60 protein-coding genes, 1 other RNA gene and 1 pseudogene (2 of these 62 cut by a window edge) are annotated in these 55,184 nt (G+C 66.9%); 38 read left to right on the forward strand and 24 right to left on the reverse strand.

Going from position 1 to position 55,184, the window contains the following annotated elements; genetic code table 11:
- The 6 genes from JZ792_RS11350 to JZ792_RS11375 form a co-directional block, all read left to right on the forward strand.
- On the forward strand, positions 1-369 hold the 3' portion of the coding sequence (locus JZ792_RS11350; protein WP_216909699.1) for an ATP-grasp domain-containing protein. It extends 384 nt beyond the left edge of the window; the window shows 369 of its 753 coding nt (coding positions 385-753); its start codon lies off the left edge, out of view; the stop codon is at positions 367-369.
- Positions 370-425: 56 nt separating this feature from the next.
- Entirely contained in the window at positions 426-755 is a 330-nt protein-coding gene (locus JZ792_RS11355; RefSeq protein WP_216909701.1) for a MazG nucleotide pyrophosphohydrolase domain-containing protein, read from the forward strand.
- Between the two features lie 271 nt (positions 756-1,026).
- Positions 1,027-1,287, forward strand: coding sequence for a hypothetical protein (locus JZ792_RS11360; protein ID WP_216909703.1), 261 nt, complete (start codon positions 1,027-1,029; stop codon positions 1,285-1,287).
- Positions 1,288-1,293: 6 nt separating this feature from the next.
- Positions 1,294-1,566 (forward strand): hypothetical protein, encoded by a 273-nt coding sequence (locus tag JZ792_RS11365; protein ID WP_216909705.1) that lies wholly within the window; start codon positions 1,294-1,296, stop codon positions 1,564-1,566.
- Between the two features lie 48 nt (positions 1,567-1,614).
- Entirely contained in the window at positions 1,615-2,079 is a 465-nt protein-coding gene (locus tag JZ792_RS11370) for a helix-turn-helix domain-containing protein (protein WP_216909707.1), read from the forward strand.
- A complete protein-coding gene (locus tag JZ792_RS11375; RefSeq protein WP_216909709.1) occupies positions 2,076-2,516 on the forward strand; it encodes a hypothetical protein in 441 nt (146 codons plus the stop codon). The genes JZ792_RS11370 and JZ792_RS11375 overlap by 4 nt, the downstream gene beginning before the upstream one ends.
- A gap of 82 nt (positions 2,517-2,598) precedes the next feature.
- Here the strand turns inward: JZ792_RS11375 and JZ792_RS11380 are convergent, their stop codons facing one another.
- Complete coding sequence (locus JZ792_RS11380) at positions 2,599-3,828, reverse strand: acyl-CoA dehydrogenase family protein (protein WP_216909711.1); 1,230 nt, start codon at positions 3,826-3,828, stop codon at positions 2,599-2,601.
- A gap of 35 nt (positions 3,829-3,863) precedes the next feature.
- On the reverse strand, positions 3,864-5,258 hold the full coding sequence (locus JZ792_RS11385; protein WP_438804327.1) for an acyl-CoA dehydrogenase family protein: 1,395 nt from the start codon (positions 5,256-5,258) through the stop codon (positions 3,864-3,866).
- A gap of 277 nt (positions 5,259-5,535) precedes the next feature.
- Between JZ792_RS11385 and JZ792_RS41955 the strand changes: the two genes are divergently transcribed.
- The 4 genes from JZ792_RS41955 to JZ792_RS11400 all read left to right on the forward strand — a co-directional run bounded on the left by JZ792_RS41955 (position 5,536) and on the right by JZ792_RS11400 (position 7,947).
- Positions 5,536-6,054, forward strand: a complete 519-nt coding sequence (locus JZ792_RS41955) for a glycosyltransferase family 39 protein (RefSeq protein WP_254189649.1) — start codon at positions 5,536-5,538, stop codon at positions 6,052-6,054.
- Complete coding sequence (locus JZ792_RS41960) at positions 6,035-6,355, forward strand: hypothetical protein (RefSeq protein ID WP_254189650.1); 321 nt, start codon at positions 6,035-6,037, stop codon at positions 6,353-6,355. The genes JZ792_RS41955 and JZ792_RS41960 overlap by 20 nt, the downstream gene beginning before the upstream one ends.
- Positions 6,356-6,451: 96 nt before the next feature.
- Complete coding sequence (locus JZ792_RS11395) at positions 6,452-7,423, forward strand: NHL repeat-containing protein (protein WP_216909713.1); 972 nt, start codon at positions 6,452-6,454, stop codon at positions 7,421-7,423.
- Between the two features lie 26 nt (positions 7,424-7,449).
- A complete protein-coding gene (locus tag JZ792_RS11400; protein WP_216909715.1) occupies positions 7,450-7,947 on the forward strand; it encodes a GNAT family N-acetyltransferase in 498 nt (165 codons plus the stop codon).
- Between the two features lie 58 nt (positions 7,948-8,005).
- Here JZ792_RS11400 and hisN read toward each other — a convergent pair whose 3' ends face one another.
- A complete protein-coding gene (gene hisN, locus JZ792_RS11405; RefSeq protein ID WP_216909717.1) occupies positions 8,006-8,797 on the reverse strand; it encodes a histidinol-phosphatase in 792 nt (263 codons plus the stop codon).
- 59 nt (positions 8,798-8,856) lie between these two features.
- Positions 8,857-9,453 carry an NADPH-dependent FMN reductase gene (locus JZ792_RS11410; protein WP_216909719.1) on the reverse strand — a complete coding sequence of 199 codons (597 nt, stop codon included), beginning with the start codon at positions 9,451-9,453 and terminating at the stop codon, positions 8,857-8,859.
- A 141-nt stretch (positions 9,454-9,594) separates the two neighbouring features.
- Here JZ792_RS11410 and JZ792_RS11415 point away from each other — a divergent pair, with 141 nt between their 5' ends.
- From JZ792_RS11415 to JZ792_RS11470, 13 genes are all read left to right on the forward strand, one after another.
- Positions 9,595-10,452 (forward strand): helix-turn-helix domain-containing protein, encoded by an 858-nt coding sequence (locus JZ792_RS11415; RefSeq protein WP_216909721.1) that lies wholly within the window; start codon positions 9,595-9,597, stop codon positions 10,450-10,452.
- 77 nt (positions 10,453-10,529) lie between these two features.
- On the forward strand, positions 10,530-10,709 hold the full coding sequence (locus tag JZ792_RS11420; RefSeq protein ID WP_216909723.1) for a hypothetical protein: 180 nt from the start codon (positions 10,530-10,532) through the stop codon (positions 10,707-10,709).
- Positions 10,710-10,847: 138 nt separating this feature from the next.
- Positions 10,848-11,963 (forward strand): peptide chain release factor 2, encoded by a 1,116-nt coding sequence (gene prfB / locus JZ792_RS11425; RefSeq protein ID WP_216909725.1) that lies wholly within the window; start codon positions 10,848-10,850, stop codon positions 11,961-11,963.
- A 213-nt stretch (positions 11,964-12,176) separates the two neighbouring features.
- Positions 12,177-12,953, forward strand: coding sequence for a mechanosensitive ion channel family protein (locus JZ792_RS11430; RefSeq protein ID WP_405183378.1), 777 nt, complete (start codon positions 12,177-12,179; stop codon positions 12,951-12,953).
- Between the two features lie 25 nt (positions 12,954-12,978).
- Positions 12,979-13,137, forward strand: coding sequence for an Rv3103c transmembrane domain-containing protein (locus tag JZ792_RS42630; protein ID WP_498044248.1), 159 nt, complete (start codon positions 12,979-12,981; stop codon positions 13,135-13,137).
- A 50-nt stretch (positions 13,138-13,187) separates the two neighbouring features.
- A complete protein-coding gene (ftsE, locus tag JZ792_RS11435) occupies positions 13,188-13,877 on the forward strand; it encodes a cell division ATP-binding protein FtsE (protein ID WP_109528283.1) in 690 nt (229 codons plus the stop codon).
- The gene (ftsX, locus tag JZ792_RS11440; RefSeq protein WP_216909729.1) at positions 13,877-14,779 is read left to right on the forward strand and encodes a permease-like cell division protein FtsX; all 903 of its coding nucleotides are present in this window, start codon (positions 13,877-13,879) and stop codon (positions 14,777-14,779) included. Before ftsE ends, ftsX begins: the two co-directional genes overlap by 1 nt.
- A gap of 147 nt (positions 14,780-14,926) precedes the next feature.
- Entirely contained in the window at positions 14,927-16,801 is a 1,875-nt protein-coding gene (gene recQ, locus JZ792_RS11445; RefSeq protein ID WP_438804325.1) for a DNA helicase RecQ, read from the forward strand.
- Positions 16,802-16,907: 106 nt separating this feature from the next.
- Complete coding sequence (locus JZ792_RS11450) at positions 16,908-17,984, forward strand: metallophosphoesterase (protein WP_216909731.1); 1,077 nt, start codon at positions 16,908-16,910, stop codon at positions 17,982-17,984.
- A gap of 100 nt (positions 17,985-18,084) precedes the next feature.
- Positions 18,085-18,309: a WLR motif membrane protein gene (locus JZ792_RS11455; RefSeq protein ID WP_109528279.1), complete on the forward strand. Its 225-nt coding sequence runs from the start codon at positions 18,085-18,087 to the stop codon at positions 18,307-18,309.
- Between the two features lie 215 nt (positions 18,310-18,524).
- Entirely contained in the window at positions 18,525-20,027 is a 1,503-nt protein-coding gene (gene prpD, locus JZ792_RS11460) for a 2-methylcitrate dehydratase PrpD (protein WP_216909733.1), read from the forward strand.
- Entirely contained in the window at positions 20,027-20,941 is a 915-nt protein-coding gene (gene prpB, locus JZ792_RS11465; RefSeq protein ID WP_216909735.1) for a methylisocitrate lyase, read from the forward strand. Before prpD ends, prpB begins: the two co-directional genes overlap by 1 nt.
- Entirely contained in the window at positions 20,941-22,065 is a 1,125-nt protein-coding gene (locus tag JZ792_RS11470; RefSeq protein WP_216909737.1) for a bifunctional 2-methylcitrate synthase/citrate synthase, read from the forward strand. The genes prpB and JZ792_RS11470 overlap by 1 nt, the downstream gene beginning before the upstream one ends.
- 33 nt (positions 22,066-22,098) lie before the next feature.
- On the opposite strand, the gene JZ792_RS11475 is transcribed toward JZ792_RS11470, so the two are convergent.
- Positions 22,099-22,704, reverse strand: coding sequence for a hypothetical protein (locus tag JZ792_RS11475; protein WP_216909739.1), 606 nt, complete (start codon positions 22,702-22,704; stop codon positions 22,099-22,101).
- Between the two features lie 473 nt (positions 22,705-23,177).
- Between JZ792_RS11475 and smpB the strand changes: the two genes are divergently transcribed.
- Both smpB and ssrA read left to right on the forward strand, forming a co-directional pair.
- Complete coding sequence (gene smpB, locus JZ792_RS11480) at positions 23,178-23,651, forward strand: SsrA-binding protein SmpB (protein ID WP_109528274.1); 474 nt, start codon at positions 23,178-23,180, stop codon at positions 23,649-23,651.
- 88 nt (positions 23,652-23,739) lie between these two features.
- Positions 23,740-24,112: a transfer-messenger RNA gene (ssrA, locus tag JZ792_RS11485) on the forward strand.
- A 42-nt stretch (positions 24,113-24,154) separates the two neighbouring features.
- On the opposite strand, the gene JZ792_RS11490 is transcribed toward ssrA, so the two are convergent.
- The 4 genes from JZ792_RS11490 to JZ792_RS11505 all read right to left on the reverse strand — a co-directional run bounded on the left by JZ792_RS11490 (position 24,155) and on the right by JZ792_RS11505 (position 28,099).
- Positions 24,155-24,379, reverse strand: a complete 225-nt coding sequence (locus JZ792_RS11490) for a helix-turn-helix domain-containing protein (protein WP_216909741.1) — start codon at positions 24,377-24,379, stop codon at positions 24,155-24,157.
- Positions 24,380-24,533: 154 nt separating this feature from the next.
- Positions 24,534-25,223 carry a DUF899 domain-containing protein gene (locus JZ792_RS11495; protein ID WP_216909743.1) on the reverse strand — a complete coding sequence of 230 codons (690 nt, stop codon included), beginning with the start codon at positions 25,221-25,223 and terminating at the stop codon, positions 24,534-24,536.
- Positions 25,224-25,357: 134 nt separating this feature from the next.
- Complete coding sequence (locus tag JZ792_RS11500) at positions 25,358-26,617, reverse strand: ATP-binding protein (RefSeq protein WP_216909745.1); 1,260 nt, start codon at positions 26,615-26,617, stop codon at positions 25,358-25,360.
- 300 nt (positions 26,618-26,917) lie between these two features.
- Positions 26,918-28,099, reverse strand: a complete 1,182-nt coding sequence (locus JZ792_RS11505; RefSeq protein ID WP_216909747.1) for a serine hydrolase domain-containing protein — start codon at positions 28,097-28,099, stop codon at positions 26,918-26,920.
- A 367-nt stretch (positions 28,100-28,466) separates the two neighbouring features.
- Here JZ792_RS11505 and JZ792_RS11510 point away from each other — a divergent pair, with 367 nt between their 5' ends.
- The gene (locus JZ792_RS11510; RefSeq protein WP_216909749.1) at positions 28,467-29,714 is read left to right on the forward strand and encodes a cytochrome P450 family protein; all 1,248 of its coding nucleotides are present in this window, start codon (positions 28,467-28,469) and stop codon (positions 29,712-29,714) included.
- A gap of 9 nt (positions 29,715-29,723) precedes the next feature.
- Here JZ792_RS11510 and JZ792_RS11515 read toward each other — a convergent pair whose 3' ends face one another.
- Positions 29,724-30,857 (reverse strand): metallophosphoesterase, encoded by a 1,134-nt coding sequence (locus JZ792_RS11515; protein ID WP_308165258.1) that lies wholly within the window; start codon positions 30,855-30,857, stop codon positions 29,724-29,726.
- A 343-nt stretch (positions 30,858-31,200) separates the two neighbouring features.
- Here JZ792_RS11515 and JZ792_RS11520 point away from each other — a divergent pair, with 343 nt between their 5' ends.
- A complete protein-coding gene (locus tag JZ792_RS11520; RefSeq protein WP_216909751.1) occupies positions 31,201-32,241 on the forward strand; it encodes a DMT family transporter in 1,041 nt (346 codons plus the stop codon).
- Positions 32,242-32,522: 281 nt separating this feature from the next.
- Here the strand turns inward: JZ792_RS11520 and JZ792_RS11525 are convergent.
- Positions 32,523-33,845: pseudogene (locus tag JZ792_RS11525) on the reverse strand (ammonium transporter); the annotation flags it as partial.
- A 109-nt stretch (positions 33,846-33,954) separates the two neighbouring features.
- A complete protein-coding gene (locus JZ792_RS11530; RefSeq protein ID WP_216909755.1) occupies positions 33,955-34,767 on the reverse strand; it encodes a cyclase family protein in 813 nt (270 codons plus the stop codon).
- 224 nt (positions 34,768-34,991) lie between these two features.
- On the opposite strand from JZ792_RS11530, the gene JZ792_RS11535 reads away from it, so the two are divergent.
- The 5 genes from JZ792_RS11535 (at position 34,992) to JZ792_RS11555 (ending at position 40,126) form a co-directional block, all read left to right on the forward strand.
- Positions 34,992-36,332 (forward strand): glycosyltransferase 87 family protein, encoded by a 1,341-nt coding sequence (locus JZ792_RS11535; protein WP_254189653.1) that lies wholly within the window; start codon positions 34,992-34,994, stop codon positions 36,330-36,332.
- Between the two features lie 88 nt (positions 36,333-36,420).
- Positions 36,421-37,551, forward strand: coding sequence for a serine hydrolase domain-containing protein (locus JZ792_RS11540; RefSeq protein WP_216909757.1), 1,131 nt, complete (start codon positions 36,421-36,423; stop codon positions 37,549-37,551).
- Between the two features lie 55 nt (positions 37,552-37,606).
- Complete coding sequence (locus JZ792_RS11545) at positions 37,607-38,782, forward strand: hypothetical protein (RefSeq protein ID WP_216909759.1); 1,176 nt, start codon at positions 37,607-37,609, stop codon at positions 38,780-38,782.
- Positions 38,783-38,871: 89 nt separating this feature from the next.
- Positions 38,872-39,603 (forward strand): helix-turn-helix domain-containing protein, encoded by a 732-nt coding sequence (locus JZ792_RS11550; protein WP_216909761.1) that lies wholly within the window; start codon positions 38,872-38,874, stop codon positions 39,601-39,603.
- 52 nt (positions 39,604-39,655) lie between these two features.
- Positions 39,656-40,126 (forward strand): META domain-containing protein, encoded by a 471-nt coding sequence (locus tag JZ792_RS11555; RefSeq protein ID WP_216909763.1) that lies wholly within the window; start codon positions 39,656-39,658, stop codon positions 40,124-40,126.
- A 6-nt stretch (positions 40,127-40,132) separates the two neighbouring features.
- Here JZ792_RS11555 and JZ792_RS11560 read toward each other — a convergent pair whose 3' ends face one another.
- Both JZ792_RS11560 and JZ792_RS11565 read right to left on the reverse strand, forming a co-directional pair.
- A complete protein-coding gene (locus tag JZ792_RS11560; protein ID WP_216909765.1) occupies positions 40,133-40,753 on the reverse strand; it encodes a TetR/AcrR family transcriptional regulator in 621 nt (206 codons plus the stop codon).
- A complete protein-coding gene (locus tag JZ792_RS11565) occupies positions 40,750-41,433 on the reverse strand; it encodes an SGNH/GDSL hydrolase family protein (RefSeq protein WP_216909767.1) in 684 nt (227 codons plus the stop codon). The genes JZ792_RS11560 and JZ792_RS11565 overlap by 4 nt, the downstream gene beginning before the upstream one ends.
- A 162-nt stretch (positions 41,434-41,595) precedes the next feature.
- On the opposite strand from JZ792_RS11565, the gene JZ792_RS11570 reads away from it, so the two are divergent.
- On the forward strand, positions 41,596-41,889 hold the full coding sequence (locus JZ792_RS11570; protein ID WP_109528261.1) for a hypothetical protein: 294 nt from the start codon (positions 41,596-41,598) through the stop codon (positions 41,887-41,889).
- A 72-nt stretch (positions 41,890-41,961) separates the two neighbouring features.
- Here JZ792_RS11570 and JZ792_RS11575 read toward each other — a convergent pair whose 3' ends face one another.
- The 3 genes from JZ792_RS11575 to JZ792_RS11585 form a co-directional block, all read right to left on the reverse strand.
- A complete protein-coding gene (locus JZ792_RS11575) occupies positions 41,962-42,711 on the reverse strand; it encodes a nucleotidyltransferase domain-containing protein (protein ID WP_216909769.1) in 750 nt (249 codons plus the stop codon).
- A 76-nt stretch (positions 42,712-42,787) separates the two neighbouring features.
- Positions 42,788-43,756 carry a threonine/serine dehydratase gene (locus JZ792_RS11580; RefSeq protein ID WP_308165252.1) on the reverse strand — a complete coding sequence of 323 codons (969 nt, stop codon included), beginning with the start codon at positions 43,754-43,756 and terminating at the stop codon, positions 42,788-42,790.
- Positions 43,757-43,801: 45 nt separating this feature from the next.
- Positions 43,802-44,578, reverse strand: coding sequence for a dienelactone hydrolase family protein (locus JZ792_RS11585; protein ID WP_216909771.1), 777 nt, complete (start codon positions 44,576-44,578; stop codon positions 43,802-43,804).
- A 315-nt stretch (positions 44,579-44,893) separates the two neighbouring features.
- Between JZ792_RS11585 and JZ792_RS11590 the strand changes: the two genes are divergently transcribed.
- Entirely contained in the window at positions 44,894-45,364 is a 471-nt protein-coding gene (locus JZ792_RS11590; RefSeq protein ID WP_216909773.1) for a hypothetical protein, read from the forward strand.
- A gap of 39 nt (positions 45,365-45,403) precedes the next feature.
- Here JZ792_RS11590 and JZ792_RS11595 read toward each other — a convergent pair whose 3' ends face one another.
- Complete coding sequence (locus JZ792_RS11595; protein ID WP_216909775.1) at positions 45,404-45,877, reverse strand: DUF4442 domain-containing protein; 474 nt, start codon at positions 45,875-45,877, stop codon at positions 45,404-45,406.
- A 156-nt stretch (positions 45,878-46,033) separates the two neighbouring features.
- Here JZ792_RS11595 and JZ792_RS11600 point away from each other — a divergent pair, with 156 nt between their 5' ends.
- Positions 46,034-46,789: a helix-turn-helix domain-containing protein gene (locus JZ792_RS11600; protein WP_308165253.1), complete on the forward strand. Its 756-nt coding sequence runs from the start codon at positions 46,034-46,036 to the stop codon at positions 46,787-46,789.
- Here the strand turns inward: JZ792_RS11600 and JZ792_RS11605 are convergent.
- The 3 genes from JZ792_RS11605 to JZ792_RS11615 form a co-directional block, all read right to left on the reverse strand.
- Positions 46,771-47,163, reverse strand: a complete 393-nt coding sequence (locus JZ792_RS11605) for a VOC family protein (protein WP_216909779.1) — start codon at positions 47,161-47,163, stop codon at positions 46,771-46,773. The genes JZ792_RS11600 and JZ792_RS11605 overlap by 19 nt on opposite strands.
- A 58-nt stretch (positions 47,164-47,221) precedes the next feature.
- Complete coding sequence (locus JZ792_RS11610) at positions 47,222-47,635, reverse strand: arsenate reductase ArsC (protein WP_109528254.1); 414 nt, start codon at positions 47,633-47,635, stop codon at positions 47,222-47,224.
- 357 nt (positions 47,636-47,992) lie between these two features.
- Entirely contained in the window at positions 47,993-48,904 is a 912-nt protein-coding gene (locus tag JZ792_RS11615; protein WP_216909781.1) for an oxygenase MpaB family protein, read from the reverse strand.
- A gap of 143 nt (positions 48,905-49,047) precedes the next feature.
- Between JZ792_RS11615 and JZ792_RS11620 the strand changes: the two genes are divergently transcribed.
- On the forward strand, positions 49,048-49,797 hold the full coding sequence (locus tag JZ792_RS11620; protein ID WP_216909783.1) for an SIR2 family NAD-dependent protein deacylase: 750 nt from the start codon (positions 49,048-49,050) through the stop codon (positions 49,795-49,797).
- 13 nt (positions 49,798-49,810) lie between these two features.
- Here the strand turns inward: JZ792_RS11620 and JZ792_RS11625 are convergent, their stop codons facing one another.
- Positions 49,811-51,106, reverse strand: coding sequence for a D-arabinono-1,4-lactone oxidase (locus tag JZ792_RS11625; RefSeq protein ID WP_216909785.1), 1,296 nt, complete (start codon positions 51,104-51,106; stop codon positions 49,811-49,813).
- Between the two features lie 57 nt (positions 51,107-51,163).
- Complete coding sequence (locus tag JZ792_RS11630) at positions 51,164-51,838, reverse strand: TetR/AcrR family transcriptional regulator (protein ID WP_216909787.1); 675 nt, start codon at positions 51,836-51,838, stop codon at positions 51,164-51,166.
- Positions 51,839-51,956: 118 nt separating this feature from the next.
- Here JZ792_RS11630 and JZ792_RS11635 point away from each other — a divergent pair, with 118 nt between their 5' ends.
- On the forward strand, positions 51,957-53,465 hold the full coding sequence (locus tag JZ792_RS11635) for an MFS transporter (protein ID WP_216909788.1): 1,509 nt from the start codon (positions 51,957-51,959) through the stop codon (positions 53,463-53,465).
- A 91-nt stretch (positions 53,466-53,556) separates the two neighbouring features.
- Here JZ792_RS11635 and JZ792_RS11640 read toward each other — a convergent pair whose 3' ends face one another.
- The gene (locus JZ792_RS11640; protein WP_308165254.1) at positions 53,557-54,735 is read right to left on the reverse strand and encodes a lipase family protein; all 1,179 of its coding nucleotides are present in this window, start codon (positions 54,733-54,735) and stop codon (positions 53,557-53,559) included.
- A 297-nt stretch (positions 54,736-55,032) separates the two neighbouring features.
- On the opposite strand from JZ792_RS11640, the gene crcB reads away from it, so the two are divergent.
- A protein-coding gene (crcB, locus tag JZ792_RS11645; protein WP_216909791.1) for a fluoride efflux transporter CrcB crosses the window boundary here: on the forward strand, positions 55,033-55,184 show its beginning. 292 nt of this gene lie beyond the right edge of the window; 152 of the gene's 444 nt are visible here — the first part of the coding sequence; it begins with the start codon at positions 55,033-55,035; the stop codon falls past the right edge of the window.

A 55,184-nucleotide genomic window follows, 5' to 3' on the forward strand; every position in this document is an offset into this window, starting at 1 on the left:
CGCGATATCGCCGCGCTGGGAAATATCAGCAGGCGCCAGGAAGTGTGGTGCTCCGAAATCGTCACCTGGATCGCCGAATTCCGCGTCTACGTCATCGATCGGCGCATCGTCACGGTCTCCCGCTACAGCGGCGACCGGTCGATATCACCCGACATGAACGTCATCGAATCCGCCATCGCGACCTATCATGATTCCGGAACCGCCCCGATCGCCTACGGTATCGATTTCGGCGTCCTGAACACCGGCGAAACCGCATTGGTCGAAGTCAACGACGGTTATGCGCTCGGTGCGTACGAGATCGATGCGGACCTCTACACGGAACTGGTCACCCGCCGCTGGAGTGAATTGCTCACCACCGCGGAGTCGTAGGTGCGAAGGTGACAAGCTGATCCGCCGCACCCCGAAGATGTTGGTAGACATGGTGGATGGACTTCGACGAGCTTCGCTCACGCGCGATCCGGATTCACGACATGTACGACGAATTGAACCTCGCTGAGCGTGGTCGAACCTGGTCCCGTCAGGATTTCATGCTCGGCTTCATCGGCGACGTCGGAGATCTCGCCAAACTGGTCATGGCAGCCGAGGGCACCCGCACCGTGCCCGGCGGCCAGGACGCGTTGGAACACGAACTCGCCGACTGCCTGTGGTCGGTGCTGATCCTCGCGCACCGCTACGACGTGGACCTACCGGCGGTCTTCACACGCACGATGGACGAACTCGAAGAGATCATCGGTGGTCGTCTCGGCACCGAGTGAAGTCCGAGCCCGAGCCCGATCCGGCTCGCCGGATCGGGCTTCTGTTGTGCAACTGTTCATTTCAGCTCGCTCCTCAACTCGACGCCCTATGCTCTCTGCGTCGGGGGTGGTCTCACAAGCTGCGCGGATCAGGTTGCCGCTTTCGTAGTGTGCCTGTGGCTTCGCCGACGGGTAGATGACGGGGCTGACGTTCGGGGCCGAATCTCGCGTGCCCATCAAGTGGATCTGCTGGTTCTCGTCGGTCCGAATCGGTTCAGAGAGAGGGTGTTCCATGCCGTTCGACCCCGATGCTCGGAAGGTTCGGATCCCGCCGGGTGAGCTGCACGGCCGATTGAACTCCGCGGGCTGCACGTGGAATGTGGAACTCTGTGCCGCTGAGCTGTCATCGTTGCGGGTCAGTGATCCGGGTGCGTTCCGGGTGCTCGTCGGCTTGATGGAGACCGCCGCCGAAAGTGGACTACCGGCCTCGTGGAACGGTGACGGCTATCGGGTGCCCGTCGGTGATCGAGTCGGGCGTCGTGATTTCGGTTGACGGGACATGCCCTGGCTCGGAGAACTCCGCGTCGACGAGCGCGCCCCGAAGAAACCGTCGAGGCCGGGAAACGCTCGCGAACACCGCCTGTACTTCGGAGAGCCGGACGTGCCGACCGACCTGGTCCTGGGCTCGGGCGTGGGCACCAAGCGTGGGCAGGAGAGTCATGTGGGTAGTAAGCAGACAGCACAGATGAAGCAGGCGATGTGGGCGATCATCCGTTGGTGCGAGGAGGCGATTCCTCCGACGACCTGGCGTGTCTGGAACTGGAACTGCTAGCGTTGACTTTTAAGTCAGCATTCTCGGAGAAGCGAAGGAGGGTTCTGTATGAACATCCCTGGTCTGGAGCCGTTGAGTGCTGCGGAGCGGCTGGGTGTCGACCTCGCGAAGTCCGAATACGAGCTGATCCGGCAGTTGGTTGCTCGGCGGTCGGCAGCGGGCATCAAGCCAGCAGAGTTGGCCCGTCGGATGGGCGTCGATCGGAGCACGATCAGCCGCTTCGAGGCCGGGGGAACGAATCCCACCATGGCGACTCTCAATCGCTATGCCGAGGCTATCGGCGCCATGATCACCTACGACGTCCAGCCATATCATGTCTGGCAGAGCAAGTCGCAGGCCGGAAACGCCGTGCTGCGGTCGGTGACCGTTGTCGCCGACAACGAGCAGTCGGGCACCGGCACGACCGATCTACCCGATGATGTACACGTTCGGGGGGGGCGCAGCGCGCGTCGGCCATCGCGTACATATGTGCTGAGGGAGTCGTCGGTCGATCGATCAGCGTCCGCGCAATGACCAAGCTGGCAGATTGGACGTTGCATCACGTCGATCCGGACCGTTTGCTGTACCAGCTCATCGATCCGGATGATCCCGAGGACGTCCCCTCTTGGTTCGCCGAGGTGACGGCCGGGGGGATGAAGTTGGAAAGCGGCGATAAGGGCGCCGTTCTGGTGACGATGGAAACCAGAACTCGGGCGAAATTCTATGTCGCCGCAGTGTCGGTGGTCGGTGTCTTCAAGGCCGATGGTCGGTCGGCGACCAGCGAAACGGACGATTCGATCCTCGACGCCAGCACGAGGGAGGAAGTCGATGAATTCGCGCGGACTGTCGTGAATGTCCTGCACCCGTTTCTGCGCGCCGAGTTGTTCATGCTGACAAGTCGTTTCAGCGGAAAGCCGGGCATCATGCTTCAGCCGACCGCAATTCTGGGACAACAGGCGAAGCCCGACTGAACAGCCTTGCGGATTCCGGACGGTACGAAAATCGGTGCCGGTCGACACTGCGACCGGCACCGATTTTCTGTTGTCCGATAACCTATTTCAGCTCGGCACTCGTCTTCCCGAGTACCCGGCGCGCCACGATCAACTGCTGGATCTGCTGGGTGCCTTCGAAGATGTCGAGGATCTTGGAATCGCGACCCCACTTCTCCAACAGCGTGCGCTGGGAGTAGCCGATGGCTCCGGCGAGTTCGACGGCCTTGAGGGTGACATCGGTGCCGGTGCGGCCGGCTTTGGCCTTGGACATGGAGGCTTCGAGGGAGTTCGGCTTCTTGTTGTCGGCCATCCACGCGGCGCGCAGTGAAAGCAGGTATGCCGCTTCGTAATCGGCTTCCATGCGCAGGAATTCGGCGGCCGCGGCGTGCTGGTTGTTCGCGGGGATGTCGTAGGAGATCTCGACGCCCGCGTCGGTGAGGATGGTCCGCAGTTCTTCGAGGGCGGCGCGGGCGACGCCGACGGCCATCGCGGCGACGAGGGGGCGGGTGTTGTCGAAGGTCTGCATGACCCCGGCGAAACCCTTCTCCACGTTGACTTCCGGGCTGCCGAGGATGTTGTCGGCGGGGATGCGGCAGTCCTGCAACAGCAGTACGGCGGTGTCGGAGGCCTTGATGCCGAGTTTGTGCTCGAGGCGGGCCACCGAGAGGCCGGGGGCGTCGCGCGGGACGACGAAGGATTTGATGGCCGCGCGCCCGAGGCTCTTGTCGACGGTCGCCCACACCACGATGTGGGTGGAGCGCTCACCGGCGGTGACGAAGATCTTCTCGCCGTTGAGGACCCATTCGTCGCCGTCGCGCACGGCGGTGGTGGTGACGGCGGCGGAGTCCGATCCGAAGGACGGTTCGGTGATGGCCATGGCGGCCCACACCTTGCCGAAACGTTCCAGCTGCTCGTCGGTGGCGACGGCGGCGATGGCCGCGTTGCCCAGGCCCTGATAGGGGATCGACAGCATGAGGCCGACGTCGCCCCACGAGGTTTCCAGCGCGTTCAGCAGGGCGGACATGTTGCCGCCGTTGCTGTTGCCGAGCAGTTCGGTCGAGTGCGGGTCCTTGGCGCTGTCGTCGGACCGTCCGCCCGCCGCGCCGCCGATCTTCTGGGTGCCCGAATCCGCGAGACCTTCCACCATGGCGGCCATGGCGTCCAGTTCGACGGGGTAGTCGTGCTCGGCGAGGTCGTACTTGCGCGAGATCGGGCGGAAGATCTCCTGGGCGACCTGGTGGGCCTGGTTGGCGCTGGCCCGCAGTTTCTTGGGGAGTTCGAGGTTGATCATGGGTGAGGTCTCCTGAAATACGCGATCGGGCCGGGTCAGACGAGCACGACACCTTCGGCGATGCCGATGGACCGCAGATCGCGGTACCAGCGCTCGACCGGGTGTTCCTTGGTGAAGCCGTGGCCGCCGAGCAGCTGGACGCCGTCGAGACCGATCTGCATGCCCTTGTCGGTGGCGAGTTTGCGGGCCAGCGCGGCCTCGCGGGCGAAGGAGAGACCCTGTTCCGCGCGCGAGGCGCCGCGCAGGGTGACCAGCCGCAGTCCGTCGAGTTCGATCGCGATATTGGCGACCATGAACGCGACCGCCTGACGGTTCGAGATGGGTTCGCCGAACGCCTCGCGCTCGTTCACGTACGGAATCACGTAGTCGAGTACGGCCTGGCCGGTGCCCGCGGCGAGCGAAGCCCAGCCGAGGCGGGCCAGGCGGACCGCGTCCGCGTATTCCTCGGCGCGGGTCGCGGCGTCACCGTCGCCGAGGATCGCGTCGGTACCGACCGCGACATTGTCGAGCAGCAGTCGGCCGAGGCCCGCGGCGCGCAGACCCATGCTCGGGTCGGCTTCCACGACCAGGCCGGGTGCGTCGGATTCGACGATGAACAGCGCGGGACGGCCGTCCAGTTCGGCGGCGATGATGAACAGTTCGGCGTCGGCGGCGGCCGGGACCAGGCTCTTGACGCCGTTGAGGCGGTAGCCGCTGGGGGAGCGGGTGGCCTTGGTCTGGAGCGCGAACGGGTCGAACAGGGCGCGGGGCTCGGAGATGACGACCGAGGCCTGCGGCACGTTCTCGCCGGTGAAGGCGGGCAGGTAGGTCTGCTGCTGGGCGTCGGTGCCCCACTGCGAGAGGGCGACCGTGACACCGCTGGGAGCCAGGATCGGCAGCGCCAGCCCCATATCGCCGTGCGCGAGCGCTTCGGCGACCATCGAGTTGGTGACCGCGCCGCGCTCGGAGGCCGCGCCTTCGAGTTCCTCGGGCACGTTGATCAGGGTGATGCCGAGTTGGGCCGCGCGCTCGAGCAGGTCGCGCGGGGCCTGGGTCGCGGCGTCGGCGTCGAAAGCGGCGGGACGCAGGATCTCGGCGGCGAAATCGCGCACCGTCTCCACGATCATCTGCTGCTCATCGGAGGGGGTGATGTCGAAGAGGTCTTTTCGCGTCGACTCGTTGTTCGCCAGGCGCTTGGGACGCCCGCCGCCCGCGACCTTGCCGAACGCGCGGGTGGCTGCCCCGAGGGTGCGGAACCCGGTCTTGGTGCCTTCGTAGGTGGCCCGTTCGATCGGTTTGCGCAGGTTGTACTTCTCGACGAGTTCGGACCCGGTCAGGGTGGTCATCACCCGCATCGCGGCGCCCATCCAGTCCCGCTTGGGCTGGCTGAGGCCGACGGCGGACGTATCAGGACGTCGCTTCGTCGCGCTGTCTCGAGTGCTCATCATCACCTGTTTCTCCGGTGGGGCGGGGCGAATCTTTCCCAGCAATCTTACTCCTGAGTAAGTCTATCTTACTCCAGAGTAAGAACTGCGTCGAGCCGATGTGTGCGGATTGTTGTCCGGGTGCCGGTGTGATGTCCGGTACACAGCTGGACAACCGTCCGATTGTCGGTCGCTCCGCGAGTTTCCCGCATGACGGGGTGGTGAGCAATGGAACGGGCGGAAATCGGAACTAGTGGGAAATTTCCGGTGGCGGCACTGTGTCCGAGCATGGGAGAGTGGCCGAATGTACTGGGTGGCGGGGATTTTCGCCGCGGTCCTCGCGGCGTTCGCGAACCGGTACGGCTACCACCGCGACGAGCTGTACTTCATGGCGGCGGGCCGTCGGCTGGACTGGGGATATGCCGATCAGCCACCGCTGACGCCCCTGCTGGCCCGCGCGATGACGGCGATCGACCCGGATTCACTGGTCCTGCTCCGGTTGCCCGCGCTGGTGGCGGCGACGCTGGTCGTGCTGTGCGCCGGATGGATGGCGGGCGCGTTCGGGGGCGGACGCGGTGCGCGCGCTCTCGCGGCGGCCACGGTCGCGGGCGCGGCGCTGACGCTCGGGGCCGGCCACATGCTGAACACCGCGGTGTTCGACCTGGCGGCATGGTCGGTGATCTGCCTGCTCACGGTGCGATTGCTGCGTGCGGAGGAGCACGGCGGCGACCCGCGGTGGTGGCTCGTGATCGGCGTGGTGGTCGGCCTGGGACTACAGAACAAATTGTTGCTGATCTTCCCGGTTGTCGTACTCGTCGTCTGACAACTACGGTGAGGCGGGCGCGATCGAGCGTTTCGGCGCGCCCTACGATCTGCCCACACCGCATTCGGGCCACAACGCGTACTGGTGGTGGGGACCGCCGGACGATTCGGCCGTCGAGGTGCTCACCGTCGGCGTCGACCGCGAACAACTCGATCGATACTGCACCGAGGTCGAATCGGCGGGACGGATCGACAACGGTCTCGGCATCGATAACGACGAGCAGGGCGCGCCGATGAATATCTGCCGTGGTCCGCGCGTGCCGTTGGCCGAGATATGGCCGAGGATCCGCCACCTCGGGTGAGGATGTGGGCACGTCGGCACGGTGTCGATACGCAGCGGTTTCGAGGCATCGCGCGTTCGGGCCGTACCGCCCGGCGATGCTGTTATGTTGTCCCGCATGACGACAGGGTCGGGGAGTCGGCGTCTTCGCACCGCGATACTCACGTGCGCGGCGACGATCGGTACTTTCGCCGCGATACCGACCGCATCCGCCGAGCCGATCCTCTCCTCGTGCGCGGAGGGCTGGACGGCCGAGACCGTGCTCGACGGTGTCGGCAATCTCGAGAATCTGGACAGCGACGGGCACGGCGGCTTCTACGTCACCGGAATCCTCGACGGCTATCTGGCGCACGTGGACGCCGCGGGCCGGTTCGAGAAGGTCGTCACCGGATTGGATCACCCCGCCGGGGTGCGCGTGGCCGGGGATTCGGTCTACTTCCTGACCGGTGACGGCGCGGGAGAACTCCCCGGCACTCTGGCCCGCTACGACATCCCCACCCGCGCCGTCACCACCCTGCTGACCGGCCTGAACGGTCCGAACGGACTGCTCCTGCTGCCGGACGGGGATCTGCTGTTCAGCAATATCGGGGTTGTCGGCCCGCCGAGCGGCATCTCGCGATACCGGCCGTCGACCGGCGAATACACCCGCACCTGGTCGTCGCTGCCGTTGACCAACGGTCTCGCTCTCGCCCCGGACGGCGTCTCGATCTTCACCGGCAACCTGTCCATGAACATCTACCGGATACCGCTGGACGCGCCGAACGAGCCGACGGTCGTCACCGGGATCCCACGGCTGCTCTCGGTGCCCGACGATATGGAGGCCACGCGCTCGGGCGCGCTCTTCGTCGCCGATCACGTGCTCGGCGCCGTCTACCAGGTGGACACGGTCACCGGCGCGGCGTGCACGATCATCACGGGATTGATCAAACCCGCACCGTTTCTTCGCAACCCGCCCGACGGCGCGACATCGGTGCGCATCGTCCGCGACGGTGCGACATGGGCCCTCTACGTCACCAGCATGGACGGCACCCTGCGTCGCCTGCGTCCCCCACCCGGCCTCGACCTGACCCCGGCCGACCCGCGCCGATAGAGGATCCCGTGTTCGAAGCAGCCCCCATGACCCCCGCTCTCCCCGCCGACGCGGCGGCCATCGCGCGATTGCGGGACCGACTGGCCCAATGGATGGTCGACCACGGCATCGCCCAATGGCTCCCCGGTGAATATCCCACCGCGATGGTCCGCGCCGAGACCGAGCGCGGGGAATGGTTCGTGTGGCGCGAATCCGGCACCCTGATCGCGGCGGTCCGCCTGATCTGGCGCGACCCGGAATTCTGGGGCGACGACGATGCCGAGGCGGGCTACATCCACGGCCTCATGGTCGCGCCCGAACACCGGGGCGGGGAGTTGGGTGCGCGCATCCTGGCATTCTGCGCCGAACGCACGCTCGCCGAGGGCATCGTCCGGCAGCGCCTCGACACCGCCGCGAACAACGAGGTGCTCAGGAAGTACTACACCGCACAGGGTTTCACCGAGGTCAGGGAGGCGACGTTGCCGCCGCAGTTCCACGGCACCGATCGGGTGATGCTGTACGAGAAGTCGCTCGCCCCGGCTTGAGCCGACATTCCTCGCCGCCGGACGCGGGAATCGTGCCGCGCCAGGCGAGTTCGTCCGCTCAGGCCGTCGCACCCAGCCGAGCCAGCACTTCCTCCTGCAACAGCCCATTGGTGGCGACAGCGTCACCGCCGTGCGGCCCCGGCTCGCCGCTGAGCGCGGTGAACGTGCCGCCCGCCTCGCGGACCAGGATGTCGAGCGCCGCCAGATCCCACAGCGACACCTCCGGTTCGGTGGCGATGTCGACCGCGCCCTCCGCGAGCAGGCAGTAGCTGAAGAAATCGCCGTAGCCGCGGATCCGCCACACGTCGTCGGTGAGATCGAGGAAGCGCTCGCGCAGCCTGCGCTCCCGCCAACCGGACAGGCTGGAGAAGGACAGACTGGCCGCGCTCAGATCCGATACCGCCGATACCGAGATCGGCTGCGGCGCACCGGGATGAACCACCGACCAGGCACCCGAACCCGCCGCCGCCCACCACCGCCTGCCAAGGGCTGGCGCGCTCACCACGCCGACCACGGGGACGCCGTCCTCGAGCAACGCGATCAGCGACGCCCAGATCGGCACGCCGCGAACGAAATTCTTGGTGCCGTCGATCGGATCGATCACCCACTGCCGTCCGCTGAACTCCGCCTCGCCGCCGAATTCCTCGCCGAGTACCGCGTCGTCGGGGCGGGCGTGGCCCAGCAGCACGCGGATCGCCTTCTCCACCGCGAGATCGGCGTCGGAGACCGGTGTGAGATCCGGTTTGGCGTCCACTTTCAGATCGAGCGCGCCGAACCGCGCCTTGGTGATCGAGTCGGCCTCGTCGGCCAATCGCAGGGCGAGTTCCAGATCAGAGGAGTGAGCAGCCACGAACCGAACCCTATCGGGCGTCGTCGATTCCGTACCGCGCGGCACGCGACCGGCCGCGATCAGGCCGAGGCGGGCACCGAGCGCGCCGCGGTCAGGGCACGAGCCCACCAGTGCAGCTGGTCGAGCATCGCCTCGGCCGCCGCGGCGGGTTCCTCGGGTTCACGCAGATCGCCCTCGGCGTCGAAGAGCAGGTAGTAGCGCGGGAACGAGACGTAGTTGCGCACGGTGTGGGCATTGAGTTCGTTGAAGATCTGGCGCAGATGTTCGATGGCGAGCAGGCCGCCGCTCGCCCCGCTGTAGCCGACGAATCCGATGGCCTTGGCGTCCCACTGGGTGAAATGCCAGTCGATCGCCGATTTCAGCGCGGCCGGGTAGCTGCGGTTGTAGTCGGGCGTCACGACGACGAACGCGTCGGCCGCCGTCAGCCGCGCCGTCAGATCGAGCATCCCCTCCGGACGCGGCGGATTCGGTTCGATCATCGGTGAGACCGCGGGCAGTCCGATCGGCAGTTCCGCGTCGGCGAGATCGATGAGATCCACCTCGAATCCACCGTGCCGGTCGGCCTGGTCGACGAACCACCTGGCGACCACCGGCCCGAACCGGCCGTCGCGGACGCTGCCGATGATCACCGCGAGTTTCAAGGGCGTGTTTGCCATCGTTGTCTCCTCGTGCTCTGTCACGACCGGATCGGTCGTCGAGATCAACTGTGCGACCGGCTTCGCGAGCCGGGGAGACCGCCGCGAGGGTGGTAGTGGCGGGGACACCCTCGGCGGCCCGATGCTTGTTACCGTCGAAGGGTGAGCGACAACGAGCTGGGGCTGTTCCTGCGGACCCGGCGCGAGGCGGTCTCACCTGCCCGTGTCGGTTTGTCGGCGGGGCCGCGCCGCCGCACACCCGGCTTGCGTCGTGCCGAGCTCGCTACCCTTGCCGGGGTCAGCGTCGAGTACATCATTCGTCTCGAGCAAGGCCGTGACCGTCGCCCGTCGCCGTCGGTGCTCTCGGCCATCGCGAACGCACTGCATCTCGTGCCGAGTGAGCGTATTCACATGTACCGGTTGACCAAATCAGCTGACCCGGGCTTCAGTTGCATGGGTTCGGTGGGCCCGGCGCGCGCTGTGCGGCCTACGGTGCGCGTCATTCTCGATCGGTTGGAACCGGCCGCGGCGGTGGTGGTGAACCGTCTGAGCGATGTTCTGGCCTACACCGAGGGCTACCACCGGCTGATGGCGCCGACCGGATTGCTCGACGATCCGTCCACGGCCAATCTCGCGCTGTGCCTCTTCGGTGACTCGCGGGCTCGCGACTTCTACCCGGATTGGGAATATCTCGCCGACGAACAGGTCGCCGCCCTCAAACAGGGACCTTTCCGTAATGATCCGGCCACCGCGACCCTCGCCGATGAACTCGAGATCCTCGCCGGTGAGGAGTTCACACGTCGCGTTGCCACGGTGCCCAACCTGCCGGCCGCGACCGGCACGACCCGGGTCGAGCATGCCGAGGCCGGTCGGTTGCGTCTGGTGTTCGAAACCCTCGATCTTCCCGCGGATGACGACCAGCAGCTGTTCATCTACCTTCCGGCCGACGAGGCCACCGCTACCGCTCTGGACAAACTCGCGGGCCGCCACCCCGGTGCCCTGCGTGCGGTCTCGGGCTGAACCATGTCCGGTGCAAACCCGCAAGCCCACCCACCGCGCTGACCGAACAGGCCAGCGGAACAGCTGAAAGACACACCGTGAACGGGAACGGCATGCGCGTGGCCGCGATCATTTTCGCGAGCTTCGGAATCCTGCTGGGCCTCGGCGGCATGTCGGGAGGCGTCCCGCCCGGCTTTTTCGGCTTCGGCGCGAGCCTGTCAATCGTCGTCCTGTTGTCTCAGCGCAGTGCGGGAGCCTGGTTCAAACGGCCTCATTGAGGATCGCCGTCGGACTGGATCGGAATCGGGCCGGGCACGGGGCGCGGGTCGACCACCGAGCCCGCCGTTCATCGCTCACGACCGACTCACCCGGCCTGAAGAGCCGCCGGTCAGACGGGGCGACTACGCTTGAACATCGTGCATCCTGACGTTTCCGCCGACCTCGCCGAACTCGACGCGACCCTGAAGACGGTCGAGTCGGTCCTCGATATCGAGGAATTACGCCGCCGCATCGATGAGCTCGAACACCAGGCAGCGGATCCGGACCTGTGGAACGACCAGGACCACGCGCAGCAGGTCACCAGCGAACTCTCCCACGCCCAGAACGAATTGCGCCGGGTGGAGGAGTTACGGCAGCGACTCGACGACCTACCGGTGCTCTACGAATTGGCCGAGGGCGAAGAGGGCGAGGCGATGGCCGCGGCGCTGGCCGAGGCCGATGCCGAACGTGTCGCGTTGCACGGCGACGTGGAGGCGATGGAGGTTCGCACGCTGCTGTCGGGTGAGTACGACAAGCGTGAGGCGCTGGTCAACATCCGTTCCGGCGCCGGTGGCGTCGATGCCGCGGACTGGGCCGAGAAGCTGATGCGGATGTACATCCGCTGGGCGGACCGGCACAACTACGCCGTCGAGGTGTACGACACCTCCTACGCGGAAGAGGCGGGTATCAAGAGCGCGACCTTCGCGGTGAAGGCGCCCTACGCCTACGGCACGCTCTCGATCGAGATGGGCACCCACCGTCTGGTGCGGATCAGCCCGTTCGACAACCAGGGCCGCCGCCAGACCTCGTTCGCCGAGGTCGAGGTGCTGCCCGTGGTCGAGACCACCGACCATATCGAGATTCCGGAAGGCGAGATCCGGGTGGACGTGTACCGCTCGTCCGGGCCCGGTGGTCAGAGCGTCAACACCACCGACTCGGCGGTGCGCCTGACCCATATCCCCACCGGCATCGTGGTGACCTGCCAGAACGAGAAGTCGCAGTTGCAGAACAAGATCTCGGCCATGCGCGTGCTCCAGGCCAAACTGCTGGAGCGCAAACGGCTCGAGGAGCGCGCCGAGATGGACGCGCTCAAGACCAACGAGGGCGCGTCGTGGGGTAACCAGATGCGCTCGTACGTGCTGCACCCCTACCAGATGGTCAAGGATCTGCGCACCAACTACGAGGTGAACAATCCGACGGCGGTGCTGGACGGCGATATCGACGGTTTCATCGAATCGGGGATTCGCTGGAGAATGCGGGAGCAGGCGAATTAATTTGCGGCGGGCTGTAATTCGGCCTCGCCACGACAGCTCGACGGGGCCGTATCGGCGTGACGCGCCGTGCTCGGCCCCGTGTCGTTGTAGCCTGTCTGGCGTGTGTGTTGCCGAACTCGAGACATTGCCGGAGATGGTCCGGTGATCGCGCTCGGAACCTCTTCGGACACCACGGCCTGGCTGCGATCCAGTGGGCTGGAGATCGTCCTGCTGATGCTGGGCGTGGTGCTCTTCAGCCGCTTCGCGACCTTCGTCCGGGACCGGATCACCACCAGGATCGACTCCGGATTCCACAGCAGCGACGCGCTCGTGCGATCCGAGGCGGCCAAGCATCGGCACGCGCTGGCCCAGGTGCTCACCTGGGTGGTGCTGACCATCGTCTACGTGCTGGTCGGCATGGAAGTGTTGCAGCGTCTGGGCTTTCAGGTCAACGGTCTCGTGGCGCCCGCGGCGGTGCTCGGCGCGGCGCTCGGTTTCGGCGCGCAGCGCATCGTGCAGGACATCCTCGCCGGATTCTTCCTGATCACCGAGCGGCAGTACGGTTTCGGTGACGTGGTTCGCATCGCGGTGACCGGTTCGGCCGAGATCGCCGAGGGTACGGTCGAAGATGTCACGTTGCGGATCACCACGCTGCGCAACTCCGACGGCGAAGTGATCATCGTGCCGAACGGGCAGATCGTGAAAGTGACCAACCTGTCCAAGGATTGGGCCCGTGCCGCGATCGACGTCCCGGTGGCCGCGACCGTCGACATCACCAGGGTGAACGAGATACTGCACGAGGTCGGTACAAGGGCGTACGAAGACCCGAGACTGAAGCCGTTGTTACTGGACGAACCCACCGTGATGGGTATCGACGACCTGGCAATGGATCAGATCAATATCCGAATGGTTGCCCGCACACTGCCGGGTAAGCAATTCGAAGTCGGCCGAGAGCTGCGGGTGCGAGTCGCCGCGGCGCTACGCCGGGAGGGAATCAGTGAGTCCACTTAAAACGACAGTGATCCTGAGAGAAACGGTGAAACCGAGCAAGTCGACCGCGGTCCTGATGGCAACCTGGATCGCGACGTTCGTTCTCTATCTGTTCGTCAAACCCGATCAGCATCCGCCGATCGGCACGGGTGTGTTGATCAACACGTCTCCGGCGGCGACGATTTCCGAGCCCGCCAAACAGTAGTCCGATCGAGTCCGCGGATCGGGGGGCCGGTCTGGTTACACTGGCTCCCCGTGATCACCATGCGGAACGTCACCAAGTCGTACAAGACATCGACGCGACCCGCGCTGGACAATGTCACCGTCGATGTGGGCAAGGGCGAGTTCGTCTTCATCATCGGACCGTCCGGTTCAGGTAAGTCGACTTTCATGCGTCTGCTGCTCAAAGAGGAAGCACCGACGGCGGGCGAGATACGGGTCGCGGATTTCCGCGTCGACCGGCTACCCGGGCGCAAGGTACCGAAATTGCGGCAGCGGATGGGCGTCGTATTCCAGGATTTCCGGCTGCTCCAGCAGAAAACGGTCCAGGAGAATGTCGCGTTCGCGCTGGAAGTGATCGGCAAGCGACGCCAGTTCATCGACCGCACCGTGCCCGAGGTCCTGGATATGGTCGGTCTCGGCGGTAAGGGCGACCGGTTGCCCAGCGAACTCTCCGGCGGCGAGCAGCAGCGCGTCGCGATCGCCCGCGCCTTCGTCAACCGGCCGCTGGTACTGCTGGCCGACGAACCCACCGGCAACCTCGATCCCGATACCAGCGGCGACATCATGATGCTGCTCGAACGCATCAACCGGATCGGTACCACCGTGCTCATGGCGACCCACGACAATCACATCGTCGACGCGATGCGCAGGCGAGTGGTCGAGCTCGACCGGGGCCGACTGGTGCGCGACGACGCGAGAGGCGTCTACGGGGTGGGCCGATAATGCGCGCGAATTTCCTGTTCAGCGAGGTTCTCACCGGCCTGCGTCGCAATGTGACGATGACGGTCGCGATGATCCTGACCACCGCGGTATCGCTGGCGATGCTCGGCGGCGGCCTGCTGTCGGTGCGCATGGCCGACAAGACCGAGCAGTACTTCACCAGCAGACTCGAGGTGCGATTCTTCCTCGACGATGTGATCTCCGAGACGGATCCCGACTGCGCGGCCGAACCGTGCCGGACGCTGCTCGCGGATATGAAGAAGGCCCCCGGTGTCGTCAGCGTCCAATTCGTCAATCGCGCGGCCGCGCTCGACGAGGTGAAGGAACTCTTCGAGGATCAGCCCGAGACGGTGCAGTACCTCTCCGAGACGCGGCTGCCCGCCTCGATGCGGGTCAAGATGACCGACGGCGACCAGTACGAACGCATCTACAACACCTTCCACGACAGTTCGGGCGTGAAACTCGTCGCCAACGATCGCGAATTCGTCGACCGGCTGCTGCGCCTGTTCGACGGCCTGCGTAACGCGGCGTTCGGGCTGGCCGTGGTGATGGCGGTGGCGGCACTGCTGCTGATCGCGAACATGATGCAGATCGCGGCCTTCACCCGTCGCACCGAGGTGAGCATCATGCGCTTGGTCGGCGCCACCCGCTGGTACACGCAGTTGCCGTTCCTGATGGAGGCGGTGGTCTCGGCGCTGGCCGGATCGCTGCTCGCGATCGTGGGGCTGTTGATCGCCAAACCGCTGGTCATCGACCGGGCGCTGGGACCGCTGTTCGACAGCAATGTCTTCCCCCGCATCACCGGGGACGATATCGCCACCGTCGCGCTGACCATCGCGCCACTCGGGATCGTGGTGGCGGCGATCACCGCCTACGCGACATTGCGCTACTACGTGCGGGAATAGCGTCTGGGGACACCGGCCGCCTGGCGGCGGCCGGTGTGCGCTGTTCCACGGAATTCGGTTGTCCACATGTGGAGAACTCGGCGGATCGCCCCGGTCATCCTCACGCTGACGGCGCGTGGTCTCGGCGGCGCTCGTAGGATGGGCCGGGTGACTCCCCCCGACACATCCGCGGCTGTGGTGACCGACGAATCCGCGATCGGCGCCGGAATCGGTGCGGCGCAAGAGGTTCTGGGCCGAGTGTTCGGTTATGACGATTTCCGCGGCGATCAGCGCGAGATCGTCGAGCACGTGATCGCGGGTGGGGACGCGCTGGTCCTGATGCCGACCGGCGGCGGAAAATCGCTGTGCTACCAGGTGCCTTCGCTGGTGCGCCCCGGTGTCGGGGTGGTGATCTCACCGCTGATCGCGCTCATGCAGGATCAGGTCGACGCGCTCAGCGCGCTCGGCGTGCGCGCGGGCTTCCTCAATTCCTCGCAGTTCCCCGACGAGCGCCGGATGGTCGAGGCCCAGTTCGTGGCGGGCGAGCTGGACCTGCTGTATCTGGCGCCGGAACGGCTGCGCTCCGAGGCGACGGTGCGGTTGCTCGAACGCGGCAAGGTCTCGCTGTTCGCCATCGACGAGGCGCACTGCGTATCGCAGTGGGGCCATGATTTCCGCCCCGACTACCTGGCGCTTTCGGTGCTGCACGAACGCTGGCCCGATGTGCCGCGCATCGCGCTCACCGCCACCGCGACGGAGAAGACCCGCGACGAGATCATCCACCGCCTCGATCTCGGCGGCGCGCGTCGCTTCGTCTCGAGTTTCGACCGGCCCAATATCCAGTACCGCATCGAACCCAAGAACCGGGCCGACCGTCAGCTGCTGGATTTCATCCGCGCCGAACACGCGGGTGACGCGGGCATCGTCTACTGCCTGTCCCGCAATTCCGTCGAGAAGACCGCGGCGTTCCTCACCGAGAACGGCGTATCGGCGGTGCCGTATCACGCCGGACTGGACAACAGGACTCGTGCCACCAATCAGTCGCGTTTCCTGCGCGAGGACGGGCTGGTCGTGGTCGCGACGATCGCGTTCGGCATGGGGATCGACAAACCCGACGTCCGTTTCGTCGCCCACCTGGACCTGCCCAAATCGGTCGAGGGCTACTACCAGGAGACCGGTCGCGCCGGTCGCGACGGGCTGCCGTCGACGGCGTGGATGGTCTACGGACTCAACGACGTGGTGCAGCAGCGGAAGATGATCGAGAGTTCCGAAGGTGACGCGGCCCACCGCAGGCAACTCCAACTGCACCTGGACGCGATGCTCGCGTTGTGCGAGACCGTGTCCTGCCGCCGGGGTCAGCTGCTCGCCTATTTCGGCCAGCCGGACGGCACGTCGTGCGGTAATTGCGATACCTGTCTGACGCCTCCGGAATCGTGGGACGGCACCGTCGCCGCGCAGAAGATGCTCTCCGCCGTGCTGCGTCTGGAGCGCGAGCGCGGCCAGCGTTTCGGCGCGGGTCATATCGTCGACATCCTGCTCGGGAAATCGAACCCCAAGGTGTTGCAGCACGCCCATCACGAACTCAAGGTCTTCGGGGTCGGCACCGATCTGCGCGATGTCGAATGGCGCGGGGTGACGCGGCAGTTGCTCGCGCAGGGCCTGCTCGCGGTGCACGGCGACTACGGGGTGCTCACCCTCACCGAGGCCAGCGACGAAGTGCTGTTCCAGGGCCGTCAGGTGTGGTTGCGCCGCGAACCCGAGCGCGTCCCGGCCAAATCCGCGCGCGCGGCCAAACAGGCCAAGACGGTCGTCGATATGGCAGCGGGGGACGTGCCGCTGTTCGAGAAGTTGCGCGAATGGCGCTCGGCCACCGCCAAGGAACAGGCGATGCCCGCCTACATCGTCTTCAACGACGCCACGTTGCGCGAAATCGCCGCCCGCAAACCGGGCAGCCTCGCCGAACTCGGCACCGTCAACGGGGTCGGTGAGAACAAACTCGCCAAGTACGGCGAAGGCGTGCTCGAGATTCTGGCGCAGGCGTGACGGCCCGGCCGGTTCCGCACTCGACAGATCCCGGATACGGTGTGTGCCGGTCGACGGACCGGTGAGTTCGCGCGGCCCTCGGACGAGTCGACTGGAGGAGACGGGTATGGGTGAGGCACACGGGATCGGGCGGCGGGATCTGCTCGCCGGAGCGGCCGCCGCGGCAGCGGGCGTCACGCTGGTCGGTCTGTCGCCCGCCCAGGCCGTCCCGGTGGCGGAGGGGGTGCGGAAATTCGCCTTCCCGACCACGGACAGCGTGCGCGTCCTCGTCACCGGAGACGCGGGCACCGGAACCCGCACCCAGTGGGCGGTCGCCGACGCCGCACGCGAATACCACCGGCGCACACCGTTTTCGCTGGCGCTCGGCCTCGGCGACAATATCTACGAGACCGGACCGAACAGCGCGACCGATCCGCAGTTCGCGAGCAAATTCGAAGATCCCAACGCCGGAATGGATTTCCCCTGGGCGATGGTGCTCGGCAACCACGACACGAGTTCGGTGCTGCCCGGCGACGGCGGCTGGCTGCTGCGCGGCAATCACGAGGTGGAATACCACGCGAATTCGGCCAGGTGGTGGATGCCGAGCCGCTATTACTCGGTGCGGCTGCCGGAACAGAATCCGGTGGTCGAATTCTTCGTCCTCGACGTCAATCCGCTGGCCGCCTATGTGCCGCCGCTGCTTTCGCCGTACTGGGCCGTCGACGGTGAATACATGAACGCCCAGCGCGCATGGCTGGACGACGCGATCACGAATTCGCCCGCCACCTGGAAGATCGCCTGTACCCACCAGCCGTATCTGAACAACGGCCCGCACGGTGACGCGGGTCGCTACGAGGGTTTCACCTTCGAACCACTCAACGGTATCCACGCGAAACGGTTCTTCGAGGAATACGTCACCGGCCGATGCCATTTCATCCTGTCCGGCCACGATCATTCGCTCCAGGTGCTCGAACCGACACCGGAATCGAAGGGCACCCGCCAGATCATCAGCGGCGCGGCGGCCAAAACCGTTGGCAACGAACCGGGAACCGCGTCCGGCGCACATCCGGCGCTGTTCGAGAGTTACCACCAATTGGGCTTCACGGTGCTCGACGTCAGCGCGAGCGCGGTCGAATTACGTGTCGTCACCGTCGATCTCGCTTCCGGCGCGCACAGCGAGGCCTTCCACCGTCGTTTCGGCTGATCCGTCCCGCGCGTTCGGCTACATCACCGAATCGCAACAGCATCGGAATACAGGCTGCCAAACCGGGCGGGACGACGCCGACTGAGGCTACGGTGCATCCATGGGATCCGGTGATGACTCCTCCGACGACTCCGGGGTATCGGGCGGCCCCCCGCCCGCCGACACCCCCGGCGGACCGCCGGGCAGGCACGCCTTCGACCCGTCGGTCGAGTCCGTCTGGCTCGGCCGTACTCGTCCGCAACGGCTCGGCAGGCCGCGCCTGTCGACGCTGCTGCTGATCGTCGCTTTCGTGGCACTGTTCGCGATGTATCTGACCCTGCGCTGATCCGGCGGACGCGGCCGCGCCGCCTTCGACGCCACCCATCGTTCCCGGGCTGTAGTCCCGTACGGCCGAAACGCGGCCCCGAGCATCTACGCAACATACGCAACTTCGCAGATAATCCTCCCCAAAAATCGACAGTTGCGAGGTCTATTTGCCTGATCGGGGCGTGTGTAACGTGCGAATCGGAAACCGGAAATTGATGTCTGGAGGCTCTCGCCGTGAAGAATCATCTCGTCCGCACGCACCGTTCCGCCGAGCATTTCCCGCGTGAGGAGCATCTCGCGTGGCGGATCGCGGAGGTCGCCGCGGATCCGGTCGCGGTGGCTCCGGAGACCGAGGAGATGATCGTGAACCGGATCATCGACAACGCGGCGGTGGCGGCGGCGTCGTTGACGCGCCGTCCGGTGTCCAACGCGCGGGCTCAGGCGCTGGCGCATCCGTATCAGCCGGGGGCGACGGTTTTCGGTGTCGCGGGCAGGTTCTCGCCGGAGTGGGCGGCGTGGGCCAACGGTGTCGCGGTGCGTGAGTTGGATTTCCACGACACGTTCTTGGCCGCGGAGTACTCCCACCCCGGTGACAACATTCCCTCGATCCTGGCGGTGGCCCAGCACGCGGGTCGCAGCGGTCGCGATCTGATTCGTGGTCTGGCCACCGGGTACGAGATCCAGGTCGATCTGGTGCGCTCGATCTGCCTGCACGAGCACAAGATCGATCATGTCGCCCACCTCGGACCCTCGGCCGCCGCCGGTATCGGCACGCTGCTCGGCTTGGATACCGAGACGGTCTACCAAGCCATCGGTCAGGCGCTGCACACCACCACCGCGACGCGTCAGTCCCGTAAGGGCGAGATCTCGAGTTGGAAGGCCTACGCACCTGCCTTCGCCGGGAAGATGGCGGTGGAGGCGGTGGATCGCGCGTTGCGCGGTGAGGGTGCGCCCTCGCCGATCTGGGAGGGCGAGGACGGTGTTATCGCGTGGCTGCTCGGCGGCCCGGACAAGGAGTACTCGGTGCCGCTGCCCGGCCCGGGTGAGCCCAAGCGCGCGATCCTGGACACCTACACCAAAGAGCATTCCGCCGAGTACCAGAGCCAGGCCCCGATCGATCTGGCGCGCAGGCTGCGTGACCGGATCGGTGACCTGGAGCAGATCGCCTCGATCGTGCTGCACACCAGCCACCACACCCACGTGGTGATCGGTACCGGGTCGGGTGATCCGCAGAAATTCGATCCGACCGCCTCGCGCGAAACGCTGGATCACTCGGTGATGTACATCTTCGCCGTCGCGTTGCAGGACGGGACCTGGCATCACGAGCGTTCCTACGCTCCCGACCGGGCGCAGCGCCCCGACACGATCGAGTTGTGGCGCAAGATCTCCACCGCGCAGGACCCGGAATGGACCCGGCGCTACCACTCGAGCGACCCGAACGAGAAGGCCTTCGGCGCGCGCGCCGAGGTCACTTTGAAGAGCGGGGAGGTGATCGTCGACGAACTCGCGGTCGCCGACGCGCACCCGCTCGGCGCGCGGCCGTTCGCGCGCGAGCAGTACATCGCCAAGTTCCGAGCCCTGGCCGAGGGCGTGATCGAGCCCGCCGAGCAGGACCGCTTCCTGGAAGTGGTCCAGCGCGCGGGTGAGTTGTCCGCGAACGAGCTGTCGGAGCTCACGTTCACCGTCTCGTCGGATGTGCTCGCCCGCGCGCCCCGTTCCCCGAAGGGAATCTTCTGATGACAGGGCTACTCGCAGCGTCCACTTCCGCCGCCGACAAGCGCATCGCCTTCCGGGCCGGACTGGCCTCGGGCTCGATTCAACGTTTCCCCGGCGCGTTCAATCCCCTTGTGGCGAAACTGATCCAGGAGATCGGGTTCGAAGGGGTCTACGTCTCGGGCGCGGTGGTCTCGGCGGATCTGGCGTTGCCGGATATCGGGCTGACGACCTTGACCGAGGTGTCGGGGCGCGGACAGCAGATCGCGCGGGTGACCGACCTGCCGGTACTGATCGATGCCGACACCGGGTTCGGCGAGCCGATGAGCGCGGCCCGCACCGTCACCATCCTCGAGGATGCCGGAATCGCGGGCTTACACCTGGAGGACCAGGTCAACCCGAAGCGGTGCGGGCATCTGGACGGCAAGGCCGTGGTGCCGACCGGTGAGATGGTGCGCCGCCTGCGCGCGGCCGTCGCGGCACGGCGCGACCCGAATTTCGTGATCTGCGCGCGCACCGACGCCGCCGGGATCGAGGGTATCGACGCCGCGATCGACCGGGCGAAAGCCTATGCCGAGGCGGGTGCGGACCTGATCTTCACCGAGGCCTTGCACACGGTCGCCGAGTTCGAGAAATTTCGTGCGGCGGTATCGACCCCGTTGCTGGCCAATATGACCGAGTTCGGCAAATCCGAGCTGATCCCCGCCTCCACGCTGGAGAACATCGGCTACAACGCGGTCATCTACCCCGTGACCACGCTGCGGCTGGCGATGTTCGCCGCCGAGGTCGGTCTGCGCGAAATCTTCGCCGAGGGAACACAATCCGGGCTGCTCGACAAGATGCAGCATCGGTCCCGGCTCTACGAACTGCTGCAATACGAGCGCTACAACGAATTCGACTCCGAGATCTTCAATTTCACTCCGGAAGGGAACCAGTGATGACGGAGACAGCGATCCCGACCATCTACAAGGGGTTGGCGGGCGTCGTCGTCGACACCACCGCGATCTCCAAGGTGGTGCCCGAAACCAACTCGCTGACCTACCGGGGCTATCCGGTGCAGGATCTGGCCGCGCACTGCGGTTTCGAACAGGTCGCCTACCTGCTCTGGCACGGCGAGTTGCCTTCGAACGCCGAGCTGGAGCGGTTCCAGCAGCAGGAAAGGGCCTCGCGGCGGGCGGACCGATCGCTGCTGTCGCTGGTGGCGAAAATGCCCGAGAACTGCCACCCGATGGATGTGGTGCGCACCGCGATCAGCTACCTCGGCGCCGAGGACCCGGCCGAGGACGACAACTCACCGAACGCCAACCGCGCCAAAGCCCTTCGCATGCTCGCGGTCCTGCCGACGATCGTCGCGGCGGATCATCGTCGCCGTCACGACCTGGATCCGATCGCGCCGCATTCGCATCTGGGTTATGCGCAGAACTTTCTGAACATGTGCTTCGGTTCGGTGCCCGCACCGGAACTGGTGCGGGCGTTCGAGGTCTCGCTGATCCTCTACGCCGAGCACAGTTTCAACGCCTCCACCTTCGCCGCCCGCGTGGTCACCTCGACACAGTCCGATATCTACAGCGCGGTCACCGCCGCCATCGGCGCGTTGAAAGGTCGTCTGCACGGCGGGGCGAACGAGGCGGTCATGCGCGACATGCTCGAGATCGGCGATCCCGCCCTGGCCGAGCGGTGGATGCGCGACAAACTCGCGGCGAAGGACAAGGTGATGGGTTTCGGTCACCGCGTCTACAAGCACGGTGACTCCCGCGTTCCCACCATGAAGAAGGCGTTGCTCGACATCGCGGCGGCGACCGACGGCCGGAAGTGGGTGCGGATCTACGAGATCCTCGAACGCACCATGAAGGAGGCCACCGGCATCGAACCGAATCTGGACTTCCCGACCGGCCCCGCCTACTACCTGCTCGGCTTCGACATCGATATCTTCACCCCGATCTTCGTGATGAGCCGCATCACCGGTTGGACCGCGCACATCATCGAACAGGGCGAATCCAACGCGCTCATACGTCCGTTGAGCGAATACGTCGGGGTGGCGCAGCGATCGGTCGTCGCCTGAGGTCGGTAAGAACACGGGCGCGTCGCGCCGAGGTCAACTTCCGCGCAGACCGAGGGTGCGCAATTCCAACGCCGCCAACTGCCGGACGGTGTCGTCGTCTCCGCGCCGCCAGGCATCGACCACATCGTCGGAGTCGATACGTTTCAACTTCCGCAGCGGCTGGTTCGTGAGCGCGCGCAGGGCGAGCAGGTCCTGTCCCGCGGAATCGGTGCGTAGGCGCGCCGCCGCCCCGGCTCGTCGTATCCACCGCACGCGCCGCGGCAGCCAGACGAACAGCACCAGCGCGATCGGGACGATCAGCAACCCGATCGCGAGCACGAGAGCGAGGTCGTCCACGAGTGCCTGCTGATCGGCGCCGGCGTCGGCCAGCGTCCGCGCGGCCGACGCGGCGCGTTCGAAAGGCGAGGTCAGATCGTCGCCCACCACCGGCACCCGGTCCACCTTGTCGCTCACCTTCGCGAGGTTGTCCGCCAGACCGGTCCCGGCGTCCTCCAACTTCTGTCCGGGAACGGCGAGTTCGCGCACCAGATCGTGCACCCACATCGCTGCCCGGACCGAGGCATACACCCACGCCGCCACGAGCAGATCCGTGACGAATTGACGGAGAGCGACGGGGGCACGATCGGCATAGACCTTCACCTGAACCGGGATTCCCCGGACCTCGATCGAATAACGGGGCGGTCGTGGTCCGTCGACCCGAGGGCGGACCGATCGGTCTTCCTGTCTTCACACTGGTGTTCGCGATGTCGAACGCCACGGTCTGGTGGCTGACGAGTGGGAGAACGTCCGATTGATCTCTTCGTCGCGGCGGCTCCTTCGACGCGGTGTCGGTCGGTGGGGTGCCTCGGTTGGAGGTCGGCCGTGGATCCGGGGTGGTCGCCGCACGGACAACCGTCATGTGCGGCGCCTTCGATGAGCCTCGTTTGTCAAATGAATTAATTGCAGCCGTATTCGAATCCTTCGCGCTCGACATTTATTCGACTTCCGAGGTCGATGATTATCGGAATCGTCACGAACAAATCGGTGAGCGATTACGGCAGGATTCGTTGCCGCCCACGGAAGGTGGGAATCGCCGGGAAGTGACGAAATACTGCTCTGTATAGTTGTCCGTTATGAAGGAGACGGGGCGCAAGGTCATCGCGACCAACCGCCGGGCGCGGCACAACTACACGATCCTGGATACCTACGAGGCCGGGATCGCGCTGGTCGGCACCGAGGTGAAGAGCCTGCGCGAGGGCAAGGCGTCACTGGTCGACGCCTTCGCCACGGTGGACCACGGCGAGGTGTGGCTGCGTGGGCTGCACATCCCGGAGTTCAGCCACGGCACCTGGACCAACCACTCGCCGCGTCGGGTCCGCAAACTCCTGCTGCACAAGCGTGAGATCGAGCGGCTGGTCGGCAAGTCCCGCGAGGGCAACCAGACCCTGGTGCCGCTGTCGATGTACTTCCTCGACGGCAAGGTGAAGGTCGAACTCGCGCTGGCCAAGGGTAAGCAGGATTACGACAAGCGCCAGGATCTCGCCCGGCGGACCGCCGAGCGCGAGGTCACCCGCGAGGTCGGGCGGCGTATCAAAGGCATGCGGTGAGTGAGCCGGAGCGCACCCGCGAATAATGGGAATGAGCGGGGCGGTCGATGGTGTTAACATGACTAGCCCGCAGGGTGCGGGCACGTACGGGGCTGAACGGTTTCGACTGCGTACGTTGATTCAGGGGAAGCGTGTCGGTGCAGGCAAGAGACCACCGTAAGCGTCGCTGCAACCAATTAAGCGCCGATTCCAATCAGCGCGAGTACGCCCTCGCTGCCTAAGTAGCTAGGTCGTCTCTGTCAGTCCGGGCTCGTCCCTCGGTCCGGGTACTGGCATCAGCTAGAGGGAATTACCGTTCGACTCGGTCGCGGGGCCGGACGGGACATCAAACAGTGACTGGGATCGTCATCCGAGCTTGTTCGCGAGACCCGGAGATCCGAGCAGAGACCTAGCGAACTGCACACGGAGAAGCCCTGAAGACGCGGCGGAGGACCCGGGTTCGATTCCCGGCAGCTCCACTCACGAAGAGCCCGGCCCAACGGCCGGGCTCTTCGGTTTTCGGTTCACGCGGCGTCGGTATGGTGACTGGTGAAGTTGACCCGAGTGAGGCCGGCGCGTTCGGCGAGGTCGGATTGGGTGAGTCCGAGTTCGGTTCGGCGGTCGTAGACGGCTTGGGCCAGTGCCATGGAGAGTCGGATTTCTCGGCGTGCCTCGGTGACTTCCTCGGGTTCGGTGTAACCCTCGGCAAGTTTGCGTTCCCGGAGGGTTTTCCAGCGTGCGTGGCTCATCGGTCCAGTTCTCCTCTCTCGACTGTGCGAACGAATTCTTGATGGGTGGGTTGATGTTCGGCTCGGCAGGTTTGTCGGGCAAGATCCGACGCGATCATCGCCGACTCGAAAGGCCCGGTCCAGGTGGGCCGGGCCTTCGTATTCTCGGGTTACGTCACATATTCGGGTCGCCGTAGGCGGCGGCGATGTCCTTGGAATCGCTCCAGCGGCTGTAGGTGGGTGATTGGGGCCAGTCTTCGGGGGAGTCCTGCCATTCTTCCTGTCTGCCGTAGGGCAGGACATCGATCAATGCGAACGAGTGGCTGAGTTGTTCGGTGCCGCGGCCGTTGGTGTGCCAGGTGCGGTAGACGGTGTCGCCGTCGCGCAGGAAGACGTTGACCGCGAATCCTTCGCCGGGGGGTGCGCCGACGTCGGCGCCGAAGGAACTGTTGGCGGTGGAGTACCAGTCCATTTTGTTGCCGACCCGCCGTTTGTAGGCGAGGGCCTCATCGATCGGGCCCTGGGTGACGATGACGAAACGGGCGTCGTAGTTGTCGAGGAATTCCAATCGGGTGAATTGCGAGGTGAAACCGGTGCAGCCCCCGCACTGCCATGTCTCGCCGGGGAACCACATGTGGTTGTAGACGATCAATTGCGACGTGCCGTCGAACAGATCCGCCAGCCGGACCGGTCCCTTCTCGCCCGCGAGCGTGTAATCGGGCATTTCGACCATCGGAAGGCGACGTCGCTGGGCGGCGATCGCGTCGAGTTCCCTGGTCGCGGCCTTCTCCCTGATGCGCAGCGCTTCGAGTTCACGCTGCCAGGTTTCGGCGTCGACGACGGGCGGCAGTGCTTCGGTGCTCATGGGGTCCTCCCTGACCGTATTCGCAGAGTGCGTGCTGTTGGTATAGACGCCGCACACCGGTGGAACTCATCGGTGACCCGCCGCTTCGCTCGTCGGAATCATCGACTCTCGTCGGCTGACGCCCGCGTTCACCTTTACGCGTTCGGGACCTCCCACACGGCACTGACAGGAACAGCCACCATTTTGGGGCCGAACGAGAGAGTTTGCGCTCCGGTGTGCAGGACGATACCGACGATGAACTCGTCGCCGAGTCGTTCGGCAAGGTGACGGAGGTGGCGGAAGTCGTCGGCGCCCACCGTGGAAGCGGCTTTGACTTCGATAGCCACCACTTCTCCACGCCGATTCTCGAGAACCGCGTCGACTTCCACCTGATCTTTGGTGCGATAGTGGAACATACTGACTTCCTCGGAGGCCCAACCGATTTGACGTGCCAGTTCCATCAGCACGAAGCCTTCGAGCAGGGGACCGAACTGCCCGCCCGGCCGTAGGAGACTGCGAGGATCGGCTCCGATCAGACTGGCGGCGATTCCTGAATCGACGAATGCGACCTTTGGAGTCATCGTCGCGCGGTTGCTCAGGTTCCGTGACCATGACGGTATCCGCTTGATGAGGTAGACCTCCTCGAGCAGCGATATATACCTCTTGATCGTGTTCGTGCCCAACCCCAGATCGTTGCCGAGTGCGGTGGGCACGAGCAGTTGCCCGGACCGGGCCGCGAGCATCCTCACCAGAGCGCGCATCTCGGTTGTTCGCTCGATCTCGGACAGTTGCCGTATATCTCGTGCTATCAGATCGCCGACGTACGAGTCGAAGAAACTGCGTCGTCGCTTATCGTTCGTCCTCGCGATCGCCTCGGGAAATCCGCCACGGACGATTCTGTCGGCGTATTCGGCTCGCGGCACGGCGGTGCTGTGTCGAATGTCTTCGCCTTGGGCGAATACGGCGTCGATGAATGCGTCGGGTGAGCCGTCGATCTCGCCTTGGGAGAACGGCCACAACTCGATGGTCTCCATCCGCCCGACCAACGTGTCGGGTAGCGCGCGCAGACCCAGGACGCGTGCCGAGCCGGTGAGCAGGAAACGGCCGGGACGTGGGTCACTGTCGACCTGTGACTTGATCGATAGCAGCAATTCCGGCGCTCGCTGGATCTCGTCTATCACCATCAGTCCCGGGTAGTCCACGAACCCGTCGGGGTCACTGAGGGCGGCCTGCCGCATCAGGGACGCATCCAGGTCGCGCCACTCGGTCTCGCGTCCTTTCGCGACGAGTCGGACGAGTGTGCTCTTGCCGCTCTGCCTCGCTCCGTTGACGAGGACGACACGGGTGTCTGCGAGGGCATCGGCGACCGCCGCCTCTGCGTGACGCGGATGGGGTGGTCCGAGTCGGGTCTGCATCGTGTCGTTCCTCGCTCCTTCGGAAGAAATGCCTGTTCAGCCTGGGTTTATCTAGGCGGACAGAGAGTACTATGGCAGTTTAGTCGCCGATTGTATGGCATTTTGGTCGCACTCCACGTGGCAATTTAGTCGCTCCAGGCGTGGCGGTTTGGTCGGAACATCGGTGGCGTAGTGGGCGGGAGCCGGTCCGCCCGGCGGTCCGCTGCCGAAATTGGGTGACAGGATGGCGATCAGCCGAACATCGCACGATGCGACCGACGAGGCCGGCTGACTCGGGCACGCGCGACCTCGCGGTCTGTGTCAGGGCACGCTGGGTGGGTGGTCCGGTACGACCGACTGGCCGATCTTCACCCCGATCGGCACCGCGTTGTCGGTGTTCGCGTCGGAGGTGGGGCCGAGGGTGGCGTAGACGACGATGGTCGTCTCGGTGACGGGGTCGTAGAGGGCGACGCCGTGATAGCCGCCGAAGGCGGGGTTCATGAAGAGCCAGCGGTCGAGATGGACGACGCCGAAGGCGAAGTATCGGTCGGTGGTCATGGGGCCGAGACCGGCCGTGGAGGGGGCCATCATTTCGGTGAATCGGTCCTCGGTCAGCAGTGTGCCGGTGCCGAGTGCGCGGACCCATTTGGCGATGTCGGTGACGGTGGAGTTCATGTTTCCGCTGTGTAGGAAGGCGGTGGGGTTCCAGAAGGTGGAGTCCTCGAAGACTTTTCGTTCGTTGGTGTAGCCGTGCAGGATCGGTTCGGCCATCTGGGGGGTGAGCGCGACTGTGCTGCCGTGCATGTCCAGCGGGGTCAGGACGTGTTGGTCGATCAGGTCGCCGAGGGAGCGATTCGTCGCTTTCTCCATGACCACGCCGAGGAGGACGAGGTCGCTGTGCGCGTAGGCCCAGTCGGTGCCCGGCGGGAAGAGGGGCGGGCGGGCGACGGCGAGTGCGAGGATCTCCGAAGCGGTCCAGGCGTGAATGGGGTTGGCGTAGAAGCGTTCCGTGAAGGCGGGGTCGGTGACGTAGTCGGCGATGCCGGAGGTGGCGTTGGCGAGCATGCGCGGGGTGATCTCGTCGGCGCGCGGGAAGTCGGGAACCCAGGCGGAGATGGGGCGGTCGAGGGGGACTTCGCCGGTCCGGTCGAGTTGCCACAGGACGGTCGACACCATCGGTTCCATCGGCTGGCCCACCCGCAACTGCATGGCGGTGGTGGCGGGGACGCCGAGCGGTGATCCGCCGAGTGCGCCGAGGGCGATCTGCTCGTCGCCGCGCCATACACCGTAGACGGCGGCGCTGAGGTCGAGTCGTGTCATCTCGGCGCGGACGATATCGGTGATTTCCGAGGCTTGCGGACTGTCCGGCGTCGAGGTCGGCGATATCGGGGAGGTGGCGGTTCGGCCCGCGGTGGTCCCGCCGGTCGATTCGCACGCGAGGGTCGACGTCGTCAGGACGATCGCGAGTGTCGCGCACAGTTTGCGGGTGTTGCGCATGCTCATCACGGCGAACCCTTCCGGTAGGGGCGCCCCGAGCAGTGATTGTCGAATGTACGCCCCTCGTGGCGTGGAGATCGTGGTTTCCGTGGGGTTGCCGCCGGGTGGTCACCTGCGGCCGGATCGTGCGGTCATCGGATGACAACATCGGGTGGATTGTGATCACGAGCGATCGATATTCGGTCGAGGAAATCGCCGCCGAATGTCTGGAATGTCGGGTAGATACCCCCGTCGATTCGTGAACGGAATCGACCTCGGTAATCCCGCGATAACACCCGTCCGGAAGAATCGCCGCAACCGATTCCGATGCGCGGAGCCGATCTCCTGCTTACGCTCACGGTGCCTGCTGCTCGATCATTGGGAGTTCCCGCGGATGACAACCCCTCCGACCGCCGCGCGCGGCCGCTCGGCCCAGAGTTCGCCCGTCGATCACGACGGTCCCCGCGTGCCGCTGTACACGGCGGAGTTCGCGGCCGATCCGTATCGGGCCTATCGCGAGATGCGTTCGCGCTATGGATCTTTGGTGCCGGTGGAGTTGTCTCCGGGAATTCCGGCGACGCTGGTCGTCGGATATTACACGGCGCTGCGGATCTTCAACGATCCGAGTCATTTCCCGGCCGATCCGCGCGCGTGGGAGAAGGATGTTCCCGCCGATTGCCCGGTGCTGCCGATGATGAAATGGCGCCCGAACGCGCTGCGCAGCGCGGGAGAGGAACATGCCAGATTCCGGCAGATCAATATCGCGGGCCTGGAGATGGTCGATCAGTACGGGCTTCAGGGAATCGTCGCGAAAATCGCGGTACCGCTGATCAATTCGTTCTGCGCCGAAGGGTCGGCGGATCTGGTGCGTCAGTACGCTTTTCCGCTCGCGTTCGCGGTGCTGAACACGCTGCTCGGTTCGCCGACCGCCATCGCGGAACGGGCGGCCGACGGGATGGCCGCGATTTTCGAGGGCATCGACGCGGGCCGGGGTAACGAGGAACTCATCGCGGCACTGCTGGAATTGGCGCAGCTCAAACGGGCCGAACCGGGTGCGGATATCACCTCCCGCATGATCGCGCATCCGGCCGGGCTCGGCGATATGGATATCGTGAACCAGCTCAGCACCCTGTACGGGGCGGGGATCGAACCGCAGCAGAACCTGATCGTGAACGCGCTGCTGTTCATCCTGACCGACGAGCGGTTCGGCGGGAATGTGCTCGGCGGCAGTCTGTCCACCCGCGAAGCCATCGACGAGGTGTTGTTCAACGATCCGCCGATGGCGAATTTCTGCCTCAGCTACCCCCGTCAGCCCATCCTGATCGACGACGTCTGGCTACCCGCGCACCAACCCGTCGTGATCAGCATCGCCGCGTGCAACGACGATCCGGCGATCGCGGCGGATCGCTACGGGGGCAACCGATCCCACCTCGCGTGGGGCGCGGGTCCGCACGCCTGCCCGGCCAGTTCGATCGCGTATCTGATCGCGCAGGAGGCCGTCGACCAATTACTCGACGCGCTGCCGGAGATGCGCCTGGCGGTGTCGCCGGACGAATTGAGTTGGCGGCCGGGGCCGTTCCATCGCGCGTTGACGTCGCTGCCCGTCGTCTTCCCCGAATCGGCGTCGCTGCCGCCGCTGTAGGACGCCGGGTCAGGCCGCGGCCAGCGGGGATTCGGGGTGCAGGATCAGCACGGTGATCTCGCTCGGCGCGAAGACGCGCAGTTGCGGTCCCCAGAATCCGGTGCCGCGGCTGGTGTAGAGCTGGGTGCGGTCGGAGTGACGGCTCAGGCCCGCGACCACCGGCTGCTCGAGCCGGACCAGGTAGTGGAAGGGCCAGATCTGGCCGCCGTGGGTGTGGCCGGAGATCTGGAGCGCGATTCCGGCGGCTACGGTGTCGGCGATCTGCCTGGGCTGGTGGGCGAGGAGTACCACGGGCAGCGACGGGTCCGCGTTCGCCAGCGCGGCGTCCAGATCGGGGCCGTGGCCGGGGACGGCCTTGCCGGTCGGGTCGTCGATACCCGCGATGACGAGGCTGTCGCCGCCGCGGGTGACGATCTCGTGCTGGTTGTGCAGCGGTTGCCAGCCGATCGAGGTCATGTGGTCGATCCAGCCGGGGCCGTCGCCGAAGTATTCGTGATTGCCGGTGATGTAGAAACGGCCGAACGGCGCCTCGACCTTGCCGAGCGTGTCGACCTGCGGGTGGCGTTTCGCCACCGAGCCGTCCGCGAGATCGCCCGCGTGACAGGCGATATCCGGCTGTTGCGCGTTGACGAGTTCGACGACCCGCTCCGACCAGCGCAGCCGGTCGAGCGCGGCGTAGTGGGTATCGGTGATCACGACCAGACGGAGACCGTCCAGACTCGGGCCGAGGCCGGGGATGTCGACGTGCACCGTGCGGACCCTTGGCACCCGCCTGGCTTCGACGATGCCGTAGACGACCAGCACCGTCGAGACCGCGAACACCCCGGTCGCGATAATCCGGGCGTGATCGTCGACTCCGGCGAGCGCGAGTGCCCATCCGGCGACGGTGCCGATCACCGACCAGCTGAAGAACACCCACATGATGCCGAGCAGGGTGTCGCCGACGATCGACGCGAAATCGGATTGGCGCGCGCCGTGCCCGGCCGTCATCGCCGGCGGCAGCGTCAGGTAGCCGAGCAGGAAGGCGGCGGTGCCGAGCCAGAACAGGGTGCTCGCACCGCTGGTCGGGGCGGCGACCAGGGTCCACCACGGCAGGGCGAACAGCAGGGCGGGAATCGCCAGGAACATGATCAGGCGGGGCACATACTTCAAGAGGGTTCCTCGGTGAGCGCGGGTGCGCACGGTCCCTCCACCCGGCGCGCTGGCGCTACCGACGATACCGGTGCCCGCGACGGCCTTCCTCGGCCCGTCGTCGGAATCCGGCTCGGCCGACGAGGCTCCGCCGGGCGCCGACCGGCGGCACGCCGACCGGGCTGAGCAGGCGTTATCGGTCGGATCGACCGTCGGTCACCGGAACGTGTTGGACCACATCCGATTCCGTCCGAGCGGTATTCAGCCGTCAGCGAAACGAGCCGGGATACCTGAACATAACACCGTGTCGAAAATCCGCGTGCTTTCGCCTCGACGGTGTTCTAGCGTGCGGGGAATGGTGCGAGCTGCGCGGTCGAACGATCGACGTGCCCTGGCCGCCGCCGGTGTCACGGTGGTGCTGTGGGCGTCGGCGTTCGTCTTCATCCGATCCGCGGGCGCGGACTTCTCGCCGGGGGCGCTCGCCCTCGGCAGGTTGGCCACGGCGTCCGTCGCGTTGGTGGTCATCCTGGCCGTGACCGGGGAAGGGCTGCCCGCGCGCGGTGCGTGGCGGGGCATCCTGATCTCCGGTGTGCTGTGGTTCGGGGTGTACATGGTCGTTCTGAACTGGGGAGAACGCCACGTCGACGCGGGAACCGCCGCGATGGTCGTCAATATCGGGCCGGTGCTGATCGCGTTGCTCGGCGGCCTCGTCCTCGGGGAAGGATTTCCCCGGCGCTTGCTGGCCGGGATCGCGGTGTCGTTCACCGGTGCCGTGATCGTCGGTTTGTCGAATTCCGGCGGTGGCGGCGGCGCGGTACTCGGTGTCGCGCTGTGCGCGACCGCCGCGGCCACCTGGGCGATCTCGGTCGTCGTCCAGAAACCCGCGCTGGCGCACGCCTCGGCGCTCCAGGTGACGACCGGTGGTTGTGTCGTCGGCACCGTCGCGTGTCTGCCGTTCGCTGGACAACTCGTGCGCGAGGTCGCCTCGGCACCGCCGACCTCGACGCTCGGCATGGTGTACCTGGGCGTCTTCCCGACCGCCGTGGCCTTCACCACGTGGGCGTACGCGCTGGCGCGCACCACCGCGGGGAATATGGGCGTGACGACCTACGTGGTGCCCGCCCTCGTCGTCCTGATGGCGTGGATCGCGCTCGGTGAGGCGCCCGCGCCCCTCGCCGTCGTCGGTGGTCTCCTGTGCCTGGCCGGGGTCGCGATCACGCGGTCGGGGCGAAGGCAGGAGACGGACGGCGTGGAGACCGGCGCCACCGACATACCCGTCCCGGATGTCGGCACAGTCGCGGCATCGACCGGGGGCGATTCCCCGGACGATGCTCGCGGTGATGACGACGAGCACCCGAGCCCGACGCGACGACAGAGCGTGGGACCCGGGGACTAGGACGGCCGGTAGGGTCCCGGGCGCGGTATCGGCGCTGGCTCGTAGCCACGATCCGGAGGGGGAGGCCGTCGCACCGTGTTCGGCCCCGGCGCGGGCAGCACTCCGGGAATCGGTGCGCTGTCGTTCCGCTGTTCCGGTTGCCGCCACGGCGGATTGGGCTGGCGGGGCATCGGCGCCCGCCCGGGGGGAGCGGACGGCGGCTGGTTCGGGATCGGTTCGCTGTCGACTCGCTCCATGGGCCGCCGCACCGGCGTCGCCCGGACCGGGACGGGTTTCACGGCGGAGCCGAAATCGTAAGCGGTCTCGGCGTGTTCGGATTCGTCGATGCCCTCGAATTCCTCGTGCTCGTTGATCCGGAACCCGACGATCTTGTCGATGATCCAGGCGATGACCAGCGCGCCGACGAAGGAATAGGCCAGCACCGCGCCCGCCGCGATGGCCTGGCGGGACAGCTGGGTCAGGCCGCCGCCGTGCAGAAGTCCGTTGTTACCCGCGGGATTGACCGCCTCGTCGGCGAACAGGCCGACGAGCAGCGTGCCGACCAGGCCGCCGAACAGGTGCACACCTACCACGTCGAGCGAATCGTCGTATCGGAACGTGAATTTCAGCGCGACGGCCAGCGCGCAGATGATCCCCGCCGCCACACCGATGGCCAGCGCGGCGAGCGAGTCGACGTATCCGCAGGCGGGGGTGATCGCGACCAGACCCGCGATGGCCCCGGAGGCCGCGCCGAGCGTCGTGGGTTTCCCGTCACGCAATTGTTCGACGACGATCCAGGCGAGCGATCCCGCGCCGGTGGCGACGGTGGTGTTGGTGAACGCGAGCGCGGCGAGTTCGTTGGCGCCCAGGGCGGATCCGGCGTTGAAGCCGTACCAGCCGAACCACAGCAGGGAGGCCCCGAGCAGGGTGAACGGCACATTGTGCGGTCGCGGTGTGCTCTCGGGCCAGCCGCGTCGCCTGCCGATCACCACCGCGATCGCGAGTCCGGCCGCGCCCGCGTTGATATGCACCGCGGTACCGCCTGCGAAATCCAAGGCGCCCAGATCGTTGGCGATCCATCCGCCGATATTGCTCGATATCCCCGCGGCGTCGGTTTCGGTGAAACCGCTGAAACTGAAAACCCAGTGGGCGACCGGGAAATACACCACGGTGCACCAGCCGATAACGAAGAGTATCCAGGCCCAGAATTTCGCGCGTTCGGCGATGGAGCCGCAGATCAGCGCGGTGGTGATGACCGCGAACATGAGCTGGAACATCACGAACGCCATGGTCGGGATCTGGTGGCCCGCTGGGCCGGACAGCGTCGTCTGGGTATCGCGGAGGAAGACGTGCGAGACGTCGCCGATCAATCCTCCGTAGGCGTCGTCACCGAAGGCCTCGCTGTAGCCGTACAGCAGCCACAGCGTGCTGACCACGCCGATGGTGCAGAAATTCATCATCAGCATGTTCAGCACGCTCTTGGCGCCGACCATGCCGCCGTAGAAGAACGCCAGACCCGGCGTCATCAGCATGACCAACGCCGTACTGGCGAGCACCCACGCGGTGTCTCCCGAATTCACACTCGTACCCCTTGTCGAACGGGTTCGCGTGAAGCATCGGGACATCCTGTTTCTGCACTACAGCTCACGTGTTTCGGCTCGATGAAGTTTCACCGTGCGGTGCGAGCCGTTTCGACTCCGGGCGTGTCGCTTCCACGCCCGGCGCGCGATTCGCTCAGACCAGGGCGAGCACCCGGCAGGGTCCGCCCGTGCCGCCCTCGTGTTTGGGAGCGCCGACGACGACGGTCGCGCCGGACGGCGGCACCGTCGTCAGCCCGGCCAGCATCTCGACGCCGTACCGGCCCGCGCCCAGGATCGCGGTGTGCGCGCCGTAGTCGGGACTGGTCGCCGAATCCAGGCTCAGGGTGTCGACGCCGACACCGACCACACCGCACTGGGTCACCAGATATTCGGCGGCTTCGGTGGAGAAGGCGGGGGCGTGCGGGGTGCCTTTCGCGTCCAGGTTGACGAAAGCGCGCGGATCCGCGATGCGCTGTTCCCACCCGGAGTACATGGCGACGAAGGCGCGATCGGGGATCGCGCCGTGCTGGGACTGCCAGTTGTCGATATCGGCGCGGGTCACGGTCGCGTCGGGGTCGCCTGCTCGCGCGCTGATATCGATGACGACGAGTGGCGCGACGAGATCTTCCACCGCGAGGCGATCGGTGGTGGCCCCGCCCGGCACCCGATGCACCGGGGCGTCCAGGTGGGTTCCGCTGTGTTCCCACATCGCGAGCGCGTGTTGAGCGAATCCGCCCGCCTCGTACCCGGCGACGGGGACCATCGTCGGCGCCGGATTACCCGGCCAGACCGGAAGCCTCGGCGTCAACGTGTGGGTGAGGTCGACGACCCGGCTCGGGCGCACCGCGCGGGCGAGCGGCGCCGACACCGTGGCCGCCGCGGCCAGACCGATGGCGCCGAGCAGCGCGCGGCGACTGGTTCGCGCGGCGTTGTCGTGGGCGGATCGAACGATTCCCGGTGCGCACATCGGACGAAAGATACCGGTCGCGGGATGGATTCTCGGGACCCGGTGCCGCGCACCGATGTGTCGTGCACCGCGCTGCGGGCCGGTCAGCGGCGGGTTCGCACATCACGGAGGTTCGTTCGTCACCGCCCGCACCCGGCGGGGCGAATACGGAGCAATCGGGCGTGGCGGCCGTGGCGGTCGACACCCGTCGATCGCGGACAGGTCCACCGGTATAGTCGCCGCGGATGAGTAGTTCCGCCGCCGTCGACATGTCGAAGTCATCGAACCGCCGTTTCGGGCGTGTGATGTGGCTTCTCCCGGTGCTACTCGTAATCTTCGCCTACCTGTGTCTGACCATGCCGATCTGGCCGTGCAAGGAGATCACCGGCGGGTTCATCGACCTCCAGGTCTATCGCCTCGGGGTGGAAACCCTCCGCGACGGCGGCGATATGTACGGCCAGTTGCCGCAGACCACCATCGGGATCGGGCTTCCTTTCATCTACCCGCCGTTCGCGGCGCTGGTTCTCGGCCCCTTCGCGCTGCTGCCCTGGGATTCCGCCGCGTTCGCCTTCTTCGTGACCTCCACCGCCGCGCTCGCGTTGACGCTGTACGTGGTCGCTCGGCGGATCTGGCCGGGGGACGAGGCCAGGCGGCTCGCGCTGTTCGCCACGGCGTGTGCCGCGCCGCTGGCCATGCTGCTCGAACCGACCCGGGCCACGTTGGATTTCGGCCAGGTCAATCTGCTGCTGATGGCCCTGGTCGCCGCCGACTGTCTCACCGAGAAGCCCAAGTGGCGGCGCGGGATGCTGGTCGGGATCGCGGCCGCGGTGAAACTGACGCCCGCCGCGTTCGTCCTCTACTTCCTGGTGCGCAAGGACTACAAATCCGCGATCACCGCGGCGATCACCGGAGCCGTGGCGACCGCGATCAGTTTCGCGGTGCTGCCCGACGCGTCGGTGAAGTACTGGTTCGGCGGACTCGGCAATGTCGACGGTCTGAGCGGTTCGGCCTTCCACACCAACCAGTCCATCCAGGCGGTGCTGGCCCGGCTGCGCGTCCCCGAACCCGCGTTCACGGTGGTGTGGCTGGTGCTGGGCGCCGCGCTGCTGGTCCTCGTGGTCGCCGCCATGCGCCGCGCCGCCGACCTGCCCGCGCTCGCGCTCGCGATCAACGCGGTGTTCACGCTGCTCGTCTCGCCGATCTCGTGGTCGCATCACTGGGTCTGGATCGCGCCCGCGCTGTTCGCCATGTTCGGTTACGCCACCAGGCAGCCGCTGCGCCGGGCGCTCGGCTGGTATCTGGTCACGGCGGCCACGGCGGCGGTCTTCGTCTACGGGCCGCAGAACTGGCTACCCAACGGCGAACAGCGCGAATCGCTGTGGACGCCGTGGCAGCATGTCATCGGTAACACCTACGTGTGGTTGAGCGTGCTGCTCGTGGTGCTGTTCCTGCTCGGTACGCGCCGGACGTCGTCCGTGCCCGTGGCGGCGGCATCCGTCGCGGCGACCGAACCCGTCGCGACGTCGGCGCCGCCGGAGGAGCCGAGCGCCGCACCGGCGGAGAGCCCGAGTCCCGTCCGCGGGTAGGTGCTCGAAGAGCGCGGCGGTAAACGCGGACGACCCCCACGGCGATATCCCCCGTGGGGGTTCATGCGTTCACAGCCAGGAGATGCCGATGCGGCAGTACTTAGTCCGGGCGATGGTGGTACTGGCGGCGGCTTCGTCGGCTTCCTCCGCGCCGCACGCCGTTGCCGTGCCCCTCGATCAGTCCTCGCTGTGGCAGGCCGAACTGGACGAGCTCGTCGCGGCGGCGGGTGTCCCCGGCGCGCAGCTGATCCACACGGGACCCGGTGGCGCCGATCAGTACGACAGCGGAATGGGGGATCTGACCAGCGGTGAGCCGTTCCCCGACGACGCCGCGTTACGCGTCGCGAGTATCACCAAGACCTTCGTGGCCACGGTGATGTTGCAACTGGTCGATGAAGGTCAGGTGGAACTCGACGGGCCGTTGGAGTGGTATCTGCCCGGAGTGGTCAACGGGCCGGGTGGCGACGGCGAGCACATCACGGTGCGAGATCTGTTGCGGCACACCAGCGGTATCCCGAATTATCTGCCGCTGCTCGAACAGGGGTCGGTCGAGGATCTGACGACCCCGCGCACCCCGGCGGAATTGATCCGGCTCGGTCTCGACAACCCGTCCGAATCCGTGCCGGGGACGTCCTTCGGCTATTCCAATACCAATTACCTGCTCGCGGGTGAACTCATCGAACAGGTGACGGGTCTGCCCGTCGGAGAAGCCGTCACGCGGCGAATCCTGGTGCCGCTCGGGCTCTCGGACACCTACTGGCCGCAGTTCCCGTTCGACGACGTATTGCACGGGCCGCATCCGCGCGCCTACCACCGCTTCGGCGAGATCCGCCTCGACATCACCGATATCGATCCGTCCTGGGGCCTGCCCGACGGCGCGATGGTCTCGACCGGCCGCGATCTCAATCGCTTCTACCTGGCGCTGCTCTCGGGACAGCTGCTCGCGCCCGCGTCGCTCGAGGAGATGCAGCGCACGGTGCCGACCGGACTGATCGGCTTCTCCGAGGCGTCGGGGCTCGGGCTGTTCCGGTTCTCCGCCCCGTGCGGGCGAACGGCCTGGGGCCATACCGGATCCATCCACGGGTTCAGCACGGTCACCGTCGCGGCCGAGGATCGCGCGGTCACCGTCGCGCTGAACGAATTACCCGATGTCGCGGGCAATATCGCGCTCGTCATCGGCACCCACGCGCTGGTGGAGACGATGCTGTGCCGACAGTGACCGCTGACGGTCCCCCGACCGGATCGTCGGGTCGGGGTGGGTGATACTTGGCCGCGTGGACACCATCAAGGATCTGCTGCGGGGCCTGGTCGCGGTAGCCGCGCTGGTCGGCGCGGTCGCCGTGCCGATGACGCGTGAGGCGCCCGCGTGGGCGGAACCGGTGTTCGACTGCGGGTGGAGCAGGCGGATCGGCGCCGACACCGTCAATGTCGCGTTGCCGGACACGTTCGCGAACTACTGGATGACGGCGGTGCCGAACCTGCCCGCCGAGGGCGTCACCCTGCGCGGCACGTTCCCGCGCGGTCGCTACATCTCGTTCACCAGCTACCGCGGTTCGCAGACCCTCGACGGGCTCAACGATCTGAATATCGCGCCGGATCCGGGCAGCGTCGACCCGTTCCTGCCCGGTGCGGACCGTACGGCCACGCAGCGGTCCTACACCGTGCGCGTCGTGCCCGGCCCGCGCCCGGAGCGGCCCGCGCCCAACACGCTCTACGCCGACGCCGGTCTCGCCGTGGTGCTCTACCGGGTGTACCGGCCCGACGCCGGTCTCGACCCGCTCGGCGGCGCCGGTCTGCCCGAGTTCACTCTCAACGGTGCCGACGGTCCGCGCACCATGCCGGAATGCGCGACTTCGCCGCAGGTGAGCGACCCGACGGCGGTCCAACTGTCGGGCGGGATCGACCTGCCGCGGGCGCTGCCCGGCCCGGATTACCGGGTGTGGTCGAAGACCAGCGGCAACGGTGTCTTCGCCAATCCGGACAACACCTACCTGACCTCCCGTGTCGCGCCGCACGCCGGACAGGTCGCGGTGATCAGGGCGAAACTGCCGCGGACACCGGCGACCTATCAGGGGCAGTCGGTCATGGCGTCCGCTGCGTTGCGCTACTGGTCGCTGTGCGCCAACGAAGTGTTGAGTACGCGGGTGTCGGCGTGTGTCGCCGACGACGGGATCACCACCGACGCGGCGGGCGAGTTCACGGTGGTCGTCTCCGACCCCGCCGACCGGCCCGCCAACGCCACCGCGGACTGCGGTGTGGCGTGGTTGCCGACCACCAACGGCGCGACGCTGCTGCTGATGCGCAATATGCTGCCCGCCCCGGATTTCGTCGGCGCCATCCAGCACGCTCCGCAGGACGATCCGGCCGCGACGATGGGGCCGTACTACCCGAGGACCGAACTGACTTCGGTCGGTGAATTCGCCGCCATCGGGTGCGGGCGGTCGCGGTGAGTCGCTAGGCTGCCCGCATCGGCGGCGGCGTGGCTCGGGGTGAGAGCCCGCGTCGAGCCGACGAGTCGTTGCCGGAGAGGGGGTACGCGATGGTCTCGGATTCCGCGCGGGAATCGCTCGGCACGTCACCGAGTTCGGGTCGCGGCGTGTTGGATGCGGGATTTCAAGTACTACAGGCCATTTCGGAATGTCCGGACGGGTGCGGGCTGTCGGTGCTCTCCCGCTCGACCGGGATCCCCAAGGCGACCGCGTATCGGCTCGCCGAGCAGTTGGTCGGCCTCGGCGCGGTCCAACGGGTCGAGCAGCGGTATTTCGTCGGGTCGCGTCTGGCCGAGCTCGGACGGCAATGGCAGGTCGCGCCGATGCTGCGACGAGCCGCTCAGCGACCGGGCCGGGTGCTCGCCGCGCTGACCGAATCGATGGTCGCGGTCTGCGTGCTGGATCAGGGCGCGGTCCACATGGTGACCGGATTCAACGGCGCCGATGTGTTCCTGAGCGCGGGCCCCGGCAGTGATCTCGCGTTCCGCACCGCGTTGGCGCAGGTACTGATGACGGCCAGGGCGGATCCGGCGCCACCGCCGCCGGGATATACGGGGGCCGAATGGCATCGGGTCCGTACCGCCATCGAGGACAACGGGTCGGTAGCCGTCGACCATTTCGATGTCGCGAACGGGCTCTGCTGCGCGGCCGCGACCATCCGCTGGAACGGTGGCGTCGATGTGGCCGCCATCGGCTGTATGTCGCTGACGAACCGCTTTCCGCCCGGTTTGCCCCGACTCGTCGCGCATGCCGCGCGGGAGATCGAGAAGAATTTGCGCTGAACGGTTCGATCAGCGGACCGGCAGGTTTCGGTGGCGAATCGACCACCCGAAGATGGTTGAACATTCGACCACCGTCAGTGAGGAACTGTTCCCGCCGATGAATCGACCGACCCTGTGGGGCCAGCGGTACGCCTCGGTGTCCGTGACCGACGACGGCACACCCCGCGTACTCGTTCGAAATACCCGGATCACGCTCTGGTTCGTCGCGGAGACCCGCAGGCTTTCCGCGCACGCGGGCTGCAACACGACGATGTTCGACGCCGATATCGTGGGCGACATCCTCGACGCGCGAGCTCCCAGTTCCACCCTGATGGCCTGCTCGCCGGAATCGGAGAGTCAGGATCTCTGGCTCATCGAATTCCTGACCCGCGGTCCCACCTTCGCCGTGTCCGAGGACGGTCTGGTGCTGACGAACAGCCGGACCTGGATCGCGTTCGAGCGGGTGCGAGATTCCGAGCCCGAATCCGTCGGCTCGCGGCGGTTCGCCCTCGAGCCGGTCGGCGCCCGCGGTTCGTTCTGGTAGACGCGGCTACCCGGCCGGTCGCAGCATCTGATCGAGAACACGCCGCACCTTGCTGACCACCGTCGAATCATCCAGGCGCAGAGCGGTATTCGCCGCGAGCAGCACCGCGTCGAGTTGGAACGCGGCCAGTTGCGGGTCCGTCTCCGCGATCTCGCCCGCGGTGGCGGCGTGGCGGAACTGATTCGCGAGCAGCGCGCGCCAGTCTCGCTGGTCACGCAACAGCGCGTCGCGGACCGGTCCCGGCTTGCTGTCGAATTCGGTCATATTCGCCGCTCGGAAACAGCCGCCGAGGAAAAGCGGGGTCTCGGCGTACACGATCCAGTTCTCGACGAGTGCCCGTAACCGTTCGCCGCCGCGCGCTTCGGCGCGGGCGGGGTCGACGACGGCCGCGATGAACAGATCCCGCGCGTGGTCGACGGCGGCCAGTTGCAGTATTTCCTTGGTGCGGAACAGGGTCTGCACGCCCGCCTTGCTCAGACCGGTGTCGGTGGCGATCCGGCCGAAGCTCAAACCCTCCAGACCGTCGAGCGAGGCCAGGTCGACCGCGCGACGCAGGACCGTCGATCGGGTGCGCGCACCACGCAGCAGTCGTTTGTCGGTGGGCGGGCGCGGTGTCGGCGCGCTCATACGCGACGTCCGCGTTCGAGGTGGTGGGCCAGCTGTTTGACCACTTCGGCGGCCAACGCGGCCTGACCCGACGCGGCGAAGTGGATGCGATCGGCGCTGAGCAGGTCGGCCCGATCGTTGATCGGGTGGTCCCACATCTCGACCAGCACGGCCCGGTATTCGGCCGCGAGCCCGCGCGTGATGCCGTTGAGGGTCCGCACGCGCTGTGGCCAATCCGGGAAAACCGGTATGTCGTAGGCCTTTCCGAGGGTGAAGGTGATCAGCTGGGCTCCGGTCGACGCGGCGCGTTCGTAGAGTCCGCGCAGGGTCTGCTCGATCCGGTCGTAGTCGGGGGAGCGGCGCACGATGTCGTTGGCGCCGCTGGGCAGGTGCAGCAGGTCCGGTTCGAAGGCGAGCACTCGATCGAGTTGGGTCCCGATCGCCTCGTCGGTGGTCGCGCCGTTCACCGCGGTGTTGAGATATGCCAGGTCGGGGTGCACGCGGCGGAGCACATCCGCGACCCGGTCGGGCCAGCCGATCGACGCGTAGCCGGGAGTCGGATCGCCGGTGCCCGCCGACAGACTGTCACCGATGACGCCGAAACGCTGCCAGGGTGCGTCGAACAGGAGCGCGGCGGCCTCCAGCGCGGGCAGGCAGTACGGATCGGTCTCTTCGGTGAAATGTTCCCTGGTGACTGTCATGAGATAAGAATACGGTCGATCGTATGTATTTGTCGAGGGTCCATCCGACCGGTCGGCATCTTTCTTGAAATGTCCTGCCCCGCAATGTTTCCGAGGGGAAACGAGTACTCTCGTCGATGGCGTTCTCGAATCGTTCGTCGACATTCGAAGAGGGGTACGACTGTGAGCATCATTCTCGCTACCGCGCACGACACGTACGGCGCGGTACTTGCGCAGATCGGCAACCCTTCACCCGAGGCACCGCCGCTGGCGGACAAGATCATGCAACTGGTCCGCTACCTCACCTGGTTCGTCCTGCTCTCCGGCATCCTCGCGATCGTCTACGCCGGTGGACGCTTCGCCTGGGAGAAATGGTCCGGGGGTGGACTGCAATCGCCGAAGATGGTGGCCGGAGCCATGATCGGCGGCGTCGTCGCGACCAGTGCGGGCACCATCATGAACGCCGTCGTCGGCTAGCATCCGGGGCCGCGCGGATCGCGCACCTCGTGAGCGGTTCGCGCCGTGTGGCCGAGCCGCTCATTCGGAGACCTACTGGACGCCCTGATGCTCGGTATGCGCGTCGGCGGGCCGCGTGCGGTATCCCTCGAAGAGTCTGCCGCCGAAAAGGCTCAGGATCTCGTCGGTGGACGCCACCATCGGTCCGATATCGTCGGCCGCGACGGCGCGTACCGCGGCGGGCAGTCGGACCGCCCAGTCCGAGCCGAATCGCTCGTCGAGGGAAAGGATTTCGCGGCGCAGCCATTTCCCGCGCCCGATCCAGCGTCCGTAGCCGGTCAACAGCAGTTCGCCCGCTCGGGTCGAGAGCGCGGTGGCGATCATCAACCGTTCGTCCTCGCAGTCCGAGGCGATCAGATCGTCCAGAAGATCGGTGATTCCGTAACGGGCGGAACGGATTTCGTCACCCGTGGGCGGAACCGGACCGGCGTCGAGCAGGCGCAGGAACAGCGCGCGCAGTCGGTGGCCGCTGCCGTCGACGTCGACGAGCACCTCGGATTGCCCGACCAGACGCACCGTGGTGGGATTGCGGGCCGCGATCTCGTCGGTGCAGAACCGCGTCAGCGACGACTCGGTCTGGACGAACATCTCCACCGGCCAGCGGCCGCGATGCAGTGATTCGCGGTAGGGCGCGGGCTCGCCCTCGAGTAGGACCGTGATATCGAGATCCGAAGCGCTGGTGACGCCGCCGGTGACCACGCTGCCGCCGAGCCAGGCCGCGCGTGCCCGCGGGAACTTCTCCAGTACCAATCGGTGTGCGACCGTAACCGCGTCCCTCGTCATGCCAACAGTCTTGCCGATGAACACCCGGTTGCCCGGTAGCGAACCGATTCCGTTGCCGGGTAGTGACTTCCACGGGTCATTCGGCCAGGTCCGACGGGTCGGTATTGGCGCCGCACAGCACGACGCAGACCCGTTCACCGGTGTCCGGGCGGTAGCCGTGCCCGGACTCGCCGCCGATGACCCCCGCGAGCGCCGTGGCGGCGCCGTGTTCGACGGCGAGCCGTCGCTCGGCCCACAGCATCCGGCGGGCGGCGACGATCTCGTCGTCGGAGACCAGGACCGAACGCGCGCCGGTCCGCAGGGCGGCGGCCACCGCGAGACCGGTGGCCCGGCGCGCGCCGAGGGAGTCGGCGGCGATCGAATCGACGGTGACGTCGACCGGACGGCCCGTGGCCAACGCGGCGTCGAGCGCGCGGCAGTGCAGCGGTTCCACCGCCACCGTGCGCACGCCGTACCGATGCGCGGCGGTGGCGATTCCGGCGAAGAGTCCGCCGCCGCCGACCGCGACCACGACGGTGTCGAGGTCGGGCAGCCGCTGGTGGATCTCGGTCATGAGGGTGCCCGCGCCCGCCGCGATGAGCGGATTGTCGTAGGCGTGCGACATGAGCGCTCCGCTCTGCGCGGCGAATTCGTGACAGGCGGCGAGCGCGTCGGCGTACTGGTCGCCGACCAGTCGTACGCGCGCGCCGTAGTCACGCAACCGCGCCACCTTCACCGCGGGCGCGGTCGCGGGCAGGAAAACCGTCGCCGTGACCCCCTGTGCCCGGGCCGCCCACGCGCAGGCCAGCCCGGCGTTGCCGCCGGAGGCGATGGTCACCCCGGCCTCGGGCAAGGTCGCCAGGTCCCGGTGCGCACGCAGGAAATTGAGCGCGCCCCGGGCCTTGAACGTTCCGGTGTGCTGCATGAATTCCAGGGCGAGCCACGATTCGCCCGCGCCGGGCAGTTCGGCGGGTGCGAGCACCACCGGGCGCACCCCGCCCGCGATCCTCGCGGCGGCCGCGTCGATGTCGTCACGGGTCAGTGCCGCGTGCGAGGTGAGTTCCACGGTTCTCCCGGTCGTCGGTCGCTCGTGCTGTACGCGCGACCGGTGTCAGGCGGCTTCGGCGGGCAAATTCCTACCGAGCAGACCCAACAGGTCACTCAGATGCCGCTCGTAGGCGCCGTCGTCGTAGGAGGGCAGGTCGCGCATGGTGTAGCCGTGCGCGGCGCCGGGATAGACCACCGAGGTGTAGCGCACGCCCGCCGCGTCCAATACCTTGTCCAGCACCTCGATCTGCTCGGCGGGCATCGAATGGTCGGCGTCGGCGTGCGCGATGAGCAGTTCGGCCTCGATGCTCCCCGCGGCGTGATGCGGGCTGTCGGGCGCCTCGTCCACCGCGAGCCCGCCGCCGTGGAAGCTGGCCGCCGCCGCGACCCTCGGGCCGTATTCGCCCGCGGCGCGCAGGGCCAGCCTGCCGCCCATGCAGTAGCCGACGACGCCGAGTCCGCCGGGGACGACGTGTTCGAGATCGGCGAGCCGGTTGAGGTAGACGCCCAGATCACGCAGTGCGAGTTCGGGGGTCAACTGCTGTCGCAGCGGCTCGAGCGCGGTGAAGAAATTCGCGCGGGCATCGGGTTCGGAGAAGTCGGGGACCGGTAGCACCGGAGCCCTTCCCGCGCGGTAGAAGATATTGGGCGCGAGCACGATATAGCCCTGCGCGGCAATGGTTTCGACCATTTCCCGGATCCACGGTCGAAGTCCGAAGGCGTCCGGAAGCAAGAGCACGCCCGGATACGCGCGGCCGTCGTCGGGTTGGGCCAGATAGGCGTCCGCTGCGCCGTCGAGAGTCGTGATGTCGAGCGTGTGGAATGCGACGGATAACGTCATCGGGATTCTCCAAGACGAATGGTTGCCGGAATGCGAGGCGATCACGACCACGCTGTCGTGATCACCAGCGCGATCCTAGCCGCCGGGTCGTGTGGGCGGCCGACCGGCAATTCGGGAGGGATGTCGGTGGCGTGCGCTCGAATTGTCGGATTTCGCGAACGTTGCCACGTCATCGACCATTTGCCGATAAATTGCGAATTCTCCGGCCCTGTAGTGTGATTTCCCGCGAGACGTTTTTCGCTGTGTTCGATCGCTGATCCGGCCCACCGCGCGAGCGGGGGCGCGAAGAGAGGTTGACCTGTGAGACTGATCTGGATGGCGGTGCCCGTCGCGTTGGCCGCCACGGTGGCCGGATGTTCCGGCGACGATACTTCGACAACGGCCGCTACCTCGACGGTTGTCTCCACATCCGGTGCGCCGCAGCGCACGACGGAGCAGGCCGCCGAGGAGCAGGGCCCCGGGGTGCGTATCGCGATCGGGGCCGCGCGGCCGGTGGTCGTGCCCGCCGACGCGATCATGGATATCAAAGCGCCCGCCGAGTGGGGAGACGCCGCAGCGGGATTGCGCTGCACGGTAACCGACAGCACCGGACGCAACGAAGATCTGCGTTCTTCGGACGTCAAGAAACGCGAAACAATCGCGGGCGGTGAGTGGATCACGCTCTGGACCTTTTCCTCGCAGCCCGCCACCGAGGTGACCGTCGGATGCCGGGATACCGGCAACAGGATCCCGGCCGACGAGGCGCACTACATTCGCGTGACACCGCGCGGGGCCAATCCGAACTGAGGCGCGGTCGGTGCCCGGCGTCCGACCGGACGCCGATCGCTATCTGCCGTGGGCCCGCAGCTGGTACAGGCCTTTGGTCACCGCCACCTTCTTGCCGTCGGCATCGGTGACCACGGCCTCCAGCGTGAAATCCGATTTCCCGCGCTCGGCCGCCTCGGCCTCGATACGGGCGATCTCCTCCTCGGCGAGGGTGGCCTCGGCGCGCAGGTCCGATTTCGCCATGCCGACGAACGCGATCTCGAAACCCTTGACCAGCGGGTAGTACGCCGAATTGTCGAAGGTCGCGATGGCGATCATCCCGCCGAGTACCTCCGCGACGGTGAACTGCACTCCGGCGTAGATGACCCCGAAGTGATTGCCGTTCCCTTCGATGGGAACACTGGCCGAGGCGTATCCCCGGCGCGCCTCGATCGCCCGCACCCCCATCTTCCCGGCCGGGGGAATGGTGAATTCCAGTGCGCCGTTGATGATGTCGGCGAGGGGAGGAGCGTCCCCGGTGTTGCTCTCGGTCATGCCGGCAGTGGTCCCTTCCGATATGTCACCGGACGGCCGGGCCCACGGGAATGCCGCGGACCGCGTCGTCCGATGTCTGAATACGCCCTCGAACCGAGGGCGGGTGTCTTCAGATTAGTCGGGGATCTGTCGGTGGTGGTCCGTAGCCTCGGTGGGGTGGATCGGACGACCCGTCACCCGGACCGAGCCCCCGCCTACCGTGAGCGCCCGTCGCGGCTGGCGGGCGCGGTGCTGTGGACGCGCACCGTGACCGGGCGCGATCGGGTCGCGCCCGTGCTGCCCGACGGCTGTATCGACCTGATTTGGCGTGCGGGGGTCCTCGTCGTCGCCGGTCCTGACACCACCGCGTTCCGCCCGAATGTGCCGATCGGCACCACCTACGCGGGGATCAGGTTCTTTCCCGGTTCCGGTCCCGCGCTGCTCGGCGTGCCCGCCGACGAACTGCGCGACCGCAGGGTCGACCTGGACGAACTGTGGCCGTCGCGCGCGGTGCGCGCGCTCACCGGCCGGGTCGACGACGCCGCCGACCGGACGGGAGCGCTCGAGTCGATCGCGCTGCACCGGGCGGCCGAGGCGGGTCCGCCCGATCCGCTGCTGTCGCGGATCGTGGCCGCCATGGATTCCGGGATCTCGGTGGCGGCGACCGCCGAGCGGACCGGGGTGAATACCCGGCTGCTGTACCGCCGTTCGCTGACGGCCTTCGGATACGGGCCGAAGACGCTGGCCCGCATCCTGCGGTTGCAGCGCGCCGTCGCGATGGCGCGGACCGGGGTGTCACCCGCCGACACCGCGGCCGACGCCGGTTTCGCCGATCAGGCCCACCTGTCCCGCGAGGTGCGGGAGCTCGCGGGAATGTCGTTGGGGCAGTTGCTCGCGGACGGTTCCGGCGACCCTCAGCCCAGCGGAGCGTAGAGGTCGACGCCGTTGCCGTCCGGGTCGGCGACGGTGGCGTAACGCTGTCCCCACGGCGCGTCCCACGGCTTCAGTTCGCCGTGGTATCCGGCGTCGACGATCGCCGCGTAGACGGTGTCGACCTCGGCCGGATCGGCGCAGCGGAACGCGAGTCCGACACGGCCGCCGCTCGTCGGGCGTTGCCAGTCCGGGTGGAAGGAGCGAACGGTGTCCTCGGTGTCGAGCGCCAGGCGCAGGCCGCCGATGATCGTCGCCTCGGTGTGCGGCGCGTTCTCGGCGTCCGGCGGGAATTCCAGCCCGAGCCTGCGGTAGAAGGCGAGGGAAGCGGCCATATCCGAGACCACGATGCCGATGAAGTCGAGTTGTGGTGTCATACCGGCAGCGTAAGCGGCCGTTCGGGCCGCGGTCTTGAACGAATCGGACGCGCTCGGATCAATGCTTGGGCGCGGGAACCAATTCGGCGATGAGGTTCTCCACCAGGATGCGGATGCGGTCGCGGACGGTGCGCACCACTTCGATCCCCTCGCCGGACGGGTCGGGCACCACCCAGTCGCGGTAGCTGATGCCGGGGAAATACGAGCAGGCGTCGCCGCAGCCCATGGTGATCACCACGTCGGAGACGCCGACGGCCTCGTCGGTCAGCAATTTCGGTGTCCCACCGGCGATGTCGATGCCGACTTCGGCCATGGCGGTGACGGCGACCGGGTTCACGGTGGCGGCGGGCTCGCTGCCCGCGGAACGAACCTCGATGCGATCACCGGCCAGCGCGGCGAGGAATCCGGCGGCCATTTGGGAGCGTCCGGCGTTGTGCACGCAGACGAACAGCACACTGGGTGTGTGGGCCATCGAGCGCCTTTCGGTGGAGAGCGAAACCAAGGGTGTGCCGTGAGGCCGGGTCAGCCGTCCGGTACGCGTCGTCCGAATGGCTGCTCGGGCCGAAACGCTGTCGTAGCGTAAGGGATACGGCCATGGTGTCGATCACCTCGGGCACCCCTGGCGTTACCTCCGGGCACCGAACGGAAATTGCCGTGGGATTGCCGTGCTGGTGGGGGCGGTTCGGGAGGTCGAACGCGGTTCTCGCACCGTCGGAGAAGGTGCGGTGCGGTCGTCGGCGCGTTCGCGCGCGTCCTGTTTGCGTAGAACGGCGTCACCACGTCCGCGCGCTCGTGCGGACGTGGTGACGGGGGTGCGGCGCGGACGCGCTCAGAGGGGACGTCGCGCGATGATCCGGCGCAGGCGGGCGCGGTCGCGTTCCAACCTGCGCGCCTCGTAGGCGATCGGGAAGTAGCGCAGCCGTTCTGGCAGCAGCGGCAGCAGGTAGGCGATCAGGCGACCGAGGACGCGCAGTGTGCGTTCGTCGGCGGCACTCCACTCCAGCCCGAGTTTGCGGCGGGCCGATTCCGGGGTGGTGCCGACGGTGACGAAGTACTGCATCCTGCCGATCGGCGCGACAGCGGTCTTCCAGACCGGGGCGAGTACGCGCGGCAATTGCTTGGGCGGCGCGACCGAGCGGATCACCCGTAGGTAGTCGTGGGCGGTGCCGGTCGCGACCAGATGGTTGTCGACCATTTCGGTGAAGTACTTCTGGAACGCGGCGTAGTTCTCCGGAATCTCCTTGGGCGGCACCGAGAAATTGCGGAGCAACTGCACCGCTTCGCGGTAGTAGGTCTCCTTCTCGGCGTCGGTCAGGGGGCGGCGGGCGAAATATTTCGCGTTCTCGGTGAAGGCGAAGGTTCCGGTGTGCAGCACCCAGGCCCACGGTCCGCTGCTCAGCGCCGTGTGGCGGACGCCGTCGGGGGTGGTGGTGTTGAGGGTGGCGTGCATGCCGCGCAGCCGTTCGGCCTCGGCCAGCCCCTCCTCGCCGCCGTACACCCACATCATGACCGAGGCGAGACTGCGCAGGGCGCGGCCCATCGGGTCGGTGCGGAAGGTCGAATGCTTGTCGACCACCGCGGAGATGGTCGGTTCCATGGTCTGGAGCAGGAACGCGGAACCCGCGGTGAGTGAGAAGGTGACCAGGCCGGTCTCGTCCCACATGCGCGTGCCCGGCTCGAACGGGTGGCGCTGCGGCAGATCACGCGCGTCGGCGGATTCGAGGGTGGTGGACGCGGTCATTGTGATCTCCTTTGATCGACCAGGTGCACGACGATGAGAGATTTAGCATAGCAACGTCTCATCGTCTCTGTGAGGCTCCTGGTCTTCGCGGGATGACGGGAAGGCCGGTGGTCGGTCATCCGGTGTCCACCTACGCTTTCGATATGACGAGTGAGTGGCGTGAGCGGCCGGGCCGGGTCGGGGTGCTGACCGGTGCGGGTATCTCCACCGATTCCGGCATTCCGGACTTTCGCGGTCCGCGTGGGGTGTGGACGAAAGATCCGATCGCCGAACTGTTGTCGACCTACGACAACTACCTGGCCGATCCCGACCTGCGCAGGCGATCCTGGCTGGCCCGCCGCGACAATCCGGCCTGGCAGGCGGTGCCCAATGCCGCGCATATCGCGCTGGCCGAGCTGGCGCGCGTGCGGCCGGTGTCCATCATCACCCAGAACATCGACCAACTGCACCAGCGCGCGGGTTCGTCACCGCAACACGTCATCGAGATCCACGGCAATATGTTCGACGTCGTCTGTGTCGAATGCGCCTTCGAGACGAGTATGGCCGCGACCCTGGAGCGGGTGGCGGCGGGCGAGGCCGATCCGCCGTGTCCGGACTGCGGCGGAGTGCTGAAGGCCGGGGTCGTCATGTTCGGTCAGCAGATGGACCGGCGCAGTATGGCCAAGGCCGCGGTGACGGCGGAGACCAGCGATATCTTCCTCGCGGTCGGCACCTCGCTCCAGGTGGAACCGGCCGCATCGATGTGCGCGATCGCCGTCGACGCGGGCGCGGATCTGGTGATCGTCAACGCCGAGCCGACACCCTACGACGCGATCGCGACCGAGGTCGTGCGTGAACCGATCGGCACGGCGGTGCCCCGACTGGTCCGGGAACTGCTCGCGGCGAAACAGTGACCCGACGGGCCCGTCAGATCGGTCCGAGGACGCGGTCGAGGTACGGGTTGACGAACAGGCCCTTCGGATCGAGGCGACGGCGCACGGCGGCGAAGCGATCCCAGTCCGGGTAGCGCTCGCGCAGGGTTCGCGCCGTCTGGAAGTGGCGTTTACCCCAGTGCGGGCGGCCCTCGTATTTGTCGAAAACCGCCTCGCAGGCACGGAAATACGGCTCCCACTCCATCCCCCGGTACTGGTGCACCGCGATGTAGCAGGTGTCGCGGCCGCTGGCGGGGGAAAGGAACGCGTCGTCGGGCGCGACCCAGCGCACCTCGATGGGCATGGCCGTGTCGAATCTCTTCGCCAGTTCCTTGATCTCGCGGATGGCCTCGGCCGAATGCGCGCGCGGGACGGCGTATTCCATCTCGGTGAAGCGAATCAGCCTGGGGGAGGCGAAAACCCGGTAGGAGCGATCGACCTGGCGACGGTAGCTGCCCGCGTAGGCGGCGCCGCGATGGATCAGCGGGATCAGACCCGGCTGCCATTTGCCTAGACGGCAGAGGCCGTCGAAAGCGTAGTTGGACATCAGGATATCGGCGAACCAGTCGACGGCCCTGGCCCTCGGCTGCTCGGGCAGTTCGACCGTGTTGTTGCGTTTGGTCATCGCGAGCGGGCTGTGCGCGAACATGTAGAACTCGAAATGCTCGTTGCCGTCGACGTGGGAGTCGAGGTCGTCGAGGATGTCCTCGACCGGGATCGGTCGTTCGATTCCCTCCAGCACGAACGACGGCACCAATCGCAGGGTGAGCGCGGTGACGACGCCGAGCGCCCCGATGCCGACCCGGGCCGCGCGCCAACCGTCGGGATCGGATTCGGCGTTCAGTTCCACCCGGCTGCCGTCGGGGAGCACCAGTTCCGCCGAATGGATGGCGGCCGAGATGTTCTGGAGGGCGGCTCCGGTGCCGTGGGTTCCGGTGGCGGTCGCGCCCGCGATGGTCTGCACGTCGATATCGCCGAGATTGGGGAAGGCGAGGCCCGCGGCGTGCAGCGCGGCACTGGCGGCGTTCAGCGTGATGCCGCCCTCGACGCGCACCAGACCGTTCGCGCCGTCGATATCGATGATCCGATTCATCGCGGACAGGTTCATCAGCACGCCGTCGGTGAGGACGGTGTCGGTGAAGGAGTGTCCCGCGCCCGCGACCCGCACGTTCCTGCCGTCGGCGACCGCTCGGACCAGGATATCGGCCACCTCGTCGGCATTGCGCGGCGTGGCGAGAACCGACGGTGCGCACCGTTGATCGCCTGCCCAGTTCACCCACGAGTTGGTCATATGTCCAACTGTAGGTGATGGTCTGTGACCTGCGCTACCCGTGGTGAAACGGGAAGGTTACTTGCGGCGACCGGTGCAGACGAAGGTTTTCGCCCGTTCGACCTCGTCGTCGGTGAGTGGTGGCACGTCGAGGGTCTGGCGCGGGACGTCGTCGGAACGGACGCCGTTGAGGGCGATCGCCATGTAGCGCTTCCAGGTGGAAGGATTCACCGGCTTGGAGAAGGCGGCGACGGCGTCGACCATATTGATCAGCGCGAAGAAATCGGAGGGTTCGACGCCGGGGGCGAGCGCGCCCGACGCGGCGGCGCGATCGATGACGGCCGCGATGGTCGGCTTGATGCGGTCGCGGACCGAGGTGAAGCGTTCGAGATCCTCTTCCAGTTCCAGCATGACCTCGCTGAAGCCGCGATTGGTCGCCAGGTGGGTGCAGGCGTACTCGAAGAACTGGACCAGGCCGAGCCAGGGGTCCGGATGCGCGGCCGCCGCTTCCGCGGCCACCGCGAATTCCGTGACGTTCTGTTCGAACACCTCGGCGATCAGTTCCTTCTTGTTGGAGAAGCGGCGATAGACCGTGCCGACGCCGACGCCGGCGCGCTCGGCGACGTCGTCGAGGGTGATCTCCAGTCCGTGATCGGCGAAGAGTGCGCGTGCGGCAGCGACGATGCGTTGCTGATTGCGCGCGGCGTCGGCACGCAGGCGCCTGGTCGGGGCTGGGGCCGTGGCGGGATTCACACCGACATGTTACCAACGAGCGGGATTAAGCGGAGGCGATGTCTCCGTTCTTCTGTTAGCGTTATGACGATAACCGGAGGAATCTCCTCCGTTTGGGCGATTCCGACTTAGGGGACATATGACTACCACGTTCGACCGTGGGGCCACGGCCCCCACGGATCACACGGCACCGGATACCGGAAAGCGGGGCTCACACGCCCTGCGTTGGTGGGTGCTCGCCGTACTCGGCGTCGCACAGTTGATGGTCGTGCTCGACGCGACCGTGGTGAATATCGCGCTGCCCGCCGCGCAGATGGACCTCGGCTTCAGCGACGGCGACCGGCAGTGGGTCGTCACCGGCTACGCGCTCGCCTTCGGCAGCCTGCTGCTGCTCGGCGGACGTCTCAGCGACCTGTTCGGCAGGCGCAACACCTTCATCATCGGCCTGATCGGCTTCGCGGTCGCCTCCGCGATCGGCGGCGCGGCCACCAGCTTCGAGATGCTGGTCGCGGCCCGCGTCGGCCAGGGCGTCTTCGGCGCGCTGCTCGCTCCCGCCGCGCTCTCGCTGCTGACGGTGACCTTCACCGAACCCGCCGAACGCGCCAAGGCCTTCGGCATCTTCGGCGCGGTCGCCGGTACCGGCGGCGCGCTCGGCCTGCTGCTCGGCGGCATGCTCACCGAATGGGCCTCGTGGCGCTGGGTGATGTTCGTCAACCTGGCCTTCGCCGCCGTCGCGCTGGTCGGCGCGGTCATGCTGCTCGCCAAGCACGTCGCCACCGAGCGGCCCAAACTGGATATTCCGGGCACGGTCGCGGTGACCGCCGCGCTGTTCGGCATCGTGTACGGCTTCTCGCACGCCGAATCCACCAGTTGGACCAACCCGGTCACCCTGTCCTTCCTGATCGGCGGCGCGGCGTTGCTCGCGGTCTTCGTGTGGATCGAGGCCAGGGTCGCGCATCCGCTGCTCCCGCTGCGCATCGTGCTCGACCGCACCCGCGGCGGCTCCTACATGACCGTGTTCGTGATGGGCATCGGAATGTTCGCCATCTTCCTGTTCCTCACCTACTACATGCAGCTGAGCCTGGGCTACTCGCCGATCACCACCGGCCTGGCGTTCCTGCCGATGGTCGTCGCGATCGTGCTGTCGTCGACCACGGTGCCGCCGCTGCTGCTGCAACGGGTCGGTCCCAAGGTCATCGTGACCGCCGGATTCGTGATCGCCGCGGTCGGCATGGGCTGGTTGACCCAGATCGGACTGAATACCAGCTACGCCACCCACGTGCTGCCCGCGCTGATCCTGATGGGTCTCGGACTCGGTGGCGCGATGTCCACCGCGTTCCAGGGCGCGACCGCCGGTGTGGAGCACGAGGACGCCGGTGTGGCCTCGGCGATGATCAACACCAGCCAGCAGGTCGGCGGATCGATCGGCACGGCACTGCTGAGCACGATCGCCGCCTCGGCCGCCACCGATTACCTCGCGGGCAAACAGCCCGGCGCGTTGGCCGTCGCCCAGGCGCAGGTCGAGAGCTACACCACCAGCTTCTGGTGGGCGACAGCGATCTTCGCGATCGGCGCGGTGCTGGCCGCGGTGCTGATCCCGAACACCGTACCCGCACCGGCGGAGGGTGAACCGGTACTGGCCCACTGATACCGGATCGCCCGACCGTGGTGCCCGCGTCGAGTTCGACGCGGGCACCGCTGTTTCTCGGCAGGGGGATCGGACCTCGGGCTCCGCCGTCTCAGCAGTTGGTCGGCGCGGGGACGCCCGCGAACCGATCGGCCAGATAGTCGAAGGCCCGAGGAATGCCCTGCGCTATCGCCGAGGCGTGATCGGCCCCGGGGATCACGTCGAGCAGCATCGGGGTGCCCGCCGCGCAGTACCGTGCGGAAACCTCGCGTACCAGAGCGGGATCCACCTGGTCGGCCCCGCCGTGCCACTGGTACACCGGAACCGACGGCGCACCGGCGTAGGACTCGAGGCTGTTCTCGTGCAGCACGCGGATGGTGATCGGATCGGCGTCCATCGCGACGGTGAAGACATCACCGAAACTGCGATCCGCTCCCGCCCGGATGATCTCGTCGGTGCAGGCGTTGGCGATCTCGCTCCGCAGCGCGGCACCGGCCGGATTGAGCACCCGTTCCATCGACAGCTCACCGGGATACTCGCGTTCCAGCCCCATCGCGGCGGCGAAGCCGAGACCGAACAGGGGACTCGGCTCGTTGCCGACATCCTGGGCCAATTTGCCGATATTCATCGGGACCCCACCCTGGGCCACACCGACGATGGGCAGTTCCGGCGCGTAGTCGGGGGCCAGCGCGGCGGCGAATCCGGTCGCCATACCGCCGCCGGAGTATCCGGCCATGCCGACCGGACTGTCCGCCAGGCCCGCGGGCTCGAATCGTTTCGCCGCGCGGATCCCGTCGAGGGTGATCCGCCCGCCGAGTTTCGCCGCCCCGTACGCGCTGGTCGGACCGAGATGGTCGGGAACAGCCAGGGCCCAGCCCTTGGCCAGCAGCAGATTCAGCGCGGGCGCTTCGCGCATGCTGCCGTCGAAGAGGCTGTGCGAGGGCGCGCATCGCGTGCCGAGCGCGTTCACGAACGGCTGATAGGAGAGCAGCGGCCTGTCGTTGCCGCCGCCGGCCGGAACGAGCACGGTGGTGACAGCGGCGATCGGGGCATTCCCGGAATCGGTGCTGCGGAACAGCAATTGCCACGCCGTGGCCCCGGGATAGGCGGCGTCGGGCATCTGCCTGCTGCGCACGATGTCGCCGGGGCGATATCCCGCGAGATCGGCGGGCGCGGAATAGAAGGCGTCGGCGTCGGGGGTCGGGTAGAGCGGTGACGCCGCCACCGGCGAGGTGGATCCGAGACTCAACGCGGCCACCGACGCGAGGGTGACCGCGTAGCCGCGCAGCACGGACCCGCGTGCCCGATGTCTGCCACGAATTCGCTGTGACCCGGATCGGCGCCGGGGCACCGTGTCCCGGTCCGTGGTCGAACCTGATCGTCGTACCGCCATATCGCTCCAGACCTGAGTATGTGAGGGTGTGGGGAAGATCGGGTGGAACGTGCTGTGACTTCGCTTGTGCGCGCGGGAGTCCCCGGATCGAGAACATCGCCGCTCATAGTTCGTGCCGCGTCCCGGGGCGGACTGGCCCGGCGGCGGACCGATAGAGTTGCGACGGCGATATCCGGGGCGGCAGGAGGTCAGCACATGGGCGGGCAGTCCCGAACCGCGGCCGTCGACCCCGTGGTGCTGCTGGTGATCTCGCTCGGCGGCGGGATCGGGGCGTTGCTGCGCTACACGGTCGGGCGGCACTGGCCGGTGCGGCCGGGACAGGTGCCGTGGTCGACCTTCGTCATCAA

Source organism: Nocardia noduli (assembly GCF_019038455.1).
Taxonomy (GTDB): domain Bacteria; phylum Actinomycetota; class Actinomycetes; order Mycobacteriales; family Mycobacteriaceae; genus Nocardia; species Nocardia noduli.

Excerpts from the sequence above, each read along its gene's own strand:
- JZ792_RS11470 (WP_216909737.1), top strand. The coding sequence starts at position 20,941 with ATGACGGAGACAGCGATCCCGACCATCTACAAGGGGTTGGCGGGCGTC.
- JZ792_RS11535 (WP_254189653.1), top strand. The coding sequence starts at position 34,992 with ATGAGTAGTTCCGCCGCCGTCGACATGTCGAAGTCATCGAACCGCCGT.
- JZ792_RS41955 (WP_254189649.1), top strand. The coding sequence starts at position 5,536 with ATGTACTGGGTGGCGGGGATTTTCGCCGCGGTCCTCGCGGCGTTCGCG.
- JZ792_RS11380 (WP_216909711.1), bottom strand. The coding sequence starts at position 3,828 with ATGATCAACCTCGAACTCCCCAAGAAACTGCGGGCCAGCGCCAACCAG.
- JZ792_RS11615 (WP_216909781.1), bottom strand. The coding sequence starts at position 48,904 with ATGACCGCGTCCACCACCCTCGAATCCGCCGACGCGCGTGATCTGCCG.
- JZ792_RS11375 (WP_216909709.1), top strand. The coding sequence starts at position 2,076 with ATGACCAAGCTGGCAGATTGGACGTTGCATCACGTCGATCCGGACCGT.
- prpB (WP_216909735.1), top strand. The coding sequence starts at position 20,027 with ATGACAGGGCTACTCGCAGCGTCCACTTCCGCCGCCGACAAGCGCATC.
- JZ792_RS11505 (WP_216909747.1), bottom strand. The coding sequence starts at position 28,099 with ATGAGCATGCGCAACACCCGCAAACTGTGCGCGACACTCGCGATCGTC.
- JZ792_RS11360 (WP_216909703.1), top strand. The coding sequence starts at position 1,027 with ATGCCGTTCGACCCCGATGCTCGGAAGGTTCGGATCCCGCCGGGTGAG.
- JZ792_RS11495 (WP_216909743.1), bottom strand. The coding sequence starts at position 25,223 with ATGAGCACCGAAGCACTGCCGCCCGTCGTCGACGCCGAAACCTGGCAG.
- JZ792_RS11490 (WP_216909741.1), bottom strand. The coding sequence starts at position 24,379 with ATGAGCCACGCACGCTGGAAAACCCTCCGGGAACGCAAACTTGCCGAG.
- JZ792_RS11635 (WP_216909788.1), top strand. The coding sequence starts at position 51,957 with ATGACTACCACGTTCGACCGTGGGGCCACGGCCCCCACGGATCACACG.
- JZ792_RS11560 (WP_216909765.1), bottom strand. The coding sequence starts at position 40,753 with ATGAGCGCGCCGACACCGCGCCCGCCCACCGACAAACGACTGCTGCGT.
- JZ792_RS11530 (WP_216909755.1), bottom strand. The coding sequence starts at position 34,767 with ATGTGCGCACCGGGAATCGTTCGATCCGCCCACGACAACGCCGCGCGA.
- JZ792_RS11365 (WP_216909705.1), top strand. The coding sequence starts at position 1,294 with ATGCCCTGGCTCGGAGAACTCCGCGTCGACGAGCGCGCCCCGAAGAAA.
- JZ792_RS11550 (WP_216909761.1), top strand. The coding sequence starts at position 38,872 with ATGGTCTCGGATTCCGCGCGGGAATCGCTCGGCACGTCACCGAGTTCG.
- JZ792_RS11500 (WP_216909745.1), bottom strand. The coding sequence starts at position 26,617 with ATGCAGACCCGACTCGGACCACCCCATCCGCGTCACGCAGAGGCGGCG.
- JZ792_RS11575 (WP_216909769.1), bottom strand. The coding sequence starts at position 42,711 with ATGACGAGGGACGCGGTTACGGTCGCACACCGATTGGTACTGGAGAAG.
- JZ792_RS11455 (WP_109528279.1), top strand. The coding sequence starts at position 18,085 with ATGGGATCCGGTGATGACTCCTCCGACGACTCCGGGGTATCGGGCGGC.
- JZ792_RS11555 (WP_216909763.1), top strand. The coding sequence starts at position 39,656 with ATGGTTGAACATTCGACCACCGTCAGTGAGGAACTGTTCCCGCCGATG.
- JZ792_RS11585 (WP_216909771.1), bottom strand. The coding sequence starts at position 44,578 with ATGACGTTATCCGTCGCATTCCACACGCTCGACATCACGACTCTCGAC.
- JZ792_RS11395 (WP_216909713.1), top strand. The coding sequence starts at position 6,452 with ATGACGACAGGGTCGGGGAGTCGGCGTCTTCGCACCGCGATACTCACG.
- JZ792_RS11410 (WP_216909719.1), bottom strand. The coding sequence starts at position 9,453 with ATGGCAAACACGCCCTTGAAACTCGCGGTGATCATCGGCAGCGTCCGC.
- JZ792_RS11620 (WP_216909783.1), top strand. The coding sequence starts at position 49,048 with ATGACGAGTGAGTGGCGTGAGCGGCCGGGCCGGGTCGGGGTGCTGACC.
- JZ792_RS11625 (WP_216909785.1), bottom strand. The coding sequence starts at position 51,106 with ATGACCAACTCGTGGGTGAACTGGGCAGGCGATCAACGGTGCGCACCG.
- JZ792_RS11355 (WP_216909701.1), top strand. The coding sequence starts at position 426 with ATGGACTTCGACGAGCTTCGCTCACGCGCGATCCGGATTCACGACATG.
- JZ792_RS11565 (WP_216909767.1), bottom strand. The coding sequence starts at position 41,433 with ATGACAGTCACCAGGGAACATTTCACCGAAGAGACCGATCCGTACTGC.
- JZ792_RS11520 (WP_216909751.1), top strand. The coding sequence starts at position 31,201 with ATGGTGCGAGCTGCGCGGTCGAACGATCGACGTGCCCTGGCCGCCGCC.
- JZ792_RS11370 (WP_216909707.1), top strand. The coding sequence starts at position 1,615 with ATGAACATCCCTGGTCTGGAGCCGTTGAGTGCTGCGGAGCGGCTGGGT.
- smpB (WP_109528274.1), top strand. The coding sequence starts at position 23,178 with ATGAAGGAGACGGGGCGCAAGGTCATCGCGACCAACCGCCGGGCGCGG.
- JZ792_RS11540 (WP_216909757.1), top strand. The coding sequence starts at position 36,421 with ATGCGGCAGTACTTAGTCCGGGCGATGGTGGTACTGGCGGCGGCTTCG.
- JZ792_RS11400 (WP_216909715.1), top strand. The coding sequence starts at position 7,450 with ATGACCCCCGCTCTCCCCGCCGACGCGGCGGCCATCGCGCGATTGCGG.
- JZ792_RS11605 (WP_216909779.1), bottom strand. The coding sequence starts at position 47,163 with ATGACACCACAACTCGACTTCATCGGCATCGTGGTCTCGGATATGGCC.
- JZ792_RS11510 (WP_216909749.1), top strand. The coding sequence starts at position 28,467 with ATGACAACCCCTCCGACCGCCGCGCGCGGCCGCTCGGCCCAGAGTTCG.
- JZ792_RS11595 (WP_216909775.1), bottom strand. The coding sequence starts at position 45,877 with ATGACCGAGAGCAACACCGGGGACGCTCCTCCCCTCGCCGACATCATC.
- JZ792_RS11590 (WP_216909773.1), top strand. The coding sequence starts at position 44,894 with ATGGCGGTGCCCGTCGCGTTGGCCGCCACGGTGGCCGGATGTTCCGGC.
- JZ792_RS11610 (WP_109528254.1), bottom strand. The coding sequence starts at position 47,635 with ATGGCCCACACACCCAGTGTGCTGTTCGTCTGCGTGCACAACGCCGGA.
- JZ792_RS11430 (WP_405183378.1), top strand. The coding sequence starts at position 12,177 with ATGCTGGGCGTGGTGCTCTTCAGCCGCTTCGCGACCTTCGTCCGGGAC.
- ftsX (WP_216909729.1), top strand. The coding sequence starts at position 13,877 with ATGCGCGCGAATTTCCTGTTCAGCGAGGTTCTCACCGGCCTGCGTCGC.
- JZ792_RS11450 (WP_216909731.1), top strand. The coding sequence starts at position 16,908 with ATGGGTGAGGCACACGGGATCGGGCGGCGGGATCTGCTCGCCGGAGCG.